Genomic DNA, 49,418 nt, shown 5'->3' on the forward strand with positions numbered 1-49,418 from the left:
TCAAGCGGAACAACCGCCACTTGAGGCTCTCGTTTGTCGTCGATGCCGGGCGTAATTGCGGGGTTTGCCAAGGATGCTCTCCGTGCTCAAAAACCATCCGGCAGGCGTACATGCCAAGCCGGGGGCGACGGAGATATCAAGCGCTGTGCCAGCTATGAATTAGCTTTGAAAAATCAATAGCTTAAGAATAAAACAAGAGGTTTTAGCGAACGCCAAACCAGACACCAAAGGGAAAGTGCATAAGAAGTTGCGCACCGCTGCGCAACTTCTTGCCCAATCGCCTACACACCAAAAACCACGTGGCCCGCAGAGTATCCACCCGTCCATTTTCAACAAACGAGTGCGCAACTTCTCGCGCTGTGGGGCTGGCGCCTGTCCCGTTTGAAGGGATGGAAGGACGCGCGAAAAAAAAGCGCTGCCCGCGAGGGCAACGCCTTTTCTTTGCTCAAAAAACGATCAGAGCTGAGCGGGTTTCAACACAATTTTCGCCGGCTCGGTGCGCTCGATTTCACGCTGCATCTGCAGCTCGAAATCCGGATTGATCTTCGTCACGCGCTTGGTCAGTAATGTCGCCAGCCAAGGATAGTCGTCTGTGCGCGGCACCTGCACCGTGACATCGCAGTTGAACGCGGTGACGTCCTCAGCAATGTCGCTCAACTGACGGCGCAGCTGCTTCATGTCGACCAGTTTCAGCTCGATGGTCGTGCTCTCGGCACTCGGGTCGATCACCTTCGCCTTGCGTTTGGCTTCGGCCGCACGCAGATCGGCTTCGGCCTTCTCCAACTCGGCCTTGCGTGCATGGGCGATTGCACCGTTGACGCCACTGGTCAGCGCCGGCGCCTTAGGCATCAAGGCGCGAGCACGGCTGAGCGCCGTAGCGGCAGCATTCATGTCGCCTTTTTGCAGCACGATCTGGCTGCGGCTCAGGTACGCCTCGGCCAGCTGACGCTGGTATTGCTCGAGTCGGGGATCATCCGGGGATTTACTTTGCAGCGCGGCCAACTGGTCTTCGGCAGTCGCCAACTCGCTGCCTGCAATGTTCTGTTCCAGCTGTTGATAGGCATCGGGGGCGGCCGCAGGTGCGGGCTGCTCGACGGGCTTGCTCTGGCAAGCGCTCAACAGGATGGAAAATGCAGCAAGCAGCAGATAACGGGATGCGAACGGCTTCATTCCTGCGATTCTCTATTTGCGCAAAAAACGAGCAAGTCTACACACAACTGACTTGCACCGAAAATACTGATCACCATCGGTGGCCGCGCAAGGAGTCATTGCACATTGCCGCCATTCGATTATTGCGGAGTATGACTCTGCCTGCCACCCAAGGTTCTACCGCTTGGGCAAAAGGAAGCTGAGCAAAAACAGCGCCGCCGCCGAAACCACGATAGACGGGCCTGCCGGGGTGTCTTTGAACCATGACAACGCCAGACCCGCGCACACCGCAATGACGCCAATGAGGCTCGCACCCAGCGCCATTTGTTCTGGCGAACGGGCGTGACGCTGTGCCGCAGCGGCGGGGATGATCAGCAGCGAAGTGATGAGCAGCACGCCGACGATTTTCATGGCCACGGCGATGACCACCGCGATCAGCAGCATCAAGGTCATGCGCAAGGTCGCCACCGGCAGGCCTTCGACCGTGGCCAGCTCTTCATGCACGGTGATCGCCAGCAGTGGCCGCCACAGTGCGCAAATCAACACCAGAACCAATGCGCTACCCGCGAGAATCCACGCCAGATCGTTCGGGCTGATGGCCAGCAGGTCGCCGAACAGATAGCCCATCAGGTCGATGCGCACGTCACGCATGAAGCTCAACACCACCAGTCCAAGGGACAAAGTGCTTGGCGCGAGAATGCCCAGCAAGGTGTCGGACGCCAACGGTTGACGCTGCTGCAGCGTCACCAGCAACACCGCGAGCAGCAAGCAGCCCACGGTCACGGCGATCGTCGGGCTGATGTCCAACAGAAAGCCCAGCGCCACACCGAGCAGTGCAGCATGGGACAGCGTGTCGCCGAAATAGGCCATCCGCCGCCAGACGACGAAAGAGCCCAAAGGGCCTGCCACCACCGCCAACGCGAGGCCTGCCAGCAAGGCGTAAAGAAGAAAATCAGCCATGCTTGCAGCTGTCCCCGTGGTCGTGATTGTGATGGTCGCCAGGAAGGTGATCGTGAGCAGGCGCGGGTTGGCAGACTTCGCCATGCAGGTCGTGCGCGTGATCGTGGTGATGGTGGTAAATCGCCAAGCTCGGCGCATTCAGGCCGAACAGCTCCACGAACGCAGGGTCGGTACTGACCTGTTCGGGGTGACCGGAGCAACACACGTGGCGATTGAGGCAGACCACCTGGTCGGTGGTGCTCATGACCAGATGCAAATCGTGGGAGACCATCAATACGCCGCATTGATGCCGGTTGCGCAGCTGAGTGATCAGCGCGTAGAGCTCGGCCTGCCCGGCGACATCAACGCCCTGCACCGGCTCGTCGAGCACCAGTAGCTCCGGTTTGCGCAGCAGCGCTCGCGCCAGCAGCACCCGCTGCATCTCGCCACCGGAAATCCCTTGGAGCGGGCTGTCTATCACCTTCTCGGCACCGACTTCTATCAGTGCCGCCCGTGCCGTGTCTCGATCAACACCGGGTACCAGCCTAAGAAAGCGCAGCACCGACAACGGTAGCGTTGCGTCGATGTGCAGCTTTTGCGGCATGTAGCCGATTCGCAGTTTCGGCTTGCGCCAGACCTCGCCCGAGTCAGCCTTGAGCAACCCGAGAACGGCGCGCACCAGTGTTGTTTTCCCCGCGCCGTTTGGTCCGATCAGGGTAACGATTTCGCCCGATCTGACGCTCAGCTGGATATGTTCAAGTACGCTCTGGCCGGCGCGTGTCACGCTGACGTCTTTCAGGCGGATCAGTGCATCGCTCATCAGGCGGCCTTGCACCCGGCACACACGCCGACGACTTCGACGGTCTGGGCTTCAACGTCAAAACCGACCTCGTTGGCGGCGTCGACGATAGCGGCGCTGATGGTGGCGTGCTGCAACTCGATGGCGGCGTGACACTCGCGGCAGATCAGGAACTGGCCTTGATGCGCGTGGGTCGGGTGGTTGCAGCCGGCGAATGCATTCAAGGACGCAATGCGGTGCACCAGGCCGTTTTCCAGCAGGAAGTCCAGCGCGCGGTACACCGTGGGCGGCGCGGCGCGGCGGCCGTCTTCTTCGCTGAGCACGGCGAGGATGTCGTAAGCACCCAGCGGCTTGTGGCTCTGCCAGACCAGCTCCAGTACGCGACGACGCAGGGCCGTCAGCCGCAAGCCTTTGCCCGCGCACAGCGAGTCGGCTTCAGTGAGCGCACTGTGCACGCAATGGGAGTGATCGTGGGGGCGACTGGCCAGGGGTGTTTTAGACATGAGCGGCGACGGCCTTTGAGAGAGACGTTATTATGTTACCCGTTCCTGCCCCCATGAGTGGTTATCGTGTCCCGACTTTTTTTACTTTTTGTCGTATTTATCACCGGTTTTTCAACCGTCACGGCTGCCCAGGCCAACGTCCGCGTATTGACCAGCATCAAGCCGCTGCAGCTGATCGCCGCCGCCGTGCAGGACGGAATTGCCGTACCGGAAGTGCTGCTGCCACCCGGCGCCTCTCCCCATAACTACGCACTGCGGCCATCCGACGTACGGCGCGTTCAAGAGGCCGATTTGCTCTACTGGATCGGCCCGGACATGGAGACCTTCCTGCCCCGGGTATTGTCCGGGCGCAGCAAGGTCTCGGTCCCGGTCGAGTCCCTGCCGGGCATGCACCTGCGCCATTTCACAGCGACCAGCGATCACCACGATGACGATGAAGACGACGAGCATGATCACGACCACCGCCCGGGCAGCGTCGATGCGCATTTGTGGCTTTCGTCGGCTAACGCGCGAGTGATTGCCGCGAAAATGGCCGCTGACTTGAGCGAGGCCGATCCGGCCAATGCGGCGCGTTACCAAAGCAACGTCAAGGCCTTCGACGCACGCCTTGACGCGCTGGACGTCACCATCAAACAGCGTGTCGCGGGGATCTCCGGCAAACAGTATTTCGTGTTTCACGAGGCGTTTGATTATTTCGAGGAAGCGTACGGGTTGAAGCATGCAGGCGTATTTGCCGTCAGCAGCGAAGTTCAGCCAGGCGCCCAACACGTCGCCGCCATGCGCGCGCGGTTGACTGAATTCGGCAAGACCTGCGTGTTCAGCGAACCGCCCCTTCGCCCGCGTCTGGCCGACACGTTAAGTGCGGGCTTACCGGTCAAACTGGCCGAGCTGGACGGATTAGGCGGCTATACACCCGCCACCGCTCAAGGTTACGAGCAATTGCTGAGCACGTTGGCGGATGACCTGGCGGGGTGTCTGGAAGGTCTATGAGGTAGTCGTAACGCCTGTAGGATCGTGGCCTGTCCCGCGATCTGCCGCGTAGCGGCAGCCAATCAGAAATGACTACAACGCAAACGGCAACGGAATATGCGTTTGCTGACGTTGCTCCAGGCGTTTACGGAATTCGTCCGGGTCGTGGATCAGCACGTCCTGGCCGGCGAAGGTCTCGGCGGCAATGAGGCGAGACAGCCAAAAGCGCACGCAGCCCACACGCAGCATCGTCGACCACAGTTCGGCTTCAGCGGCGGTGAACGGCCTTAGCGCGGCGTAGGCACCCAGAAACGCCCGAGCGCGCGGCGCATCAATGGTGCCATCCTCAAACGAGCACCAGTCATTCACGGCAATCGCCACGTCATACAGCATCGGCCCGGAACAGGCGTTGTAGAAATCGATTACGCCCGTGAGGTGAGTGCCCTCAAACAGCGTGTTGTCGCGAAACAGGTCGGCGTGCACATTGGCGCGCGGCAGCGCCATGATGCCGTCCTTGCGACGCTGAATCTCCTCGACGGCCTTGGTGAGCAGCGCGCCCCGCGCCTCGTCCAGGTGCGAAATGAAATTACTGCCCTCCTCCAGCATCCAGTCCAGACCACGATCGGTTTTGCGTTCGATGGTCTGGCTGCGCGTGGCCAGGTGCATGTGCGCCATGAACTCGCCGATCTGCACGCAGTGCTGGGTATTGGGCTGGGCCGGGTGCTTGCCCGACAGGCGCGGCTGCAGCAAGGCCGGCTTGCCTTTGAGCTCGCGTAACGCCTGGCCGTCAGTGGTGCGCAGCGCGTAGGGCACGGGCAGGTTGGCGTCATGGAGCACGTCGAGCAGCTCGATGAAAAACGGCATTTCCTGAACCGGACCGCGCTCCACCAGGGTCAGCACGAATTCGCCCTGCTCCAGGCTGATGAAGAAATTGGTGTTTTCACTTCCAGCGGCAATGCCCTGAAAATCACGCAGGGCGCCAAGCCCGTACGGGGCGAGAAAAGCTTCCAGCTCGGGCCGAGCCAGGGGAGTAAAAACGGACATAGAAGACTGCCAGCAAAAGAGTGAATGTAAGGCGTTACCAGCTGAATAGCACCCATTGGGGTATCAGCATGTCCGGTTGATCCGAACGTATGAATTGACCACTTGTGCCGTCGGCACGCACCAGATAATAAGGCTTCCCGTGCTTGGGGGTGATCTTCACGGCGTACACGAATCCGTTCGCGCGATACTCCTTGATGAAGCCGTCGCTGTCCTGACGAATCGTGACATCAGGCTCCGCTGATGGCGCTTCGTCATCCGCTGCGCACGCCAGCCACGGACAGGCAAGCAACCCGCCGAGCAGTAACAGGCGATTCAGCGCGCGCATGATAACCTTGTGCCTTTGTCGTCAACGGTCCGCGCATTCTAGCGCCGACCCCGCCGAAAAGGTTGATCTTGCACATGAGTCTCGCGCCCCTCGTCCTGGTGGACGGTTCCTCTTACCTGTACCGCGCTTTCCACGCGCTGCCGCCGCTCACGACCTCCAAAGGCCTGCCGACCGGTGCAGTCAAGGGCGTGCTCAATATGCTTAAAAGCCTGCGCCGGCAGTATCCCGACAGCCCGTTCGCCGTGGTCTTCGATGCCAAGGGCGGAACGTTCCGCGACGCGCTGTACGGCGAATACAAAGCCAACCGTCCTAGCATGCCGGACGACATGCGCGTGCAGATCGATTTCCTGCACAACTGCGTGCGAGGCCTGGGCTACCCGCTGTTGTGCGTTGAAGGCGTCGAGGCCGATGACGTGATCGGCACACTGGCGCGCAGCAGCGCTGCCGCTGACCGTCCGGTGGTCATCTCCACCGGCGACAAGGACATGGCGCAACTGGTCGACGGCCATATCACGCTGGTCAATACCATGACCGGCAGCGTGCTGGACGTCGCTGGCGTGAAGGAAAAGTTCGGTGTCGGTCCGGAGCACATCATCGACTACCTTGCGCTGATGGGCGACAAGGTCGACAACATCCCGGGCGTACCCGGCGTCGGCGAGAAAACCGCAGCGGGTCTTCTGACCGGCATCAACGGTGGCCTGAAAGAGCTTTACGACAACCTCGACAAGATCCCGACCCTGCCGCTTCGGGGGGCAAAGTCTTTGCCGGCCAAGCTCGAAGAACACCGGGAGATGGCGTTCCTTTCTTATCAGTTGGCGACCATCAAGATCGACGTGCCGCTGGACATCGAACTCGATGCCCTGCACTGCGGCGAGCCAGACCGTGAAGCGCTGATGGCGCTGTACACCGAGCTGGAGTTCAAGAGCTGGATCACCGACCTGCAACGCGATGCCCGCCAGGAAGGTGCCGAAATCGCTCCCGTTGCCGAGCCGGCGCCGATCATCGAGGCCAAATACGAGCTCATTCTTGAGCAGACCCAATTCGATGACTGGTTGAAAAAGCTGGAAGCCGCGCAGCTGTTCGCTTTCGTGGTGCAAAGCAATGGTATCGACGCCCAGCGCGCGCAGATTGTTGGCTTGTCGTTCGCGATCAAGACCCACGAAGCCTGCTACATCCCGCTCACCCATTCCTACATGGGCGTCCAGCAGCAGCTTGATCGTGACGCGGTATTGAAAGCGGTCAAGCCCATGCTGGAAGACGCGAGCAAGATCAAGGTCGGCCAGCACGCCAAGTATGCGATCAACCTACTGGCCAACTGTGCCATTGACGGCGACCAAGGCCAGGGCATCAGCGTCCAGGGCGTCAAGTTTGACACGATGCTCGAATCCTACGTGCTTGACTCCACCGCGACGCGCCACGACCGTGACAGCCTCGTCGCCAAATACCTGAGCCACACGCCGGTCAATTTCCAGGACATCGCGGGCAAAGGCGCAAAACAACTGAGTTTTGACCAGATCGCGCTGGAGCAGGCCGGTACGTATGCGGCGGAAGAAGTAGACCTGACGCTGCGTCTGCATGAGGTGCTGCAGGAGAAGCTGGCCAAGACGCCGAGCCTGGCGCCGGTGCTGAACGACATCGAAATGCCGCTCATGCCTGTGTTGGCGCGGATCGAGCGTCAAGGTGCGCTGGTCGATGCCAACCTGCTGGGCAATCAGAGCGTCGAGCTGGGCAACAAAATGACCGAGCTGGAGCGCGAGGCGTTCGCCATCGCCGGGGAAGAGTTCAATCTCGGCTCGCCCAAGCAGCTCGGAGTGATTCTTTACGAAAAGCTCGGCATGCCCATCATCAGCAAAACCGCCACCGGCCAGCCGTCCACGGCTGAAGCAGTGCTCGCGGAGCTGGCCGAGCAGGAATACCCGTTGCCCAAGGTGCTGATGCAGTACCGCTCGATGAGCAAACTGAAAAGCACCTACACCGATCGCCTGCCGGAGCAGATCAATCCGCGCACCGGGCGGATTCACACCTCTTACCACCAGGCGGTGGCGGTGACCGGGCGTCTGTCCTCCAGCGATCCGAACCTGCAGAACATCCCCATCCGGACCGCCGAGGGCCGTCGCATTCGTCAGGCATTTGTGGCCCCGCAAGGCTACAAGCTGCTGGCGGCTGACTACTCGCAGATCGAGCTTCGGATCATGGCGCATCTGGCCAAGGACGAAGGGTTGCTGCACGCCTTCCGCAACGACCTGGACGTGCACCGGGCGACGGCAGGCGAGGTATTCGGTGTCGAACTGCCGGACGTGACCAACGACATGCGTCGCAGCGCCAAGGCGATCAACTTCGGCCTGATCTACGGCATGAGCGCGTTCGGACTCGCCAAGCAGATTGGTGTGGACCGCAAGCAATCCCAGGCGTACGTGGATCGCTACTTCGCGCGCTATCCGGGTGTGCTGAATTACATGGAGCGCACGCGTGCTCAAGCGGCGGAACAAGGTTACGTTGAGACTATCTTTGGTCGTCGTCTGTACCTGCCGGACATCAACGCGAAAAATCAGGCGCTGCGTAAAGGCGCCGAGCGCATGGCGATCAACGCACCGATGCAGGGCACGGCAGCTGACATCATCAAGCGGGCAATGGTGGCGGTTAACGGCTGGCTGGACGAATCAGGTCTGGATGCTCGGGTCATCCTGCAGGTGCACGACGAACTGGTGCTGGAAGTGCGGGAAGATCTGGTCGAACAGATCAGCAAGGACATCCGCGTGCACATGAGCGGCGCCGCCGAACTGGATGTTCCGTTACTGGTTGAAGTGGGTGTCGGGAATAACTGGGACGAGGCGCATTAAAGACCTTGTCGTTCCGATTCTGCCCAGAATCGGAACCGCACCTGCCATTAAATTTCCGCCGGTTTTGAACTTCGGCGGACAAACTCCGGTCTGAGTTTGCGAATGGCTGACGTAGCCGTTCATGCTCCTATGTTGTGTTAAGTGTTGGCAGATATCCGGACCCCTCCCGAGAGGTCTGGGCTTATACCCCGAACTTCCCCTCCCCACATGAAGTCCGGGGTTTTTTTTGCCTGCGATTCAGGCCGCAGGTGCCTTGTCTTCCAATTCCATCCAGTCCGCCAGCACGGTGTAAGCCTCTTCCAGGCCCATCCGCTTGGGGGCCGAGAACAGCTGGATGGTGATCGCGTCACCCCAACCGCGATGAATTTCCGACTGGACCTTGAGCAGCGTGTTTTTCGCAGCGCCGAAGGTCAGCTTGTCCGCCTTGGTCAGCAGGATGTGCATCGGCATGCCGCTGGCAATGGCCCAATCGAGCATCAGCAGATCGAAGTCAGTCATCGGGTGGCGGATGTCCATCATCAGGATCAACCCCTTCAGACTTTCACGGCCGCCCAGATAGGCCTCGAGGTGGCGTTGCCAGTGCAGCTTCAGCGGAATCGGCACCTTCGCATAGCCATAGCCCGGCAAGTCAACCAGGCGCCGGTCGTCGTCCAGGCTGAAGAAGTTCAGCAGTTGGGTACGGCCAGGGGTCTTTGAGGTACGCGCCAGGCTGGCGTGAGTCAGCGTGTTGAGCGCGCTGGATTTACCGGCATTGGAACGGCCGGCGAAGGCGACTTCAAAGCCTTCGTCATCCGGGCATTGGTCGACTTTGGCAGCGCTGAGCATGAACTTGGCTTGTTGGCACAGGCCGAGAATAGGGTTTTTGAGTTGCATGAGATATCCGGTGAGGGCGTTGCAGCGTGTGGGCAACGGGGTGTCGTTTTCCGTTCAATGGACGCGAGTATATAATGCCGCAGATTTCATGTGTGCCTTGTCCCACCCCCGCGACGGTCTTGCCGAGGCAAAAGCCGTCTGGAATCTCCACTCTAACGTGCAAAAACAGGCCGCTTTCCCTCAAGACAGCCAGTCATCAAGGCGGCACTTTCAGCCGCACCGGATCAGCCCATGAACCTATTTCTGTCCAGCCTGCTGCTGGTCCTGAGCCTGAATGGCCTCGCGCAAGCAGCTGACTCACCACTGGGCGACCCTGCCGTCGGGCAAACGAAAGCGGCTGTCTGCGGCGCCTGTCACGGGCCCGATGGCAACAGCCTGGTGCCCGACTTTCCGAAACTCGCGGGCCAGGGCGAGCGCTATCTGCTCAAGCAATTGCACGAAATCAAGGACGGCAAGCGTGTCGTGCTTGAGATGACCGGCCTCCTAAACCCGCTCACCGATCAGGATATGGCTGACATCGCTGCCTATTACACCGGCCAGAAAGCCAGCGTCGGTACATCTGATCCCGGTCTGGTCGTCCAAGGGGAAGCGCTGTTTCGCGGTGGCAAGCTCGGTCAGGGCATGCCGGCCTGCACCGGTTGCCATTCACCGGACGGCGCCGGCGTCGCAACGGCAGGCTTTCCACACTTGGGTGGGCAGCACGCTGACTACATCAAGAAACAGCTCACAGCGTTCCGTGAAGGTGACCGCACCAACGACGGCGATACCCAGGTCATGCGCACCGTCGCGGCGAAGCTGAGCAACAAGGATATCGAAGCGCTGGCGGCGTACATTCAAGGGCTGCACTGAGGGCCAGGACCTCCATCCTTCGAAGGAAGCCGTTGGCAAAACAAATTGCCAACAGACCTGCCCCGGCGGGCCAAAAAGGGTAGCGAACGGCTGCCCTTTTTTGTGGCTGCAGGCGTTACACTTGCGAACTCGTATCACCCCGGCCGGTCGAACTGCGGCCACCGAGGTGACCTTCCATGCCCAGGAGTTAAGCATGCGTAATCTGATTCTCAGCGCCGCTCTGATTTTTACCAGCCTGTTCGGTCTGACCGCTCAAGCAGCAGAGCCCATCGAAGCCGGCAAGCAATATGTCGAGCTGAAAAGCGCTGTTCCTGTTTCCGAGCCGGGCAAGATCGAAGTCGTTGAAATGTTCTGGTATGGCTGCCCGCACTGCTACGCATTCGAGCCGGTCATCAATCCATGGGTCGAGAAACTGCCCGCTGATGTCCACTTCATTCGCGTACCAGCGATGTTTGGCGGCCCTTGGGACGCACACGGCCAGCTATTCATTACCCTCGACACCATGGGCGTCGAGAAGAAAGTCCACACCGCCGTGTTTGACGCCATTCAGAAAGGCGGCAAGCGCCTGACTGATCCGAACGACATGGCTGAGTTTGTCGCCACTCAGGGCGTCGACAAGACCAAGTTCCTCGAGACCTTCAACTCGTTCGCTGTGAAGGGCAAGATCGCCCAATACAAAGAGCTGGCCAAGAAATACGAGATCACGGGCGTCCCGACCATGATCGTCAACGGCAAGTACCGCTTTGACCTCGGCACTGCCGGTGGTCCGGAGCAAGCGCTGCAGGTGGCCGATCAACTGATCGCCAAAGAACGCGCCACGCTGATCGCCAAGTAAGCGCTGACCATGGCGCGCTGGGGCACTACTGAACGGGTCGTTGCCCGGCACACGCCGAAGGTCAACGAGCATCATCTTCACGAGACAGGGCTGCCGGCCGACGGTCGGCTTCGCCTGCTCAGTTTCAACATTCAGGTCGGCAACAGCACCGAACGCTACCGTCACTACCTGACCCGGGGCTGGCAGCATCTGCTGCCCCACAACGGGCGAGCCGGGAATCTGCAAAAGATCGGCGATCTGCTGCGCGACTATGATCTGGTCGCCTTGCAGGAAGCCGATGGCGGCAGCTTGCGCTCGGGCTACGTCAATCAGGTCGAACACCTCGCTCAGCTTGGTTCGTTCCCGTACTGGCACCAGCAGCTCAATCGAAACCTCGGCCGCTTGGCTCAGCACAGCAATGGCGTGCTGAGCCGATTGCGGCCGTGGGAAATCGAAGACCATCCGCTGCCAGGCCCTTCCGGACGTGGCGCCATCCTCGTTCGCTTCGGTGAAGGTCCCGACGCCCTGGTTGCGGTGGTCATGCACCTTGCGCTCGGCGCACGCACCCGGACACGGCAGCTTGCGTACATTCGCGAGTTGATTGGCGGCTATCGCCATCAAGTGCTGATGGGCGACATGAACACCCACGCCAACGACCTGCTACAAACTTCGCCACTGCGTGACCTGGGCCTGCTTGCACCGCAAATCGAGGCCACGTTCCCAAGCTGGCGCCCGCAGCGATGCCTTGACCATATCCTCCTGAGCCCGACCCTGACGCTTGAAAAAGTCCAGGTACTGGCCCAGCCCATTTCCGATCATCTGCCCGTCGCGGTGGAGATTCGCTTGCCGGCCTCATTAATGGGTGACTCCCTGCCGATAACAAGCACATCTCCTCGCGGACCTGTGGAATGACCGACGACGCGCAGCGCTGGAAAGAAAAGTACCTCAAGAGCATCGAGCAGCAAGACAAATTGGAGCGGCGCTGGAACGCGCGGCTCGACTTGCTGCGTCGCGGCCTTGTGCGCAGCAGCCTGGCGGCCGAAGGGGCCGACAAGGCGGTTGACCAGTGCATGAAGGAAATGCGCGAAATCGTTCGCAAGGACGACATGGACGCAGGCCTGGCCGCCTTGATTCCGCGCCTTGAAAAAGCCGTGCTGGATTCCGAGCAGCGCCGTGAGCAGCGTGTCGAGCAAATGGGCACGGCGCTGACGTCATTAGTCGCCCAGCTACAGGCGTTGCCGCTACCCAAGGACGTCAGCAAGCCGCTCAAGCGCTTCGCCAAAGGTCTGGAAGACCGCATCAATCAAGCCCGTGAGCTGCCGCTGCTATTAAGTGAGTTGAGCGGCCTTCAGGGACAGGCGCTGTCGCAGATCGAACGCCCTGATGAAGCGTCGCGGCCGGGCTTTCTGCAGCGATTGTTCGGTGGCAACCGTGAGGCGGGCGGCGAGGGTGACGAATCGGCCCCGTTGCCGCCTGCCGTTACCCAGGCGGCCAGGCTCACGCCGCAGGCCAACGACGATGCGCGGCCACCGCCCGCCGCCGTGCCGGAAGCGGATCCTGAAAACACTGAGCTTGAGGGTGAACTGCGCCGCGCCATCGTGCCGGATCACCCGCTCGTCGTTGCAGAGCCCGAGCGCACTGACGCAGAGCCGCAACCGGGTGCGGCCGTCCATTCAGTCGTGTCCGAGCCAGAGCCCGAGCCCGAGCACCGGACAGATGCCCGAGAAGACGAAAAGCCCGAAGCACCGCTCCACACCGGTGATCCCCTCCTGCAACCCATAACCGATGACGCTCCACACAGCGAAGCGGTGGAGCGTGCTGCTCAAGACTCCTCCCAAGAGGAGCAAGAGCCTGAGGCGGACGACGCTGTCGAGACCAACGTTGCTGTCGATACCGACGTCGTTGCTGAAGTCGATGAGCCTGACGATACCGTTCTTGAAGAGGAAGGCCCCTATACGCTGCCCTCCTCGCCCGAGCCAAGCTACAGTTCCGTCGCGGCCCACATCGAAGAAACGCTGCTGGGCCTGCTCGACGAGCTGACGCTGCCGGAGCACCATCGGCCACAGGCCGAAGCCATGCGCAGTCGACTGGAACATGGCCTGAACTGGTATGAACTGCTGCCGATCCTTGACGATCTTGCAGTACTAATGCTCGCCATTACCGACAGTGGCCAGCATGAATTCGAGGCGTATCTCAAACAGCTCAACGAGCGCCTCGAGTCGTTCCAGAGCGGTCTGCTCGCGGCCAGTGAGGACCATGCCGATCAGCAATCAGCGTCGCGTCAACTGGATCATCAATTGCGCGAGCATGTCGACGACCTGCAAACGAGCGTGCAACAGGCGGCGGACCTCGACAGTTTGAAGCATGTGCTCGAAAGTCGCCTGGAAGGCCTGATTGGCACCATGGATCACCATCAGCAGCAACGCGACCAGCGTGAGCAGGAAGTAGCCACGCGCCTCCAGGCCCTTGCCAGTCGTGTAGCTACGATGGAGCAAGAGGCGCTTGGGTTCAGGGTTCACCTGGAAGAGCAACGGCAAAAGGCGCTGATTGATACGCTGACAGGCCTGCCAAATCGCGCGGCCTGGAACGAGCGGCTGGAGCGTGAAATCGACCAGTTGCAGAGGAGGCGCTCCAGTCTGCTGCTCGGCATTCTCGACCTGGATCACTTCAAGCGCATCAATGACGGCTACGGCCACCTGGCCGGCGACAAGGTCTTGAAGATCATCGCCGGTCAGCTTCGCAAGCGGCTGCGAGACTCGGATTTCCTTGCGCGGTTTGGTGGGGAGGAGTTTGTCGTTCTGCTACCGACTACGACGATGGATGAAGGATTGGCGCTGTTGGAGCGGCTGCGCGAGGGTATCGAACAGTGCCCGTTTCACTTCAAGGGCGAGCGGGTCACCGTCACGGTGTCGATGGGCATCACGGTATTCCACCCGGGTGAACGCAGCGATGTTGTGCTCAAACGTGCGGATCAGGCCCTCTATCGCGCCAAGCACGAAGGCCGAAACCGCATAGAGCAAGGCTGAGTTCATCGCCGGGTCGGCTGTGCGCGCGCCAAGCATTTTGAATGCACCGCCGACGTTACGTTACACTGTTGCATTATTCGCCTACACGTCGTGCCGCCATGAAGTCTTTCCCAGCGCTTTTCCTGCTGTTGTTGCTAACCGCTTGCAGCAGCGGACCGAAGATCGACACCAGCCACCCCTCGGTCAACTTCGACAGCCGCGCGCAGTTTGTGGTGGTGCATTACACGTCCGCCTCGCTTGAGCGGTCTTTGGCGTTGCTGACCCACGGTGAAGTCAGCGCGCATTACCTGATCGGCGATGGTCCCGCCACTACCTTCAAACTGGTTGATGAGTCCCAGCGCGCATGGCACGCCGGTGAAAGTGAATGGGACGGGCGCACCTGGCTCAACTCCAGCAGCATCGGTATCGAGATCGTCAACCCGGGCTACACCGACACGCCCACGGGACGGCTATGGTATCCCTACAGCGAGGCGCAGATTCAGGCCCTGATCGTGCTGCTCAAAGACATCGTCAAGCGCAACCACATCGAACCCCGTCATGTTATTGGCCACAGCGACATCGCTCCTTTGCGCAAGCTCGACCCGGGGCCGTTATTCCCGTGGAAGCGACTCGCGCAGGAGGGGCTGGGGATCTGGCCGGATGAGCAGCAGGTCGCGCAGCGTCAGGCTCGGTTGATGGGTATTGTGCCGACGGTCGTGTGGTTCCAGCAGCAATTGGCGCTGCTGGGTTACCCGACGCCGCAGACCGGGGAGCTGGACATCGCAACGCGCCACGTCCTGGCGGCCTTCCAGATGCACTACCGACCACAGAAATTTGACGGTGAACCGGATCTGCAAAGTGCGGCTATGCTGCAAGTACTTAACTTCAGGCACTAAATTCCGGTAATTGTCGATTTTTTGCGGGCTATTTCTGCGCTTGTTGCTATAACTCACTGGTATTCATTCGGATAACTGCCGATGTTCACGGCGACGCAGCTGCGCTCTTTCCTCTACCGCCCCTGGCTTCTGGCTTTACTGGCCACGCTGCTGAGCGCGGCCGTCCTGCTGGCGGGCAGTTTTGGTCTGGCAATGCATCAGGCCCGGCAGGATGAACGTGCGCAAATGAATGCCCAGGGCGAACGGTTTTTGGTCCGCCTGGAACAGTTGTTCGGGCAGTTGAGAGCCGGGCTTGACCAGCTTGAGGCGCAGCCCCTACGAGGTTGCAGCCCGGAAATGGTCGAGCAGCTGCGTCAGGTGAACTCGCGCTACCGCTTTATTTACGAGGTGGCGTACATCAGCGAAAGTCAGGTCTGCTCCAGCTGGACCCGGCGGAGCCTGATTGGCAAGCCCAGGCCACCCGACATTCGCGGGCCCACTTACGATTATTGGCTAAACACCTCGACCCAGCCCGACGATAATCTGGCTTCTCTGATGCTCGGGCGCGGCGAGTTTCGCGTTTCTACCTCCCGCGGCCACCTGACCGATGTCGTTGACCTGCCGGCAGGCGGCAGTCTGGTCGTGGTGCTCGATCACGGGGCGAAAGCGGTTCCGGTATTAGGCCCGCCTCAACCCTGGCCGCCCACGCCCGATTGGTCGCCCACCTCCACCGACACGCTGATGACGAGCCAGGACAAACTGGTGTATCGGATGCCGACCCAAAGCCCGGAATATCAGCTGGTCCTCATTACGCCGCGCAGTGGCCTGCAACAGAAGATCAGTGGCGCATGGTGGCTGCTGGTTCCGGCCAGCCTGCTGATTTCGCTGTTCATCGGCATTCTCGTTCTGCAGTTGGTGCGTCAGCGTCAATCATTGGGGGGCGAGCTGCACGGAGCACTGCGCCGGGGTGAGCTAAAGGTCTTGTATCAACCCATTTTCGACCTCAACACGCGGCTGTGCGTGGGTGCTGAGGCCTTGGTGCGCTGGCGACGTCCCGATGGCACGCTCACCAGCCCTGACCTGTTCATCCCGCTTGCGGAGAATACCGGCCAGATCCGCCAGATCACCGACTTTGTGCTTCAACAATTGCTTGAGCAGTTAGGCCATCTGCTGCGCGCCAATCCGCATCTGTACGTCTCGGTTAATCTGGCGGCGTGCGACGTCATGGCACCGCGCATCGGTCGGGTGACGGCAAAGCTGCTGGCGCTGCACCGCGTGGCGCCGCGCCAGATTGCCTTCGAGGTGACCGAGCGCGGTCTCGTGGACGTAGTCGTCGCGCGCAATCACCTCCAGGCGCTGCGCGATCGTGGGCATCAGGTGCTGATTGATGACTTCGGCACCGGTTATTGCAGCCTGGCGTACCTGCAGACACTTCCCGTGGATTGCCTGAAAATCGACAAGGCGTTCATTGATGCTCTGGGTCATGATGCGGCAAGCAGTGGCGTGGCCCCGCACATCATTCGCATGGCCCATGCGCTGCAATTGAGGGTCATCGCCGAGGGCATCGAATTTGAGTCGCAGGCATTGCTGCTAAAGAGCGAAGGCGTGATCTACGGCCAGGGCTGGCTCTTCGCCAGGCCTTTGAGCGCCACCAAGTTCACCGAACTGGTCACAGGCGGCAGGCGCAGCGCCGGGCGTCGTGCGGACGATGTGGCGTAGCGCCGAAACGCCGTTTTAGAGCGGCAGCGCCATGTAGAACTGCGTGCCCTGCCCGGGCCTCGAATAGACGCCCATCCGCCCGCCATGCAGCTGAACGATTTCCTTGCACAACGCCAGCCCCAGGCCGGCGCCGCCTTTCTTGCGCCCCACCTGAACGAACGGCTCGAAGATTCGGGCTTGCTGCCCGTAGGCGATGCCTTCGCCGTTGTCTTCCACGCTAATGATCAATCGCTCGCCATGACGCCGCGCTTGCAGGCGGATCAAGCCGGATCTCGGCGTATGCCGCAAGGCATTGTCCAGCAGGTTGTCGAGCACCCGGTCAAGCTGCGCCTTGTCCGCCTGGACACGAGGCAGCGGCTCCTGGGTTTCAAGCAGCACCATGACATCTTGATCATGGGCGGTTTCAGCAAATCGCTGACGCGCCCCTTCGAGCAATTCGCCGATGTCGCATGGCTCCAGCGTCAGCTTTTGCAGGCCGTTCTGGTAACGCGAGAAATTCAGCAGGTCGTTGATCAACTGCATCAAGCGCTGCATTTCTTCGTTGACGGTGTCGAGCAGGTCCTTTTCCCGGGAATCCGGCGGGAAATGCACGCGCTCCTGGAGCAGACCGAACGCCATGTGCATGCCGGTGACTGGGGTTCGCAACTCGTGGGACGCTCGCAGCACGAACTCACTGCGCACGCGTTCGAATGCCCGCTGTTCCGTGACGTCATGCAGCACCATGACAGCGCCGACGATGTGCCCTTTGGTATGGCTGACCGGCGTGAGGCTGTAGGTGAGCAAGCGCGTTTCGCCATCGATCTCGATCGAAAGATCGTCGGGTGCCCGTTCGAGCGTGCCGCCGCGCAACACCAGATACAGCTGCTCGTCCAGCTCCGGCCGTTGCAACGCTTCGCCAAGGCCCTGCCCCAACCGGCTTTCCTCCCAGCCCAACTGCCGCTGTGCGACCGGATTCAGGTGTTCCAGCCGTCCCTGACGATCAATCATCAGCAGCCCGTCATCGATGCTGTCCAACACAGCCTGCAAACGCTGCTGGCCGGCAAGCAGCTCATCGACGTTGGTTTTCTGATGCTGCCGCAACGCGTCGGCCATCATGCCGAAACGGTGGGTGAGCAGATTCATCTCGTCCGATGAGGAGGTGGGCAGCGTGACGTCGAAATCCCCTTGAGCGATTCGGTCCGCCGCCTTGGCCAGCTCTTCGATCGGCCCGCCAAATCGCCGTGCAATGCCATGAGCGGTGACAAACCCGATGACCAGGATCGCCAGCCCTACCAACCCCAGCAATGCTGCGACCCAGAGCGCTTGGGATCTCGAAGCGCTTTCCGCCTGACTAATGTTCTCAAGCGCCTGACGATGGGCGTCAAGCAGGCCGTTGCGCAGCGTGTTGAACGCTTCGGTGACGGCCTCGTCGTCGCGGATCGCGTCAGCATGCTCGCTGGACTGCTCGATGGTTTTGACGAAACGACCGTAGTTCACCCGGGCCGTCTCGAACCCGCTGGGAACCCCGGTTTGCTGATCATGGTCGATGCCCTGATCAAGCAGGTTCAGGAATTCTTGCTGGTTTTGCTTGATCGCTGCCTGATCGGGTCGGTCCTTGAGCATCATGACCAGTTGGTCGCCCAGGTTCTGTCGCAGCTTCAGGCCAATATCGAGCGTGAGGAAGTTGTGCCGAATCGATGATTCCTGAGATTTGGCCATCTGCATGACGCTGACGAGTCCCAGCACCAAGCCGAGCAGGGCAACGGTGATGAGTGCCGAGATGCTCAGGAAGAGTCGGGTGCGCAACTTCATCGCAAACATCACCGGCGGCCTGTCAAAGGTTGTACTGCTTGCGTTTGCGGTACAGCGTCGAGGCGTCGATCCCCAGCGTGCGTGCGGCCTGATCCAGCGTATCGCTGGTGGCCAGTACCGCGCCGATGTGGGCTTTCTCCAACTCATCGAGACTCAATGCGGCGCCCACGCGCGGAGCGTTGTTGACGGGTTGTTCCGCCATGCCGAGATGGGTGATTTCGACCTTCTCCTGCGGGCAGATAATGCTTGCGCGCTCGATGACGTTCCGCAGCTCGCGGATGTTGCCTGGCCAGCGATAGTTGAGCAGCGCACTGCGCGCCTGTTCGCTGAAGCCCCGCGCCGGCCGACTGTATTCCTTGACGAAGCGCGCCAGGAAGCGATCCGCCAGCGTCAGGATGTCTTCGCTGCGCTCACGAAGGGGCGGCAGGTTCAAGGTGATCACGTTCAGGCGATACAGCAGATCCTCACGGAAACGGCCTTCGCGGACCATGTCCTCAAGGTTGAGGTTGGTCGCGGCCAGAATACGCACATCAGCACGACGGGTGACCGGATCACCGACGCGTTCGTATTCCTTGTCCTGAATGAAACGCAGCAGTTTCGGCTGCAACGTGAGGGGAAAGTCGCCGATCTCGTCGAGGAACAAGGTTCCGCCATCCGCCTGGTTAACGCGTCCGAGCGTGCTTTCGCTGGCGCCGGTGAAGGCACCACGGCTATGGCCGAACAGTTCGCTCTCCATCAGCTCGGCAGTGAGCGAAGGACAGTTGATCGTTACGCAGGCTTTCTTGGCGCGCTTGCTCCACCCATGGATCGCACGCGCGAGCTCCCCCTTACCCGTACCGGACTCGCCGAGGATCAGAATGTTTGCGTCGGTGTTGGCCACTTGGCGGGCGGTTTCCAGAATCGCCATCATCGATGGGCTGTGCGAGTCCAGGCCGTCCTTCGGCTTGCGTACTTCGCCCTCAAGCGCTTCAAGTCGCGCCGACAATTGGCGGACTTCCAACTGCTTGGCGGTGGCCAGACGCAGCTGATCGGGGCTGCAAGGCTTCACCAGATAATCGGCGGCACCGGCCTGGATGGCATCAACGGCGGTATCGACCGCCGAATGCGCCGTGACAATGACCACGCGCATCCAGGGGGCCTGCACGCGCATCTGCGCCAGGACGTCCAGCCCGTTGTCCTCACCCAGACGCAGGTCCAGGAAACACACGTCGAACACCTGACGCTGCAGCAGCGCCTCTGCCTGCGCCGCGCTGTTGGCGGTGGCTACGCTGTAACCCTCATCTTCCAGGCAATAGCGAAAGGTGCGAAGGATGGCGGATTCATCATCCACGAGCAGAATACGGCCCTGATTCTCAGCGGCTGCTTCCATGTTTCCTACGCTCCTCAATGAATAGTCTGTGTTAGTCCCGGAAACATCGGGCAAGTTGCATGGTTCATTCTGATTGATTCTTTACGCTGCATGGTAGCGATCTTCGGAAAAAACCCTGACTTGCTGATCCATGACAGTCGGCATATGGGAACCGCCACGGCGCAGCTCGACACACGCAACACCGCGCACCGTCGAACATCCGGGCAAAAGACAAGTCTGTCCACAGGTACCTTTTTGCAATTGTCTGGAGATTTGCCATGCACCCGTTGAAGAAGATCGCTCTGGCCATGACCGCTACCAGCCTGCTCGGCCTGACGCCTGTCATCGCTCACGCTGCCTCTGCCGATCTGCAAACCCAGCTCGCCGAGGCGCGGCAGGAGGGTTCGATCTGGACGGCCTTTGCCCTGAATCGGCATTTGAGCCCGTTTAAAATCAGTGTGGATGTCGAGCAAGGCACTGCGGTCCTCAAGGGGAAGGTCGAGAATCAGGTGGACAAGGATCTGGCGTCGCAGATCGCCGGTGACATTCAGGGGATCAACAGAGTCGATAACCAGTTGGAGGTCGATCCTCAGGTCGCCGCTGATCTCGGCACCAAAGCCTCTATGGCTCAGCGTTTTGACGACGCAACGCTGACGGCGACCATCAAATCCAAACTGCTGTGGAACAGCGTGACCGAGGCACTGAACATCGATGTCAGCGCGGCCCAGGGCATCGTGACCCTCAAGGGACAGGCTAAAGACGCGGATGCCAAGCAATTGGCCGGAAGCCTGGCGACCAATACCGATGGCGTGACAGAGGTGAACAACCTCATCAGCGTCAGCGCACGGGATACCCAGGCGATAAAGGAGCAGAACGAGCAGCAGGCCAACAGTGTGCGCGAAGAGTTCAGCGATGCATGGATCACCAGCAAGGTTAAATCCAGCCTTATATATAGCCGCACCCTCGATGGACTGAACATCAAGGTCGAGACCAAGAACGGCGTCGTCACACTGGACGGTGTGGTCGCCAATTACGCCGAAAAGGAGCTGGCTGTCGAGATTGCTCGAAACATCCGCGGGGTCAAGGGCGTTGATGCCGACACCCTGCGAGTCACAGCGCGCAGCGCGGGCTAGAGCGCTTCGCTGCGGCCGGATGGAGGCGGAATGTCGCATTCTGCATTCCAGATGAATTTGGCAGATCACGCGGTGTCCACGGATTCGTGCAAGCTGCACGATGGCAAATGTTCAATCGTGCAGCTTGCGCGTACGAAGCTTCCGATCAGGCAACTTAACCCACTGATTTATAACGATAAAAATGATCGGTGCGAGCTGGCACACAGCGTGCAATATCCCTGACAACAAAGGCCCGGACGAGGGCCGACAAGATTGCCAGGAGTCAGCTGAATGAACGCTCAACATCTCGCCACCAAACTGCGTATCTCCCCTCTGCACTTGCAGCAAGGTTTGTTTGCCAGCCTGGCGTTGATGATCACGCTCATTGCGGTACAGCAGTTCAACCACTGGAATCAGACTCAAGAAGTGACTCAGGCCTATTACTCCCATGCGCACACTGCCCCGTTTGTTAAAGCAAGCGCGCTGAAAGCGTCGGACGTTGCCCTGAGTCTGCAAGTTGATGATGCGGCCGCGACTTCTGATGAAGCGCCGCGTCAGCAAAGCTGGGTTTTCTGATCCTCAGGGTCGAAGACGCGATCTACCCCGAGGGTCACGCCGACGCCTCGATGTAGCAAGAAATCAAATAAACAGTAAAGGAGAGTCACCATGTTGAGCTGGGCAATCACATTTCTGATCATCGCAATCGTTGCAGCCGTCCTTGGTTTTGGTGGTATCGCAGGTACTGCTACCGGCATTGCCAAGATCCTGTTCGTGGTCTTCCTCGTCATGTTCGTGGTGTCGTTCTTCTTTGGTCGTCGCGGCCGAGGCTGAACATGGGCGTCAAGCATCTCCATGCACTGACACTGGCGCTCCTGGCGAGCGCCAGCGTTACTGCCATGGCGGCCAATGACGGGCAATCTCGGGTCAATGAGCTTTTAAGCTCAGACCCCGAGTACCGAGAAACCTGGTCGAGCGTGGTAAAGAAAGAAGAGCGGCTGCCCGACTGGGTGATCAATCTTTCTGGCTCCGCGGAGCAGATGAACGCTGTGACCGAAGACGGCGATAAGTATCTAGTGGGTCCGCTCTGCGAAACCCAGGACAGCTGTCGCAACAAACGTCTTATCGTGGCGTTTAGTCTGAACAAGTCCCATGCTTACGCCATGTTGGTTGAAGTGCCTGAGGGTTTGCCTGCAGACAAATCGCCAACACGTCATGCGGATTACCGGTTCTTGGGCAAACCTGACGAAGGCATGCAAGGCCTTCTCAAAGAACAGCTCAAGAAAGATCCGAACTGGTACTGATTTGAATGATGGAAGATCTGTCGCTGACAGGTCTTCCTGATAGACGCGCAGCCCGAAGACGGTGCGCGTATGACCAAGGGGTCGGGGCGTTTCGACCAATGGAGTGGTTGGAGCGTCCTAGGTGTACAGGGAGTACTCCCACGTGTGGGCCGGGTCAGGCAAGCCGCAACGCACGTCCATCGTCCGATAGGTTCGAACCTTTATCCGACAATGGACCTGCGTCGCGCAAACAAGCTATTGCTCCTTCATTGTCCGCTACGTTCGCTCGGTCTCGAGAGTCCTACATTCTCTCCTCTACATTTCCTACGACCGTATATCGCCAAAAAACCAGCCCATCTGCAGCTGTGACGCTTTCTCGTCACAGCCCTTTGCTTTGTATTCCCAGGCAGGCAATCACGCTACAGGCGATGTTTTTGCCACTTCTCAGCATTATGAGGTCCTGTCCGGACGCCCTGTTTTGGCGCGCTTCTTCCTAAGTGATTGATTTACATCATGCCGATTCAGCATAGGGTAGTCATTTACGGCATTAGACGATGAGGGTCACCGTCGGAATAGTTGCGCCTTTTTCGCCTGCTCAGAGCTCGGATGCTCGCTTGCGGCCACTCACGAGACAGTCCTGACGGTAACCGCGGCGTCACGCTTGCTGGCAAGCGCAATGACGAACGCGTGGTTGGGGGATGTCTCGGCAATGACAACAAGGTAATGACATGAAGAAGGCAAAACTGAGCCTCGCCTGGCAGATCCTCATCGGCCTGGTCCTGGGTATCGCCATTGGAGCGATCCTGAACCATTTCAGCACCGAGAAAGCGTGGTGGATCAGCAATATCCTGCAGCCGGCCGGCGACATCTTTATCCGCCTGATCAAAATGATCGTTATCCCGATCGTGATCTCCTCGCTGGTGGTGGGCATCGCCGGCGTCGGCGACGCGAAGAAGCTTGGCCGTATCGGCCTGAAGACCATCCTCTACTTCGAAGTCGTCACCACGATTGCCATCGTGGTGGGACTGGTGCTGGCCAACGTTTTCCATCCTGGCACCGGGATCGACATGAGCACGCTCGGCACGGTAGACATCTCGCAGTACCAGAAGACCACGGCTGAAGTGCAGCATGACCATGCGTTCGTCGCGACGATCCTCAACCTCATCCCGTCGAATATCTTTGCAGCCGTTGCCCGTGGCGACATGCTGCCGATCATATTCTTCTCGGTGTTCTTTGGTCTGGGCCTGTCGAGCCTGAACGCGGAAGTTCGTGATCCATTGGTGAAGGTATTCCAGGGCGTTTCGGAGACCATGTTCAAAGTTACGCACATGATCATGAACTACGCCCCGATTGGCGTGTTCGCGCTCATTGCCGTGACCGTCGCCAACTTCGGCTTCGCGTCGCTGCTGCCGTTGGCCAAGCTCGTGATACTGGTGTACGTCGCCATCGCCTTCTTCGCCTTCGTGGTGCTGGGGCTGATTGCGCGGCTGTTCGGCTTCTCGGTGCTCAAGCTGATGCGCATCTTCAAGGACGAATTGGTGCTGGCCTACTCAACTGCCAGCTCCGAGACCGTGCTGCCGCGTGTGATCGAGAAGATGGAAGCGTACGGTGCGCCGAAAGCCATCAGCAGCTTCGTGGTGCCGACCGGCTACTCGTTCAACCTGGACGGTTCGACGCTGTATCAAAGCATCGCGGCCCTGTTCATCGCTCAGTTGTATGGCATCGACCTGTCGATCGGCCAGCAGCTGATGCTCGTCCTGACCCTGATGGTGACGTCCAAAGGCATCGCCGGTGTCCCGGGCGTTTCCTTTGTGGTGCTGCTGGCGACGTTGGGCAGCGTGGGCATTCCGCTGGAAGGCCTGGCGTTCATCGCCGGCGTCGACCGCATCATGGACATGGCACGCACGGCGCTGAACGTGATCGGCAACGCACTCGCGGTGCTGGTGATCTCCCGGTGGGAGGGAATGTACGACGACGCCAAAGGCGAGCGCTACTGGAACTCCCTGCCGCACTGGCGTAGCAAGGAGCCTGTACCGGCGGGTCAATCGACAATCGAGTGATCCCTAAGCAACCTTAATGAACAAACCCTGGCTCCGGCTGGGGTTTGTTGTTTCTGGCCCCGCCGTTATCATCGCCGCATCTTGCGAGGGGATTTATATGCTGAACGGCCTATGGCTTGGATTTTTCGTGGTCGCGGCGATATCTGCGCTGGCGCAATGGCTGGTCGGGGGCAATGCAGGCGTTTTTGCCGCCATGGTCGAAAGCATCTTCGCCATGGCCAAGCTGTCTGTGGAGGTCATGGTGCTGTTGTTCGGCACCCTGACCCTCTGGCTCGGCTTTCTCAACATCGCCGACAAGGCCGGGATCGTCGACTGGTTGGGGAAAGTCCTGGCGCCGCTGTTCCACCGGCTGATGCCAGAAGTGCCGCGCGGCCACCCGGCCCTGGGGCTAATCACCCTCAACTTCGCCGCCAATGCGCTGGGTCTGGACAACGCCGCCACGCCTATTGGCCTCAAGGCCATGCGCTCATTGCAAGAACTCAATCCCAGCAAGACCGTGGCCAGCAATGCGCAGATCCTCTTTCTGGTGCTCAACGCCTCTTCGCTGACGCTGCTGCCGGTGACAATATTCATGTACCGCGCCCAGCAAGGCGCCGCCGACCCCACCATGGTGTTCCTGCCGATCCTGCTCGCCACCAGCGCCTCGACGCTGGTCGGTCTGCTGTCGGTGGCGTTCATGCAGCGCCTCAAATTATGGGACCCGGTGGTGCTCGCTTACCTGGTTCCCGGCGCGCTGCTGCTGGGCGGTTTCATGGCTGTACTGGCGGGGTTGTCTGCCACTGCGCTATCGAGCCTGTCGTCGGTGCTGGGCAATGTGACGCTGTTCGGCATCATCATGTTGTTCTTGGTGATTGGCGCATTGCGCAAGGTCAAGGTGTACGAGACCTTCGTCGAGGGTGCGAAAGAAGGCTTCGATGTCGCCAAAAACCTGCTGCCCTATCTGGTCGCGATGCTCTGCGCCGTGGGCGTGCTTCGGGCATCGGGCGCGCTGGATTTTATCCTGGAGGGTATTCGTCACGGGATACAGTGGATGGGCATGGACACCCGCTTCGTCGACGCGCTGCCGACCGCACTGGTCAAGCCCTTCTCCGGCAGCGCGGCGCGGGCCATGTTGATTGAAACCATGAAAACCCAAGGCGTCGACAGTTTCCCGGCACTCGTCGCGGCGACGATTCAAGGCAGCACCGAAACCACCTTTTACGTATTGGCAGTGTATTTCGGCGCGGTGGGCATCCAGCGAGCGCGACACGCCGTGGGCTGCGCGCTGCTGGCGGAATTTGCCGGAGTCGTCGCAGCGATCTCGGTCTGCTATTGGTTCTTCGGCTCGGCGGTGTAACGCTTCCCGCCCTGCTCGACGGTCCATTGCAGCACTTGGGCGGCCAGCGTATCGCTGGCCTGGCCGAACGCCGAGACCACCGCCGACACCTGCTTGTCACCCACCGGCTGATGCACTTCAAAACGCCGACTTGCCACGATCCGCTGGCGATCGTCGGCGAGCCGCGCATCAAAGCGAATCAGCACTTCAATGGCGGCCCCGCGATACTCGCTCTGAAACGCTTGCAGCTCCCCTCCCAATTCGAAATCGGCCTGCAAATTGCTGTCGTCGGTGCTGATCGACTGTATTCGCCCATCGCCATAGAACGCGTCGGTCAGGCGGTTGCGCAGCAGGACCGGCGCCGGATCACTCCACCGTGCGCCCTTGTAGCTGCTGATGACATCGCCCTGCGGTATGACCGCAATGCGCGGGCTGTCCAGGGTCTCGCTGGATTTGGCCCGAACCACCCGCAGCGACCATGACACGGGCGCCTTCCCGGCACTGGCGCGTGATGCGGTCGGCAGACGGTAAACGTCCGATGGCGCTTGCTCAGGGAGAATCGAACAGGCGCCAAGCGACAGTACGGTTGCCGCCAGTAGTAATCGGGTGACGTACTGACCGATAAACCTCATGGCTCGAACTCCTTTTTCTTATCGCTGCCCAGCAAATAGCCGCTCGGGTTGGCATTCAGGCTGCGTGAAACGGTTTTCACAGCGCTCAGGGTTTCACGCAGCTCGCGGATCGCCGGACCCAGTTCGCCCAACCCCTGCAAACCATCATTGACCGAATTCTGATTGTTCTTGAGCAGCGTATTAATGGTCTGGCTGCTCTGCTCAAGCGCTTTCATTGCCTGCTGTGCGCTGGCGATGGTTTGTTTGCCGTCGCTGGTCAGCAACTGGTTGGCGTTGCGCATCAGCGTTGAGGTTTGCTCAAGGGTCGTGCCGGCCTGCTTGCTCAACAACGTCATCTGCTTCAAAGCCTGACTAATGTCGTCGCGCTGATCGGCGATCGCCCCGGTGGTCTGCTCAAGGTGCTGGAGCGTGCGTGACAACGTCTCGACGTTGCCTTCGGAAAACATGGCGTTGGCGTTATGCAGCAGCGCGTTGGTACCGCTGAGCAAATCGTCGCTGTCGTTCAGCAATCGAGAAATGGGCGACGGCGAGGCGATGATGACTGGCAGGTTACCGCCCTCACCCTTCAGCGCCTCGCTCTGGGGTGTGCCGCCGCTGAGCTGAATGAGCGAGGTGCCGGTGATACCAGCAAGGGCCAGTTTGGCGAAGGTGTCGCGCTTGATCGGCGTTTCTCCGGCAACGCGGATCTGCGCCAGCACGCGGCGAGGGTCCTGAGGGTCGAGGCGCAGCTGCACCACGTCGCCGACCTTGATCCCGCTGTACTGCACCGGGCTGCCGCGGGACAACCCGGTGACGGCCTCGTTGAAGACAACCTGATAGTCCTTGAAAGCCGAGTCGACGCTGGATTTGGCCAGCCACAGGCCGAACAGCAGCGCGGCGGCGACCACGATGACCGTGAACAGGCCGATCAGAACGTGATGGGCGCGGGTTTCCATCATGAGACCTCGTGTGGGTGGGTGGCCGCCGAATAGGCCGAGCGGCCGCGCGGGCCATGAAAGTATTCGTGAATCCAGGCGTCCTTGGTTGCGGACACGCGGTCGATGCTGTCGGCAACCAGCACGCGTTTCTGTGCCAGCACGGCGACGCGGTCGGTAATTGTATAAAGCGTGTCGAGGTCATGGGTAACCATGAAAACGCTCAGTCCCAATGCGTCGCGCAGGGTCAGGATCAACTGGTCGAACGCGCCAGCGCCAATCGGGTCGAGCCCGGCAGTGGGTTCGTCCAGAAACAGGATGTCCGGGTCCAGCGCCAGCGCTCGCGCCAACGCCGCGCGCTTGATCATGCCGCCTGAGAGCGAGGCCGGGTATTTGTGCGCTGCTGACAGCGGCAGCCCGGCCAGTGCCATTTTTATCCCGGCCAGATGCTCGGCCTCGTCGCGGTTCAGGCCGGCGTGTTCAATCAACGGCAGCGCGACGTTCTCAGTGATGGTCAGCGAGGAAAACAGCGCGCCTTTCTGAAACAGCACACCAAAACGTCGTTCAACCTGAGAGCGCGCTTTGTCGGACAGGCTCAGCAAATCCTGCCCCAATACCCGGACACTCCCCGCAGTAGGCTTCTGCAGCCCGACAATGCTGCGCAGCAACACCGACTTGCCTGCGCCGGAGCCGCCCACCACGCCGAGGATCTCCCCGCGATACAGGTCCAGATCGAGGTGCTCGTGCACCACCTGCGGGCCGAAGCGATTGCTCAAGCCGCGAACCTCGATCACCGTTTCGACAGGTTGTACGCAGCGTCGAGTCACCAGCCCATCTCCATGCAAAACATCGCGACCAGTGCGTCCAGCACGATGACCACAAAAATTGACTGCACCACGCTGGACGTCGTGTGAGCACCGACAGATTCGGCACTGCCCTCGACCTTGAAGCCCTCCAGGCAGCCGATCGCGGCGATGAAGAACGCAAAGATCGGCGCCTTGGCGATGCCCACCAGAAAGTGCTGCACCCCGATATCGGCCTGCATCAACGAAAGGAACATGGCCGGTGAGATGCCCAGGGATAAGGCACAGACCACGCCGCCCCCGACAATGCCGCAGATCATCGCAAGAAAGGTCAGCATGGGCAGTGAGATAAGCAGCGCGATCACGCGGGGCAGCACCAGCAACTCTGTAGGGCTCAGCCCCAGGGTTTGCAGGGCATCCAATTCCTCGTTGGCCTTCATCGAGCCGATCTGCGCGGTGAAGGCGCTGGCCGTACGACCGGCCAGCAGAATGGCAGTCAGTAACACCGCGAACTCGCGCAAGAACGAGAAGCCGATCAGGTCGACGGTGAAAATCGTCGCGCCAAACGCCTTCAGCACTGTGGCGCCGAGAAAGGCGACCACCGCGCCAACCATGAAGGTCAGCAGCGCCACGATGGGCGCGGCGTCCAGACCGATTTGCTCGATATGGGCGATCACAGAAGTGGTCCGCCAGCGCCGTGGTCGGAACAGGGTTGAGGCGAAGGTCTGCAGGATGAGTCCGATAAAGCCCAGCAGTTGCAATGTGTCTTTCCAGATCACGTCCACCGCCGCGCCAATGCGCGCCAGCAACTGCATGCCCACAGCCGCTTCAGGTTCTCTGACGGGCTGGCAATAGTCAGCCAAGGCGCTCTGGATGGTCTGCATCAACGCTCGACTGGATTCCGGCAGGTTGGGCGCTTGCACAGCCAGTAACCGCAGACGCTGTACGCCAAGCAGCTCAACCAGCAACGAAGCGCCGGCGGTGTCGAGCGCCCCCAGTTCATCCATGTCCACGTGAGTGGTGGGTCCGAAGGCGGTGCTCAATGCGTCGGTCTGGCGCTTGAGTTCACGGTAATGGGCGAGCGTCCAGTCTCCGGCAATCCGCAGCTGCACGGGATTGCTCGACATGTCCAGTAAGACGCGTCCTGGAACCTTGGACGCGGAGGGAGCCTGCGTGGTCAGTGGGGTCATAGCGACGAGCTTAGTTGGTTTTGGCCGGGGCGGAGGGGCTCTCGCCTGGCGCACTGTCCGCAGGTTTTTTTGAGGCGGAATCGCCCGGATCGGCCGCATCGGTGCCTGGCTTCAGGCCGGCCGGCTTGATCTTGTTGCGCGTGACGGCGGGCTGATCTCGCTCGGTTACATCAAAGCGCAGCACGCCGATCATCTGGCCGTCCTCCGTGAGCACCCTCACCTGCCATTTGCCCAATACGTCTGGCGGAAAATTCTGCTTGTGTGTCCAGGCTCGATAGCCTTCCTCACGACCGCCCTTGATGTCTAGAGCAATACGCTCTATTTCCTCGCCGTTGTGGCGCCAGACATGATAAATCCGCTCATTCAAGCCACGCGGGGCGTTGATCGACGTGTAGGCATACAAGCCGGCGCTGCGCAGTTGGTTAACGCCAATCTCCTGAATGCTCTCGCCGGGGGTACGATTCTGGTTATCGAAGCGTGTGCTGATGGCCGCCTCGGTTAGCCAGAGAGTTGCCGGCGGCACCCAGAACCGTGCCATCCAACCGACTCCTCCGATCGCCAGTGTCATCGCCACCAGCCCAACGCCGCGCTTCCAGTTATTGATCGGATAGCCCGACGCCATGCTGGGGAACGACAGCAGCATCGCAATGCCCAGCGCCAGTTTGTAACTCTCGGCGGTGGTCAGGTGAACGATGATCGGCAGCGCCGTGAGCAATGCGGCAAACAGCGTCAGGGTGTGCAGGGCCATAAATGCCCAGCGGCGCGGGGCGAGCCATTTGTAGTACAGCGGGTCGATGATCGAAATCAGGCCCGCCGCTCCGAGCAGTCCGGTGAACGCCAGCTGGCCGCTGTACCAAGTGGTAGTCACGAAGAAGAACGGCAGCACGAAAAACAGGCTTTCCTGATGAATCATCTGCGTGCCGTAGCGCAGCAGAGGTTGCGGGATCTCGCGTTTGAACATCTTGGCGAAGAGCGCCACCGCGCTGTTTTCCACCATTAGCCAGATCCAGCTGACCAACAGGATGACCGCAATCCAGGTCGCCAGTTTGGCCTGGCGATCCACCAGGATAAAGCTGCCGATGCCTGAGCAAAAACCAAAGAACGCAATGAGGCCGGGGTAGCGCTTGATGAACTCCAGTACCCGCTGTACCAGCGAATGCTGAATGATGGCGTTGATGTCCGGCATCGTGGGGCGTCACTCTCGGTCGATGAGTCTGGGTGATTAAAAAATAGCCAACATCCCACTGGGCCGGCTTGCACGAATCCTGAGCGATGCATGCCCGGGTTACAACGGCCGCTTTTTGTGTATTCGCCAACGCCAGGCAATCAGCAATGCCAGGATCGCCAGCAGCAGGAATCCGATCCCGTACAGTTCGTCGTAGCTGAGCAGCGGTTCCTCGACCCGAAGATACCCAGGTTGCGCGAGCAGCTGACGCATCGCCTGATTTGCCAAGTCCAGACTCACACCCCGCGCACGCTTGGCGGGGTCCTGAAAACGGCCATCGTCATAATCATTCAGCGCACCCCAGTAATAGTCGGCCAACGCGCTGTTGCCCTGGACCACCCAGGCCTGTTTGGCGATGGAGGCCTGCTGCAGGCGTGCGAAGGTGGCCGGGTCCATGCCTTCCTTGCGCAACCGCTGCAGCATCGAGCGCACCGCTGTGGTGGCTGAATCCACATCTTCACGGTCCAGATCCGCATTCAGGCTAAGGAAGCCCGTGTCTCCGAACGCCTCCCGCTCGGCCCATGGTCCGTAGGAATACCCCTTGTCCAGACGCAGTTCGCTGTACAGCGCCCAGTCCAGATACGCCTTGACCAGATCCCAGGTTTCATCATGCTGCTCGCCCATGTCCGGCTCGGGAAACAGCAGATGCAGCTTCGCCCCATCGCCCAAGGCGCCGCGCACCAGGGTGCGTTCGGGATCAGCTTTTTCTGAAATAGAGCGAAGGGGCGGATGTTCTGTGGGGTCGACCGCATTGAGCTGGCCGAATGTGCGCTCAAGGTAGGCAGGCAGCAACTTGTCGAGGTCGCCCACGATGATCAGCGTCATGTTATTGGAGGCGTACCAGTTGTCGTGGATGTTCTCGATCTGATCGAGCGTGAGGTGATCGACTTCCGGCCGCTCCGGGCACTTGAGGCCCAGCTCCACAGCAAGCTGATTGCCGGCGCTGTGGCCCAGATCGCGCTTGTCCAGCCAGCGCTGCAAGTGCGAATAATGGCCACCGTCTTCGCGGGCGACGATGCGCTTGGCAGTGTCCAGATTCGCTTGGTTGATTTGCGTGTGGGTCAGCAGATTAAGCAGCAGATCAAGCACCTTGCGCTGATTTTGCGCCGGTGCCTCGATGACAAAGGTGGTGTCGGTATTGCTGGTGAAGGCGTTCCACTCCCCGCCCAGCGCCTGCATCTGCTGCTCCAGCCCGCCTTCGCCGCTGTTGTCGATGCCACTGAACAACAAATGCTCAAGCAGATGCGGCAGCTCTTTGTCTTCGCATTTGAAATCATCGAAGCCGATGCCTACAACGAGGCGAATAGCGACGTGGCCCTTATCTGCAGGCTTGAGCAGCAGCTGCAAACCATTGGGCAGCACGTAGCCCTCTACCTGAAACCGGTCGAGGGCCATGGAAGAAAGGGATGTCAGAACCAGACAAACGAACAGCAGGCGACGCATAAAAACGGGCTTCCTTGCGGGCCGGTATGTGTAACAGACTTCGAAGCGGCCCCTGCGTTCACCTCGATTATTCCGCGTGGCCCTCGCTGGACAACGCGCCTGTGTCAGTGGTCTCGAGGACCGCGTAGGCGCTGCTGCAGAACAGCGAGTTCAAGCGTTTCATGTCGGAAATCAGCTCAAGGTGCAGGGAGCTTGTCTCAATGCTTTGCACGATCTTGCGTTGCAGCCTGCTGACATGGGCGTGGGCCAGACGCCGTTCCTGTGCCCGGAAACGACGCTTCTCGCGCAACAACTGGCGCGCGCTTTCCGGGTCACCGCTGAGAAAGACCGACAAGCCCAGACGCAGGTTCGCCATCAATTGCTCATGCAGACCGGAGAGCTCTTCCAGACCAACGTCGGAAAACGACCGGCGCTGGGACGTCTTTTGCTGCTGGACCTTGCGCAGCATGCGCTCGATCAGCCCGCTCGCCAGCTCCAGATTGATGGCCAGTTCGATAATCTCGGCCCAGCGGCGATTGTCCTGCTCGCTGAGATCGTCGCGGGGCATCTGCGCCAGGTACAACTTGATCGCGTTATAAAGCACCTCGACATCGTCGTTGAGCCTGCGCACTTCTTGGGTGACCGCCGTCTGGTTGCCCCGCAGCACCTCTTGCATGGCATTGAGCATGCTGTCGATCAGGTCGCCCATGCGTAGCGTTTCGCGCACCGCATTGGCCAGAGCGAGGCTCGGCGTCGCCAGCGCGGTCAGGTCCAGATGGCGAGCTTTGGTCTGGCCGTTGATTTCAGCCTTCTGCGGCAGAATCGACGCGCAGAGGCGCCCCATCGGCCCTACTGTAGGCAGCATGATCAGGCAGCGCAGAGAGTTGTAGATCACATGAAAGCTGATCACCAGGCTCGACGGGCTGACATTCAGCGTGTCCATCCAGGCCACCAGCGGGGTCAGCACGGGCGTTATCAGCAGCAGGCCGATCAGTTTATACAGCAGGCTGCCCAGCGCGACTTGTCGCCCCGCCACGTTTTGCATGCTGGTGCTGAGGAACGCCAGCAGACCGCTGCCAATGTTGGCGCCGATGACCAGACCGATGGCCACCGGCAGGCTGATGATCTCCGCGCCAGCCAGGGTCGCGGTCAGCAGAACGGCAGCGAGGCTAGAGTAGGAGATCAGCGCGAACATGGCGCCGACCAATGCGTCGAGCAGCAGGTCGCCCGTCAGTGATGCAAACAACACCTTCACCCCGGCCGCCTGAGTGATCGGCGCGGCAGCCGTGACGATCAGCTGCAAGGCAAGAATGATCAGGCCCAGCCCGATACCGACACGGCCCAGTTGCCCTACGCGGGTTTGCTTGCGTGACAGAAAGAAGATCACGCCCAGAAAGATGAGCAGCGGTGACAGCCACGACAGGTCAAAGGTGAGGATTCGCGACATCACCGCCGTGCCGACGTCGGCACCCAGCATGATCGCCAGCGCAGGCGTCAGGCCCATCAACCCTTGGCCAACGAAGGAAGTCACCAGCATTGCCGTGGCATTACTGCTTTGCACCAGTGCGGTGACGAGTATCCCCGCGACGAACGCCAGCGGGCGTTTGGACATGTTTTGTCCGATGACGCGACGCAACTGCGAGCCGTAGACACGCAGGATGCCGGTCCGAACGATGTGTGTACCCCAGATCAACAGCGCGACGGCGGAAAGCAAATCGAGCAGGGTCAGCATACGGAGAGCCCCCTGTAGGTTGCCCATCGGGCAATGGTTAAAAGGTCCAGCGTGTAACGAGCGCAGGCGCTTGAGAGGACTGAACAGCGCGCTCAACTAAGCTTTAGTCGGCCTGCGGCCTTAATGCCAGCATGGCACAGCGGATTATTTCATGAAACAAATCTGTCATAAATCAGGCGTTTGAAGACAGCACCGTTGATTCGCAGCGATAAAAAAAACGGGGCACACGATGGGCCCCGTTTTTTTATGTCGACGCAGCGAACGTTACTGACCTGGGACGTCCTTAGGAAGCCTCACCGTCCTGCGATGCGCGCTTCTTCGCCATCGACGTGCGCATCTTGATGTTGATTGCCTCGACCGCCAACGAGAACGCCATGGCGAAGTAAACGTACCCCTTGGGCACATGCACATCGAACGATTCGGCAATCAGCACGGTGCCGACAACGATCAGGAATGACAGCGCCAGCATCTTCAGCGAGGGGTGCTTCTCGATGAAGTCGCTGATAACGCCGGCACACAGCATCATGATCAGCACCGCCACGATGATCGCCGCCACCATCACGGGTACGTGGGAGACCATGCCCACGGCGGTGATGACCGAGTCCAGCGAGAATACGATGTCGATGATTGCAATCTGAAGGATGGTGTACAGGAACATGCCGCCCTTGCCTTTCGGCTCGTCCTGCGTCTCTTCTTCACCTTCCATGCCGTGGTAGATCTCTTGCGAGCTCTTCCACAACAGGAACAGGCCACCGAAGAACAGGATCAGGTCGCGCCCGGAAATGCCCTGGCCCCAAACCACGAACAGGTCGTCGGTGAGGCGCATGACCCAAGTGATCGACAGCAGCAGCAGAATCCGCGTCACCATCGCCAGGGCCAGGCCGAAGATCCGGGTCCGCGGCTGCATCGCCTTGGGCATGCGGCTGACCAGAATCGAAATCATGATGATGTTGTCGATGCCCAGCACGATTTCCAGGGCGGTCAGCGTGAAGAAAGCAACCCAGATCTCAGGGTTGGTCAGCCATTCCATTACGTATTCCTTTGAGCTTTCGTGTCCCCGCTGGCGCGGTGGCGCCAGTGGGAGCGTTGAGTTGCGTTATAGACTGCTGAAAAACGGGAAAATCCCCATCAGCAGCGCGGCGATCAGGATGCACACGCACACCAGCACGGCCCATTTGAGGGTGAAGCGCTGATGATCACCAAATTCGATTCCCGCCAGTGCCACCAGCAGATACGTCGAGGGCACCAACGGACTTAGCAGGTGGACGGGCTGACCGACGATCGAGGCACGTGCCATTTCCACCGGGCTGATGCCGTAATGCGAAGCGGCCTCGGCCAATACCGGCAGCACGCCATAGTAAAACGCATCGTTGGACATGAAAAAGGTGAACGGCATGCTGACCAAAGCGGTGATGACGGCCAGATAAGGGCCCATCGCTTCAGGAATCACAGCCAGCAGGCTTTTCGACATCGCGTCGACCATTCCCGTGCCCGACAGGATACCGGTAAAGATCCCCGCGGCAAAAATCAGTCCGACCACTGCCAGCACGCTCCCGGCGTGAGCCGCCACACGGTCTTTCTGCGCTTGCAGGCACGGGTAGTTGACGATCATGGCGATACTGAACGCAATCATGAACAGCACCGGCAACGGCAGCAGGCCCATGATCAGGGCAACCATCAGCACCAGCGTCAGTGCGGCGTTGAACCAGATCAGCTTGGGACGGCGCGCTTCGGGAAACTGGGAAACGCTGATGTCGCTGTGGTCGCTTTCGTCACCCGGCAACTGCAGTTCACCCAGGCGCGCACGTTCACGTTTGCCGTAGACGTAGGCAATCACCAGAATCGCCACAACGCCTGCCAGCATTGCCGGAATCATTGGAACGAAGATATCGGATGGATCGACATGCAGGGCGCTCGCGGCACGCGCGGTCGGGCCGCCCCAGGGCGTCATGTTCATCACACCGCCGGCCAGAATGATCAAGCCGGCCATGATGCGCGGGCTCATGCCCAGACGGCTGTACAGTGGCAGCATGGCGGCCACGCAGATCATGTACGTTGTGGCGCCGTCACCGTCCAGCGAGACGACCAGCGCCAGCACAGCGGTGCCGACCGACACTTTGACCGGGTCGCCTTTCACCAGCTTGAGGATCTTGCGCACCGCCGGGTCGAACAGCCCGGAGTCGATCATCAGTGCGAAATAAAGAATGGCGAACATCAGCATGACGCCGGTGGGCGCAAGCTTGGTGATGCCGGCCAGCATCATTGGGCCGATGTCAGAGGCAAAGCCGCCGAACAGGGCAAATACGATAGGAACGATGATCAAGGCAATCAGCGCGGACAAGCGCTTGCTCATGATCAGGTACATGAAGGCGACGACCATGGCGAAGCCGAGGAAGGTCAACATAGCAATACTCCAGCGTTACGCGGCGTGGGAACGGACGAGACGAGTCAATCAGCTCAAAACGAGCGGCGCGTGGAGTCGGGAATTACTAGGGGGTACTGCAGGGCACATGCAAGCATCGGGAATCACCTAATTGTTGTTGTAGATGGGCCGGAGAACATCAAGCGCGTTCGTCCTGGCCGACCGGTCTGTTGCCGGCGGTGAGGTGATGCTAAACGGGGAAGCTTTCAGCCAGCTTTCGCTGCGCGTGTCAGGTTGAAGAACGGCCGTGTGAGTTATCGGCTTAATGATGCGGTCAGACTCCCTACACAACCCGGAGAGTGCTCATGAGTGAATTGCATACCGGCGGATGCCATTGCGGCAATCTGCGCTACCAGCTCGATGCGCCAGTGGATGACGTTGCGCACTGCCATTGTTCGATTTGTCGGCGCACCTCGGGCGGTATCGTGACGACGTGGACCAGCGTGCCGGTCGAGGCTTTCAAATGGCTGGCAGGAAGTCCTGCCACGTATGATTCAGGTCCGACGTGTGTACGGTATTTCTGCAACAACTGTGGTGCGCAAGTCGCGCTGTTCAGCCGAAACACACCGGACAGCATGGACGTGACCATCGCGACTCTCGATCAACCTGAACTGACGCCTGCCGATCGACACATCTGGACCGACAGCCGCTTGCCGTGGCTGCATCTGGACGAGCAACTGCCGGGTGAGCCCACGGAAAGCGCCTGAGTCACCGCCGACCCCAAAGGTGCGCCAGGATCAAGGCAGCTCCAACCCGCCGGCTGCCTTGTGCAGCGCCCGAAGGTGTTCGCCGACCTGCTTGAGGTTGTCTTCTGTCGCCGCGATCTCGGCGGCGCGGTCGGGATCAAGCAGCGCCCTCACCTCTTTATCCAGGTCGCCGCTGAGCCGCTGAAGCTGTTTCTGCCGCTGGCTGCTTTCGTCTTCCAGTCGCTTCCACTCGCCTTCCTGCGGCAGGCCGTAGCCACCGCTGCCGAGCAATTCCGCTGGACGACTCAAGAACCCGCTGTTCGCCAGAATGTCCTGCAAGGTGCCCGTCGCCTTGGAGACGCCGTTGTCCTTTTGCTCAACGGCACTGAGGTATCGCTGTTTAACCTCATCCTGCGCGAGCAATAACTGACGCCGCAGCCCGGCCTGTTCCAGCAGCAGCATCGCAGCGCTGGTGCGCAGATCAGCCTGAGCGAAATACGGGCGCCGCTCCTGCGGGGTCAATGCGAGCCAGTCCTCTACATTGGCTTGCTTGACGTTGGTGGTCTTGCGCAACACATCGAACATCGCCTGATAACGGTCGCGGTACGAGTCGAAGCGGTAGCCCATGCGCAGCGCTTTTTTCGGATCGTCCAGCACGCTGGTGTCCGCCAGCCCCCTGCCCTTCAAGACCTCCAGCAGCCCGTTGGGCATGATGCTGTCCAGTCCGACAAGCCGCGGATCGTTAGTGCCACTGCGCAGCAGCTTCAAGTTTTCCACCGCGCAGTTGTTGGACAGGAACCAGTAGTCCCCGTCATAGGCCCAGTGCATCTCGGCAGAGTGCTGAACCAGACCATTGATCTCCTCACGGGACAGTTTCAGCGGAACCGAGGCCAGGCCGCGCAGTTCGGTCTTGGTGTACTCATCGATCACTTGACCGAGCGGCAGCACAAACAGGCGCGACGGATACTTGCCGGTCAAGCCGCTCCAGCTGGACAGCTGTAGGTCGTTGACAAAGGCGCGATACGACAGCACGAGGTGCTGATCCAGGTCGAGCCGGCAATCGGGGCCACGCGGGCGACCGGGCTTGCAGATCACCAGCCGGAGCATGCTATGGCCCCAACGGCTAGCCAGATTCTGATTGGCCTCGGCGAGCAGGTAATCAACTTCGTACACGCGCTCGGGGTCGAGCTTGCCCAATGGCTCTCGGGCAAAGTCGTTACCGGCGTTGAGATAAGGATAGGACGTCGGGCACGGATCCTTCGTCGCTGGCGCCCAGTCGAACCGAGCCTTGTAATAGTCGTACAGCGCAGGACGGCGGCAGGCGTAGGCCGGATCGAGGAGGAAATACTCCATGTTCACCGCAACGAATTCCAGCGGGCTGCTGATCTCGTAGATGTCCGGGCTGCGCGCGACCTGACCGTTGCGCTCTTCCCGGTCACCGCGGCGACCGACGTACTGCGGCCATCCGGCCAGGTCCAGAAGCCGCGGATCATCACTCAGTGTGAAGCGTCGGTCTGTCTGACCCCGGCAGCTGTCACGCAGGCCCACTTTGCCCACGCTCTTGCCTTGGCGGGTACACGCAACAATCAACTTGCGGTCTTCAGGCGACCACAGCTGCGCGTGATCATAAATGTGGGTCAGTTCATGCAGGACCGTGGCGAGCATTTCCTCGCGCACGGTGCCGTGAGGTCGAGTGGTGCGGGTCGTGGCGGCAGTGCCGTCAGTCAGACCCGCGAGCAAGTGCTGATTGAGGTCCAGCCGGTAAGGGCCGTCTGCACGACCGTACGCGTTGGACGGCATGTCGTCGGTCCAATGCACTTCGACCTTGCGATCAAGCTTGCTGACGAACAGTGGAGGCAGATGCGCCATGGCTTCGTCGAGCAGTGTCTGGCTGGCCATTTTTTGTGCAGGACTGAGCCCGTCGGTATGAAGCGACAGGCTCAGGTCGGCGAAGGCGCTCGTGCAAATCAGCGAGAGCGCCGACGTCAGCAGCCAGACAGCGAGGCGGTTCACAGCGCGAGGATGGCCTCGGCGAGGTCCTGATCGCTGGCATTACGGGCTTCAGGCAAGCGATCACGCAGTGTGATAAAGGCTGCGTCGAGCAATGCACCATGGATGTCGCCGTTGCTGGCCACATAGCTGGCGGCATCATCACGGGCTTCTAGCACGAGCTTCCAGTTGCGTACGGATGAAGTGGTGTCAGAGGTGAAGTCGATGCTGCGGCCGAGGGCGCGAACGACGATGTTACTGGTGGCCTTCAGGGTTTGAGCCTGTGCCATGTCAGTCAGCAAGAGCAGGCCGAGGGCGGCAGCCATCAACGGGGTACGCATGGAACGTCTCCAAAATACGGAAGTTACAAAAAAGTGACTATTGGACGAGGATTGCCTGCGCCAGTTCAAGGTCGCTTGCATGAAGTTTCGGGCGGGTTTGACGCAGGTACGCCAACGCTGACTCCAGCCGTGCTCCTCGCAGTTGGCCGTCACTGGCGACAAACACTGCAGCGTCATCCTGGGCGGCAATTATCAGCTTGTTGTCGAAAGGTCCGGTCGTCACCTGGCTGGTGGCGTATCCGCTTTTGACCAGGCTTTGCGTGGTCAAGTCGAACGCTAGAACCTGAGTGGAAACACTCAAGGTGGCGGTGACCACAGCTACTAGGCGTGACAACGAATGCATGGCTATTCAGGGGTTATCAAGGTTCTGTGAAGCGAGGCGCAAGGCTAGCGCAACACCCCGGGTCAGAGCTAGCGCAAAGACCTGAGGCGTACGGGTGAAACCTGTCGCGAGCCTGAATCAGATGGCGAGAATGGCCTGCGCGATTTGTGCGTCTGATGCCTGCAGCCCAGGCGCTACTTCGCGTATGTGCTGCAGGGCGCCCTGTAGCTGCACGCCCCGAATCCCGCCTTCGCTGGCAACGAAGCTCGCCGCATCGTCCCGCGCGGCCAGGACGATCTTGTCGTCATGGAACGAGGAGGAAATTTTAGACGTGGCGTTGGAGGAAGCATCGAGCGCACGCACGATGGTGTCGGTAGTGACCACGAAGCTGGAAGCCTGTGCCCCGGTGGCAGCAACGATCAGGAAAGCGGCACTCAGCAAGCGAACGCGAGACATATTGACACTCCAAATAACGGGATTCGAAAACCAAAGACGCATAAATCGGAAAGGTCAGCGTGAGCTGTCTTGCGAGTGCTTGGTCGAGGTAAGGCAAGATTAGCTTATTAGCTCGCTCGCAAACCATCCTCGCGAAGCAGGCCGTTCGATCGTATGGCCACGCATCAAGGCGCATGCCCGCGGTTTTAAAGGTCTGTACTGGTACTATTTTGCATCGATAAAAACTGTACTGTTGATGCCCTCTCCACGCTTCATGCCCTCCTGAAACGGCAAAACCCGTCAGCAGGAGCCTGCTGACGGGTTTTGTTTGAACAATTAGGGTTGCTGGTGAGAGGCGTTTGGCCTGGGACCAGCAGACGCTACATTAGCGCCAGAACGGCTTGCTCAGCTCTTCGTAACGCTGGGATTCGCTGATACCGGCGTCAGCCAGCAGGCGTGCATCCAGGCGAGCCAGTTGATGGCGGCTGGACAGACGACGCTGCCAGAGCATCAGGTTGGCGAACATGCGCAGCGGCAACGAGGCTTTTGCAGTTTTTGCGGTGTCTTCGTAGAACAGTTCGGAACTGAGGGTGCGTTCCATGGTGCTTCTTCCTTCCGCTTGTGGCGGGATTAGAGAGTGACTTGATTGGTGACAATATTCCTCTCATTGCCCTTCTCTCTCTAGACACAGTTCATTTGTATTGTGCTGCTTCAGTTCACTGTTAAGTGCGACTGTTTTGTTCGGAAGTGGGGCAACTGTACTGCCCTGCACCATAAGTGTGCTTTTTGGGCATATGGAAGGGCAGTTTCGCGGTTTGACTCCTGAAAGTTACCCGTACAGCAGTACAGTTTCTGAGAGTTAGTCGTTCAGTCTGTGCCTCGTGACTAAAAAAAATCGCTGTCACAAGATAACTGTGTTTTCACACTGCCAGCATGCGCCCTGTTTCCTCAAGGTTCAGGTGCCAACTGAGTGCGTCCCGCAGAACATGTGGCGTGTGACCCCCAATTGCGCAGGCGCGACGAAAATAATCATTCAACGCCTCGCGGTAGGCAGGGTGGACACAGTTGTCGATGATCACCCGAGCCCGTTCGCGTGGCGCAAGACCTCGCAGATCGGCCAGCCCGATCTCTGTGACGAGAATATCAACGTCGTGTTCGGTGTGGTCCACGTGACTCACCATCGGCACCACACTCGAGATTGCCCCGGCTTTAGCAACGGATTTTGTCACGAAGATGGCAAGGTGAGCATTGCGCGCAAAGTCGCCCGACCCGCCTATTCCGTTCATCATTCGCGTCCCGCACACGTGGGTCGAGTTGACGTTCCCATAAAGGTCGAATTCCAGCGCGGTGTTGATTCCGATGATGCCCAGCCGCCGCACGACCTCTGGATGGTTGGAGATTTCCTGAGGGCGTAGTAACAGTCTGGATCTGTACTGCTCCAGATTCTCATAGACTGCCGCGTGCTTGCGCTCGGACAAGGTCATCGAGCACCCCGAAGCAAAATCCAGCTTGCCCGCTTCGAACAAGTCGAACGTCGAGTCTTGTAGCACCTCGGAATACATAGTCATGCCATAAAACGGCGAATCGATCAGCCCGGTCATGACGGCGTTGGCAATGGTGCCGACCCCTGCCTGTAGCGGCATGAGCTGATGGGTCAGGCGGCCTAGTCGCACTTCGTTTTTGAAAAACTCAACCAAGTGCCCGGCGATGGCCTGGGTGTCAATGTCCGCCGGCAAGACAGTCGATGGAGAATCGGCTTGATTACTGATCACGATTCCGACGATTTTTGCCGGGTCTATCTTCACGGCCTGGCTGCCGATCCGGGTGTCCGTCTTTAGCACCTGGATCGGCAGGCGTGTTGGCCGGTAGGTGGGTATATAGATGTCGTGAAGCCCTTCAAGCTCCAAGGGCTGCGCAAGGTTGATCTCAATGATCACGTGCTCGGCAAGAATGGCGAAGCTTGCCGAGTTGCCGACCGAGGTGCTGAGCACAAGGTGACCTTCTTCGGTGATCGCCACGCATTCGATCACCGCGATATCGACGGCCTTGATCTGGCGATTGCGCAGCTGCTCGACGGTGTCCGATAAATGCTGGTCAATGAACATCACGGTGCCATCGTTGATGGCCCGGCGCAGTGTGCTGTCTACCTGGAAGGGCATGCGACGGGAAAGTACGCCCGCTTCGGTCAGTTGCTTGTCCAGATCGTTGCCCAGGCTGGCGCCGGTCATAAGGCTGATTTGCAGCGGTGATGTCCTCGCTCGCTCAGCCAGCGCCTGGGGCACCGCCTTGGCCTCGCCGGCGCGGGTGAAGCCGCTCATGCCGACGGTCATGCCGTCCTTGATCAAGGAAGCAGCATCGGCCGCGCTCATTATCTTGCTCATCAGTGAGGGCAGGCGGATTCTTTCTTGGTACATAGGGTTATTCTCAGGACAAGATGCGTATGCGAAGTCTAGAGATTTGAGGGCTGTTCGTCCCGCTACCAAGGTCGCAGTAAGGGCTCTAAATAGGGCCTCTGAGCGAGAAACACTTTTACCGGGGCTGTAAAAAACCCTCGTCCATTACGTGCGACGAGGGTTGGTTTGTCGCGAGTGGTAGCGATTATTCGATCGCTTTGACCATGTCCTCGATCACCTTTTTGGCATCTCCAAACACCATCATGGTCTTGTCCAGATAGAACAGCTCATTGTCCAGGCCAGCGTAGCCACTGGCCATGGAGCGCTTATTGACGATGACGGTCTTGGCCTTGTACGCCTCAAGGATTGGCATGCCCGCGATCGGCGACTTGGGGTCGTTCTTGGCGGCCGGATTGACTACGTCGTTGGCGCCGAGCACCAGAACGACGTCCGCCTGACCGAACTCGGAGTTGATGTCCTCCATCTCGAACACCTGATCGTAAGGCACTTCGGCTTCGGCCAGCAGCACGTTCATGTGCCCGGGCATCCGGCCCGCCACGGGGTGAATCGCGTACTTCACCGTCACGCCTGCGTGGGTCAGCTTTTCGGTCAGCTCTTTTAGCGCATGCTGCGCTCGAGCGACCGCCAGCCCATAGCCCGGAACAATGATCACCGTGTCAGCGTTGGTCAGCAGAAAGGTCGCGTCGTCAGCCGAACCGGATTTGACCGGACGGGCTTCCTTGGTGCCGCTTGCAGCTGCAGTATCCGCAGCGCCACCAAAGCCTCCACCGATCACGTTGAAGAACGAGCGGTTCATGGCCTTGCACATAATGTACGACAGGATCGCGCCGGACGAGCCAACCAGCGAGCCGGCGATGATCAGCATCGAGTTGTTCAGCGAGAAGCCAATGCCCGCTGCTGCCCAGCCGGAGTAGCTGTTGAGCATCGATACCACGACCGGCATGTCTGCGCCACCAATCGGGATGATCAGCAGAACGCCGATGACGAATGCTAGGATCAGCATGATGCTGAATGCGAACAGGCTGCCGGTCAGCATGAAGGTCACGCCGAACAGCAGTGTCGCCAAGCCCAGCATCAGATTGAGTTTGTGCTGGCCGGCAAACTGGACGGGGGCGCCCTGGAACAGGCGGAATTTATACTTGCCCGACAACTTGCCGAAGGCGATGACGGAACCTGAGAAGGTGATCGCCCCGATCGCTGCGCCGAGGAACAGCTCCAGCCGGTTACCCGCAGGAATCGAGTCGCCCAAATGATGGACGATGCCGAGCGATTGTGGCTCGACCACCGCAGCGATCGCGATGAACACGGCTGCCAGGCCGATCATGCTGTGCATGAACGCAACCAGCTCTGGCATCTTGGTCATTTCGACGCGCTTGGCCATGATCGAACCGGCAGTACCGCCCACCAGCAGGCCAATCAGGATATAACCGATGCCCGCGCTGGCACCGTCGGTGGACAAGGCGGCCAGTTTGAAGACCAGCCCGATGGTGGTCAGGACAGCCAGGCCCATGCCAAGCATGCCGAACAGGTTGCCCCGGCGCGATGTGGTGGGGTGAGACAAGCCCTTGAGCGCCTGGATGAAGCAGATCGCCGAGACGAGGTACAGCAATGTGACGAGGTTCATGCTCATTACTTGGCCACCTCGCCTTTTGCCTTGGGTGCTTTCTTCTTGAACATCTCAAGCATGCGCCGGGTGACCAAAAAGCCACCGAAGACATTGACCGCCGCCAGCGCGACGGCCAGCGTGCCCATGGTTTTGCCGAGTGGTGTCACTGTCAGCGCTGCAGCGAGCATGGCGCCGACGATGACGATGGCAGAAATAGCGTTGGTGACCGCCATCAAAGGCGTGTGCAGCGCAGGCGTCACGTTCCAGACCACGTGGTAGCCGACGTAAATGGCCAGCACGAAGATGATCAGGTTGTAGATACCGGGTGAGATGAACGCTTCCATTATTTTTATCCTCAGCCGTTTTTGCGGATGACTTGGCCGTCGCGGCATATAAGGCACGCGGCAACGATGTCGTCTTCGAGGTTGATCTGGAACTGCGCTTCCTGAGTGAAGAGCAGCTTGATGAAGTCCAGCAGATTGCGGGCATACAGCGCGGACGCGTCCGCAGCGACCATGGCCGGAAGGTTCGTGTGGCCAACGATGGTCACGTCGTGCTCGACCACCACTTGGTCCGCCACGGTCAGCGGGCAATTGCCGCCCTGCGCTGCCGCCAGGTCGATGACTACCGAGCCGGGCTTCATCTGCGCCACGGTCTCAGCGCTCAACAACACTGGTGCTTTGCGGCCAGGGATCAGCGCTGTGGTGATCACTATGTCCGCCTGCCTGGCGCGCTCATGCACAGCGACCGCCTGACGCTGCATCCAGCTGGCCGGCATCGGGCGGGCGTAACCGCCGACGCCCACGGCCGCGTCGCGCTCTTCATCGGTTTCGTACGGCACATCGACGAACTTGGCGCCGAGCGATTCGATCTGTTCCTTGACGGCTGGGCGTACGTCCGAAGCCTCAATAACTGCTCCCAGACGTTTGGCGGTGGCGATGGCCTGAAGCCCTGCGACGCCGGCTCCGAGGATCAGCACACGCGCCGCTTTCACCGTACCAGCAGCCGTCATAAGCATGGGCATGAAGCGCGGATAATGGTGCGCTGCCAACAAAACCGCCTTGTAGCCGGCGATGTTGGCCTGCGAGGACAGCACGTCGAGGCTCTGCGCGCGCGAGGTACGTGGGGCTGCTTCCAGGGCAAAGGCGGTGATGCCGTGTTCGGCCAGCCTGGCAATCATGTCGTTATTGAAAGGGTTCAGCATTCCGATAAGCACCGCGCCGCTTTTGATTAGCGTGAGCTCGGCGTCGCTGGGAGCGGAAACCTTGAGGATGAGTTCGGCACCGAACACATCGGCCGCGCTCCCGATCAATGCGCCTGCTGCGGAGTAAGCACTGTCGGTCACGCTCGCAGCGATGCCCGCGCCGTTCTGGACAGTCACCTTGTGGCCTTGGGCGACGAGTTTTTTGATGGTTTCGGGAGTGGCGGCGACTCGGGTCTCGCCAGGCTGGGTTTCGAGAGGGACTCCAATGTGCACGTCAAATCTCCTGCGTGATCTTATTTGCGTTTAATTAGGCCAGCGTTGCTGGAGTTGCGATCACTACGCCCCGCCAAAACAGCCGGGCGCGGCATTTTGCAGGGGATACCAAAGGCCTTCAAGGGTTTCTGTAACTGAACGAAAAATGTACTACAAGTCACCCTGTGACCTGTTGACGCACGTAATATCTCAACCTATTGATATATATAATTTTTGCAGGTATTCAGGGCTTCGCGAGCGTTCTCGTGATACAGATCGAGAATGACTTCGAATCAGGCTGTAACGCGCTGTTTGTATGACTATTCGGCTCGCTAACGTCATAAAAGCCAATGTGTCTTATATGCGACAAATAAAGCTATATGTAGGGTTTTCAGTCCATGCACTACACGAAAGCGCGGGACTATGGCTGCGCATTTACGGCAGCGAGTAGCCCTCTGCCTGCTGAACCAGCCAGTCACGAAACGCTTTCAGTGACGCCGATTCTGTTTTGCGCTCCGGAATCATCAAGTGATACGCCTTTGAGCTGGAGGTCTGGTGCGAGTTGGCAATCACCAGACGCTTTTCGGCCAGCTCATGCTGTATGAGAAATGGAGGGATCAGCGCTACGCCCATATCGTGCATCGCTGCCTGCGCAAGCATGGAGAATAGCTCGTACCGCGGGCCTGTCATGTCTCGGGCCACCCCCATGTCCAGCGAGTTGAACCATTGCCGCCAGGCATAGGGTCGAGTGGTCTGTTGCAGTAGAGGCATCTCGGCCAGGTCTTGAGCGCTGAGGCTGGAGCGCGCCCCAAGCATTGCAGGGCTGCAGACCGGCATCGGGTTCTCGCCCATCAGTCGGTGGGATTCGGTCCCGGACCAATCGGCATCGCCAAAATAGATCGCTGCGTCGAAATCGGTATCGGCAAACAAGAAGGGACGCGTGCGATTGGTCAGGTTGATGGTGACGTCGGGGTGTTTCCCTTGAAAGTCCTTCAGGCGAGGAAGAAGCCATTGCGTGCCAAAGGTTGGCACCACCGCCAGCTCAATCACGTTGACACCCTGATGACCCATCACTGACAGCGTGTCGCGTTCGACGGCGTCGAGCTGCGTTGCGATGCGTCGGCTATATGAAAGGCCCGCTTCGGTCAGCTTCACACCCCGTCGCGAGCGTCGGAACAGGCCGACGCTCAAGAACTCTTCGAGGCTCGCAATCTGTCGGCATATGGCGCTCTGAGTCAGGGATAGCTCCTCGGCGGCCTTCGTGAAGCTTTCATGACGGGCAGCGGCCTCGAAACTCACCAGTGCTGCCGTGCTTGGAATTTTACGTCGCATGTACCTTTGCCTCACTCAAAACAGCGGCGTGGTGCTGGCTGACCCGTTTCGGAGTGAGAAATTAGCACAGGATGGTTCTGAATCGTCGGTTGTTCCGCTGGCAGGTCGGGCATAGGCTCGCTCCATTACTTTTCCGGCAGGCCGGAAGCGCATTCGGTGAGGAGAGCGTCATGAGCGGCAAGGCAAATTTCAGTTGGATCGACCCCCTGTTGCTGGATCAGCAGCTCACTGAAGAAGAGCGCATGGTCCGGGACAGCGCCGAACAGTTTGCCAGGGACAAGCTGGCGCCACGTGTGCTGGAGGCCTTCCGACATGAGAAGACAGATCCCGCTATTTTCCGTGAGATGGGTGAGATAGGCCTGCTAGGTGCCACGATCCCCGAGCAGTACGGCGGCAGTGGATTGAATTATGTGTGTTACGGCTTGATCGCTCGAGAGGTTGAGCGCGTCGATTCCGGCTATCGCTCCATGATGAGCGTGCAATCCTCCCTGGTCATGGTGCCGATCAACGAATTCGGCACAGAAGCGCAAAAGCAAAAGTACCTGCCGAAACTGGCGTCCGGCGAGTGGATTGGTTGTTTCGGTCTTACCGAACCCAATCATGGCTCTGATCCAGGCGCAATGATCACCCGTGCCCGGAGCGTTGAGGGCGGTTACAGGCTGACCGGCAGCAAAATGTGGATCACCAACAGCCCGATTGCCGACGTCTTCGTCGTCTGGGGTAAGGACGACGCTGGCGATATCCGCGGCTTTGTCTTGGAGAAGGGGTGGCAGGGCCTGAGCGCTCCGGCGATTCATGGCAAGGTCGGCCTGCGCGCCTCGGTCACCGGCGAGATCGTCATGGACAACGTGTTTGTCCCTGAGGAGAACATTTTCCCGGACGTGCGTGGCCTCAAAGGCCCGTTCACCTGCCTGAACTCGGCGCGTTATGGCATTTCCTGGGGGGCACTCGGAGCGGCTGAGTTCTGCTGGCACACCGCCCGCCAATACACGCTGGACCGTCACCAGTTCGGGCGTCCTCTCGCGGCCAATCAGTTGATCCAGAAGAAGCTTGCAGACATGCAGACCGAAATTACGCTGGCGCTTCAAGGGTGCCTGCGTCTGGGGCGTATGAAGGACGAGGGCACAGCTGCGGTCGAAATCACCTCGATCATGAAGCGCAACTCATGTGGTAAGTCGCTGGACATCGCGCGTATGGCGCGCGACATGCTTGGCGGTAACGGCATTTCCGATGAGTTCGGTATCGCCAGGCACTTGGTGAACCTGGAAGTGGTGAATACTTACGAAGGTACACACGACGTCCATGCGCTCATCCTGGGGCGCGCGCAGACCGGCATCCAGGCCTTCTACTAAGGAGTCTGTCATGGGCGCGTTATCGCATTTGCGGGTGCTTGATCTGTCTCGGGTGCTCGCGGGACCTTGGGCGGGCCAGATTCTGGCTGACCTTGGCGCTGAGGTGATCAAGATTGAGCGTCCGGGCAATGGCGACGACACCCGCGCATGGGGGCCGCCGTTCCTAAGAGGTGCGAGCGGAGAGGATACGTCCGAAGCGGCGTATTACTTGTCAGCGAACCGCAACAAGCAATCCGTGACCATAGACTTCACCCGCCCTGAAGGGCAGAAGCTGGTCCGTGAGCTGGCAGCGAAGTCAGACATCGTCATCGAGAATTTCAAAGTTGGCGGTCTCAAGGCCTACGGCCTGGACTACGAATCGCTGCAGTTGGAGAATCCCCGTCTCATCTATTGCTCGATAACCGGGTTCGGTCAGACAGGGCCTTACGCCAAGCGTGCAGGTTACGACTTTATGATTCAGGGTCTGGGCGGTTTGATGAGCCTGACCGGCCGGCCTGAGGGAGAAGATGGCGCAGGCCCGGTCAAGGTCGGTGTGGCGCTGACAGATATTTTGACAGGGCTTTACTCCACTTCAGCGATTCTCGCTGCTCTAGCGCATAGAGATCAGGGCGGAGTAGGTCAGCACATCGATATGGCTTTGCTTGATGTGCAGGTGGCTTGCCTGGCAAACCAGGCGATGAATTACCTTACGACGGGCGTCTCGCCCAGGCGGCTGGGCAATGCTCACCCAAACATCGTGCCGTACCAGGACTTCCCCACTGCCGATGGCGATTTCATTCTTACGGTGGGGAACGACAACCAGTTCCGGAAATTCGCAGAGGTGGCTGGGCAGCCTCAATGGGCCAGCGATCCACGTTTCGCGAGTAATACACTGCGTGTAGCGCATCGTGCCGAACTTATCCCGCTGATCCGTCAGGTAACGGTCTTCAAGACAACGGCCGAGTGGATTACGGCCCTGGACGGTGCGGGCGTGCCCTGTGGACCTATCAACGACGTCGCTCAGGTATTCGCCGACCCGCAGGTGAAGTTTCGCGGTTTGCAGATCGAGCTGCCTCACTCATTGGGCGGGACGGTTCCCCAGGTCGCCAGCCCGATACGTCTCTCAGCGACGCCTGTTGAATATCGCCGTGCGCCGCCGCTGCTGGGCGAGCATACGTTAGAGGTTCTTGCTGGCGTACTGGGGTTATCCGACAACGAGGTCTTGGCCCTGCGTGAAGCGGGTGTACTTTAGTGCCTGATCCTTATATGCCTGGCTTCGGGCGGTCTCTATATAAACAGAAGGAAGTGTCGGATTTCCCTGAGGTTTTAGCTTTTTTGCTGAAAGTTCAAATTAGGTGTTGACGCCCCTCTGGATCTGTCTATAATTCGCCCCACTTCCGGCGCAGACGAAACGGAAAACTCCTTGATAATCAAAGAGTTGGACGAAGTAAGCAGCGAGGAATGCTTCGATTCAGATGCTTGAATCGACAGCGGTGAAAAAGGCAGTTGACAGCAGATTGTAACGCTGTAGAATTCGCCTCCCGCTGACGTGAGACG

Annotated in this window: 44 protein-coding genes and 2 pseudogenes; 17 read left to right on the top strand and 29 right to left on the bottom strand. The window is 59.7% G+C overall.

Translation table 11 applies throughout. The annotated features are described in order from the left end of the window. Nucleotides 1–456: 456 nt before the first annotated feature. The 4 genes from VF672_RS01910 to VF672_RS01925 all read right to left on the bottom strand — a co-directional run bounded on the left by VF672_RS01910 (nucleotide 457) and on the right by VF672_RS01925 (nucleotide 3,390). On the bottom strand, nucleotides 457–1,170 hold the full coding sequence (locus VF672_RS01910; protein ID WP_331100822.1) for a PA5502 family lipoprotein: 714 nt from the start codon (nucleotides 1,168–1,170) through the stop codon (nucleotides 457–459). Nucleotides 1,171–1,326: 156 nt separating this feature from the next. Beyond that, the gene (gene znuB, locus VF672_RS01915; protein ID WP_331100824.1) at nucleotides 1,327–2,109 is read right to left on the bottom strand and encodes a zinc ABC transporter permease subunit ZnuB; all 783 of its coding nucleotides are present in this window, start codon (nucleotides 2,107–2,109) and stop codon (nucleotides 1,327–1,329) included. Further along, entirely contained in the window at nucleotides 2,102–2,908 is an 807-nt protein-coding gene (gene znuC / locus VF672_RS01920; RefSeq protein ID WP_331100826.1) for a zinc ABC transporter ATP-binding protein ZnuC, read from the bottom strand. The genes znuB and znuC overlap by 8 nt, the downstream gene beginning before the upstream one ends. Then, nucleotides 2,908–3,390, bottom strand: a complete 483-nt coding sequence (locus VF672_RS01925) for a Fur family transcriptional regulator (RefSeq protein WP_192130555.1) — start codon at nucleotides 3,388–3,390, stop codon at nucleotides 2,908–2,910. The genes znuC and VF672_RS01925 overlap by 1 nt, the downstream gene beginning before the upstream one ends. Before the next feature lie 66 nt (nucleotides 3,391–3,456). On the opposite strand from VF672_RS01925, the gene znuA reads away from it, so the two are divergent. Further along, nucleotides 3,457–4,380 carry a zinc ABC transporter substrate-binding protein ZnuA gene (znuA, locus tag VF672_RS01930; protein ID WP_331100830.1) on the top strand — a complete coding sequence of 308 codons (924 nt, stop codon included), beginning with the start codon at nucleotides 3,457–3,459 and terminating at the stop codon, nucleotides 4,378–4,380. Between the two features lie 72 nt (nucleotides 4,381–4,452). Here the strand turns inward: znuA and VF672_RS01935 are convergent, their stop codons facing one another. Both VF672_RS01935 and VF672_RS01940 read right to left on the bottom strand, forming a co-directional pair. Further along, nucleotides 4,453–5,403 carry a homoserine kinase gene (locus tag VF672_RS01935; protein ID WP_331100833.1) on the bottom strand — a complete coding sequence of 317 codons (951 nt, stop codon included), beginning with the start codon at nucleotides 5,401–5,403 and terminating at the stop codon, nucleotides 4,453–4,455. Between the two features lie 34 nt (nucleotides 5,404–5,437). Then, nucleotides 5,438–5,728 carry a DUF2782 domain-containing protein gene (locus VF672_RS01940; protein ID WP_331100835.1) on the bottom strand — a complete coding sequence of 97 codons (291 nt, stop codon included), beginning with the start codon at nucleotides 5,726–5,728 and terminating at the stop codon, nucleotides 5,438–5,440. 74 nt (nucleotides 5,729–5,802) lie between these two features. Here VF672_RS01940 and polA point away from each other — a divergent pair, with 74 nt between their 5' ends. After that, complete coding sequence (polA, locus tag VF672_RS01945; RefSeq protein WP_331100837.1) at nucleotides 5,803–8,568, top strand: DNA polymerase I; 2,766 nt, start codon at nucleotides 5,803–5,805, stop codon at nucleotides 8,566–8,568. Nucleotides 8,569–8,805: 237 nt separating this feature from the next. Here polA and yihA read toward each other — a convergent pair whose 3' ends face one another. After that, nucleotides 8,806–9,441: a ribosome biogenesis GTP-binding protein YihA/YsxC gene (gene yihA, locus VF672_RS01950; protein WP_065987940.1), complete on the bottom strand. Its 636-nt coding sequence runs from the start codon at nucleotides 9,439–9,441 to the stop codon at nucleotides 8,806–8,808. Between the two features lie 231 nt (nucleotides 9,442–9,672). Between yihA and VF672_RS01955 the strand changes: the two genes are divergently transcribed. From VF672_RS01955 to VF672_RS01980, 6 genes are all read left to right on the top strand, one after another. After that, nucleotides 9,673–10,290 carry a c-type cytochrome gene (locus tag VF672_RS01955; RefSeq protein ID WP_331100844.1) on the top strand — a complete coding sequence of 206 codons (618 nt, stop codon included), beginning with the start codon at nucleotides 9,673–9,675 and terminating at the stop codon, nucleotides 10,288–10,290. Between the two features lie 193 nt (nucleotides 10,291–10,483). Then, complete coding sequence (locus VF672_RS01960; RefSeq protein ID WP_331100846.1) at nucleotides 10,484–11,125, top strand: thiol:disulfide interchange protein DsbA/DsbL; 642 nt, start codon at nucleotides 10,484–10,486, stop codon at nucleotides 11,123–11,125. 9 nt (nucleotides 11,126–11,134) lie between these two features. Then, complete coding sequence (locus VF672_RS01965; protein WP_331100848.1) at nucleotides 11,135–12,016, top strand: endonuclease/exonuclease/phosphatase family protein; 882 nt, start codon at nucleotides 11,135–11,137, stop codon at nucleotides 12,014–12,016. Beyond that, on the top strand, nucleotides 12,013–14,130 hold the full coding sequence (locus VF672_RS01970) for a diguanylate cyclase (protein WP_331100850.1): 2,118 nt from the start codon (nucleotides 12,013–12,015) through the stop codon (nucleotides 14,128–14,130). Before VF672_RS01965 ends, VF672_RS01970 begins: the two co-directional genes overlap by 4 nt. A 98-nt stretch (nucleotides 14,131–14,228) precedes the next feature. Further along, the gene (locus VF672_RS01975) at nucleotides 14,229–15,005 is read left to right on the top strand and encodes an N-acetylmuramoyl-L-alanine amidase (RefSeq protein ID WP_331100852.1); all 777 of its coding nucleotides are present in this window, start codon (nucleotides 14,229–14,231) and stop codon (nucleotides 15,003–15,005) included. Between the two features lie 81 nt (nucleotides 15,006–15,086). Continuing rightward, nucleotides 15,087–16,703, top strand: coding sequence for an EAL domain-containing protein (locus VF672_RS01980; protein WP_331100854.1), 1,617 nt, complete (start codon nucleotides 15,087–15,089; stop codon nucleotides 16,701–16,703). Nucleotides 16,704–16,718: 15 nt separating this feature from the next. Here the strand turns inward: VF672_RS01980 and VF672_RS01985 are convergent, their stop codons facing one another. Beyond that, entirely contained in the window at nucleotides 16,719–18,506 is a 1,788-nt protein-coding gene (locus VF672_RS01985; protein WP_331100856.1) for a KinB sensor domain-containing domain, read from the bottom strand. Between the two features lie 10 nt (nucleotides 18,507–18,516). Beyond that, nucleotides 18,517–19,863 carry a sigma-54-dependent response regulator transcription factor AlgB gene (gene algB, locus VF672_RS01990; RefSeq protein ID WP_037017110.1) on the bottom strand — a complete coding sequence of 449 codons (1,347 nt, stop codon included), beginning with the start codon at nucleotides 19,861–19,863 and terminating at the stop codon, nucleotides 18,517–18,519. A gap of 257 nt (nucleotides 19,864–20,120) precedes the next feature. Between algB and VF672_RS01995 the strand changes: the two genes are divergently transcribed. The 6 genes from VF672_RS01995 to VF672_RS02020 all read left to right on the top strand — a co-directional run bounded on the left by VF672_RS01995 (nucleotide 20,121) and on the right by VF672_RS02020 (nucleotide 25,630). Beyond that, complete coding sequence (locus VF672_RS01995; RefSeq protein WP_331100861.1) at nucleotides 20,121–20,975, top strand: BON domain-containing protein; 855 nt, start codon at nucleotides 20,121–20,123, stop codon at nucleotides 20,973–20,975. Between the two features lie 270 nt (nucleotides 20,976–21,245). Beyond that, nucleotides 21,246–21,530: a hypothetical protein gene (locus tag VF672_RS02000; RefSeq protein WP_331100863.1), complete on the top strand. Its 285-nt coding sequence runs from the start codon at nucleotides 21,246–21,248 to the stop codon at nucleotides 21,528–21,530. 90 nt (nucleotides 21,531–21,620) lie between these two features. After that, the gene (locus VF672_RS02005; RefSeq protein ID WP_002555679.1) at nucleotides 21,621–21,785 is read left to right on the top strand and encodes a DUF1328 domain-containing protein; all 165 of its coding nucleotides are present in this window, start codon (nucleotides 21,621–21,623) and stop codon (nucleotides 21,783–21,785) included. A 2-nt stretch (nucleotides 21,786–21,787) separates the two neighbouring features. Further along, the gene (locus tag VF672_RS02010) at nucleotides 21,788–22,255 is read left to right on the top strand and encodes an inhibitor of vertebrate lysozyme family protein (RefSeq protein ID WP_414705557.1); all 468 of its coding nucleotides are present in this window, start codon (nucleotides 21,788–21,790) and stop codon (nucleotides 22,253–22,255) included. Nucleotides 22,256–22,962: 707 nt separating this feature from the next. Further along, nucleotides 22,963–24,294 carry a glutamate/aspartate:proton symporter GltP gene (gene gltP / locus VF672_RS02015; RefSeq protein WP_331100921.1) on the top strand — a complete coding sequence of 444 codons (1,332 nt, stop codon included), beginning with the start codon at nucleotides 22,963–22,965 and terminating at the stop codon, nucleotides 24,292–24,294. A gap of 97 nt (nucleotides 24,295–24,391) precedes the next feature. Continuing rightward, complete coding sequence (locus tag VF672_RS02020; RefSeq protein ID WP_331100923.1) at nucleotides 24,392–25,630, top strand: nucleoside recognition domain-containing protein; 1,239 nt, start codon at nucleotides 24,392–24,394, stop codon at nucleotides 25,628–25,630. Here the strand turns inward: VF672_RS02020 and VF672_RS02025 are convergent. The 9 genes and pseudogenes from VF672_RS02025 to VF672_RS02065 all read right to left on the bottom strand — a co-directional run bounded on the left by VF672_RS02025 (nucleotide 25,603) and on the right by VF672_RS02065 (nucleotide 35,931). Further along, a complete protein-coding gene (locus VF672_RS02025; protein WP_331100925.1) occupies nucleotides 25,603–26,241 on the bottom strand; it encodes an ABC-type transport auxiliary lipoprotein family protein in 639 nt (212 codons plus the stop codon). The genes VF672_RS02020 and VF672_RS02025 overlap by 28 nt on opposite strands. Beyond that, nucleotides 26,238–27,176, bottom strand: a complete 939-nt coding sequence (locus tag VF672_RS02030; RefSeq protein ID WP_331100965.1) for an MlaD family protein — start codon at nucleotides 27,174–27,176, stop codon at nucleotides 26,238–26,240. The genes VF672_RS02025 and VF672_RS02030 overlap by 4 nt, the downstream gene beginning before the upstream one ends. Continuing rightward, a complete protein-coding gene (locus VF672_RS02035; protein WP_331100927.1) occupies nucleotides 27,176–27,982 on the bottom strand; it encodes an ABC transporter ATP-binding protein in 807 nt (268 codons plus the stop codon). Before VF672_RS02035 ends, VF672_RS02030 begins: the two co-directional genes overlap by 1 nt. Beyond that, on the bottom strand, nucleotides 27,979–29,148 hold the full coding sequence (locus VF672_RS02040; RefSeq protein ID WP_414705558.1) for an ABC transporter permease: 1,170 nt from the start codon (nucleotides 29,146–29,148) through the stop codon (nucleotides 27,979–27,981). The genes VF672_RS02035 and VF672_RS02040 overlap by 4 nt, the downstream gene beginning before the upstream one ends. A gap of 10 nt (nucleotides 29,149–29,158) precedes the next feature. Further along, nucleotides 29,159–30,334 (bottom strand): DUF5924 family protein, encoded by a 1,176-nt coding sequence (locus VF672_RS02045; protein WP_331100931.1) that lies wholly within the window; start codon nucleotides 30,332–30,334, stop codon nucleotides 29,159–29,161. A gap of 99 nt (nucleotides 30,335–30,433) precedes the next feature. After that, nucleotides 30,434–31,816: a M16 family metallopeptidase gene (locus tag VF672_RS02050; protein ID WP_331100933.1), complete on the bottom strand. Its 1,383-nt coding sequence runs from the start codon at nucleotides 31,814–31,816 to the stop codon at nucleotides 30,434–30,436. 67 nt (nucleotides 31,817–31,883) lie between these two features. Then, nucleotides 31,884–33,527: a Na/Pi cotransporter family protein gene (locus VF672_RS02055; protein ID WP_331100935.1), complete on the bottom strand. Its 1,644-nt coding sequence runs from the start codon at nucleotides 33,525–33,527 to the stop codon at nucleotides 31,884–31,886. A gap of 264 nt (nucleotides 33,528–33,791) precedes the next feature. After that, a pseudogene (locus VF672_RS02060) lies at nucleotides 33,792–34,557 on the bottom strand (TerC family protein). Between the two features lie 66 nt (nucleotides 34,558–34,623). After that, nucleotides 34,624–35,931: a CitMHS family transporter gene (locus VF672_RS02065; RefSeq protein WP_331100937.1), complete on the bottom strand. Its 1,308-nt coding sequence runs from the start codon at nucleotides 35,929–35,931 to the stop codon at nucleotides 34,624–34,626. A gap of 323 nt (nucleotides 35,932–36,254) precedes the next feature. On the opposite strand from VF672_RS02065, the gene VF672_RS02070 reads away from it, so the two are divergent. Next, nucleotides 36,255–36,656, top strand: coding sequence for a GFA family protein (locus VF672_RS02070; protein WP_331100939.1), 402 nt, complete (start codon nucleotides 36,255–36,257; stop codon nucleotides 36,654–36,656). A gap of 30 nt (nucleotides 36,657–36,686) precedes the next feature. On the opposite strand, the gene VF672_RS02075 is transcribed toward VF672_RS02070, so the two are convergent. The 10 genes from VF672_RS02075 to VF672_RS02120 all read right to left on the bottom strand — a co-directional run bounded on the left by VF672_RS02075 (nucleotide 36,687) and on the right by VF672_RS02120 (nucleotide 46,530). After that, nucleotides 36,687–38,648: a DUF4105 domain-containing protein gene (locus tag VF672_RS02075; protein ID WP_331100941.1), complete on the bottom strand. Its 1,962-nt coding sequence runs from the start codon at nucleotides 38,646–38,648 to the stop codon at nucleotides 36,687–36,689. Next, the gene (locus tag VF672_RS02080; protein ID WP_331100943.1) at nucleotides 38,645–38,965 is read right to left on the bottom strand and encodes a DUF2388 domain-containing protein; all 321 of its coding nucleotides are present in this window, start codon (nucleotides 38,963–38,965) and stop codon (nucleotides 38,645–38,647) included. The genes VF672_RS02075 and VF672_RS02080 overlap by 4 nt, the downstream gene beginning before the upstream one ends. A gap of 37 nt (nucleotides 38,966–39,002) precedes the next feature. Then, a complete protein-coding gene (locus VF672_RS02085) occupies nucleotides 39,003–39,308 on the bottom strand; it encodes a DUF2388 domain-containing protein (protein WP_331100945.1) in 306 nt (101 codons plus the stop codon). Nucleotides 39,309–39,425: 117 nt separating this feature from the next. Further along, nucleotides 39,426–39,743, bottom strand: a complete 318-nt coding sequence (locus VF672_RS02090) for a DUF2388 domain-containing protein (RefSeq protein WP_331100947.1) — start codon at nucleotides 39,741–39,743, stop codon at nucleotides 39,426–39,428. Nucleotides 39,744–40,107: 364 nt separating this feature from the next. Next, nucleotides 40,108–40,323 (bottom strand): DUF1127 domain-containing protein, encoded by a 216-nt coding sequence (locus VF672_RS02095; protein ID WP_331100949.1) that lies wholly within the window; start codon nucleotides 40,321–40,323, stop codon nucleotides 40,108–40,110. A 319-nt stretch (nucleotides 40,324–40,642) separates the two neighbouring features. Beyond that, on the bottom strand, nucleotides 40,643–42,136 hold the full coding sequence (locus VF672_RS02100; RefSeq protein WP_331100967.1) for an acetyl-CoA hydrolase/transferase family protein: 1,494 nt from the start codon (nucleotides 42,134–42,136) through the stop codon (nucleotides 40,643–40,645). Between the two features lie 184 nt (nucleotides 42,137–42,320). Next, complete coding sequence (locus VF672_RS02105; protein ID WP_331100951.1) at nucleotides 42,321–43,766, bottom strand: NAD(P)(+) transhydrogenase (Re/Si-specific) subunit beta; 1,446 nt, start codon at nucleotides 43,764–43,766, stop codon at nucleotides 42,321–42,323. Continuing rightward, on the bottom strand, nucleotides 43,766–44,086 hold the full coding sequence (locus tag VF672_RS02110) for an NAD(P) transhydrogenase subunit alpha (protein WP_331100953.1): 321 nt from the start codon (nucleotides 44,084–44,086) through the stop codon (nucleotides 43,766–43,768). Before VF672_RS02110 ends, VF672_RS02105 begins: the two co-directional genes overlap by 1 nt. A gap of 11 nt (nucleotides 44,087–44,097) precedes the next feature. Next, entirely contained in the window at nucleotides 44,098–45,219 is a 1,122-nt protein-coding gene (locus VF672_RS02115; RefSeq protein ID WP_331100955.1) for a Re/Si-specific NAD(P)(+) transhydrogenase subunit alpha, read from the bottom strand. A gap of 414 nt (nucleotides 45,220–45,633) precedes the next feature. Then, a complete protein-coding gene (locus VF672_RS02120; RefSeq protein WP_331100957.1) occupies nucleotides 45,634–46,530 on the bottom strand; it encodes a LysR family transcriptional regulator in 897 nt (298 codons plus the stop codon). A gap of 170 nt (nucleotides 46,531–46,700) precedes the next feature. Here VF672_RS02120 and VF672_RS02125 point away from each other — a divergent pair, with 170 nt between their 5' ends. Together VF672_RS02125 and VF672_RS02130 are read left to right on the top strand one after the other, a co-directional pair. Beyond that, the gene (locus tag VF672_RS02125; protein ID WP_331100959.1) at nucleotides 46,701–47,882 is read left to right on the top strand and encodes an acyl-CoA dehydrogenase; all 1,182 of its coding nucleotides are present in this window, start codon (nucleotides 46,701–46,703) and stop codon (nucleotides 47,880–47,882) included. A gap of 10 nt (nucleotides 47,883–47,892) precedes the next feature. Continuing rightward, on the top strand, nucleotides 47,893–49,113 hold the full coding sequence (locus VF672_RS02130) for a CaiB/BaiF CoA-transferase family protein (RefSeq protein WP_331100961.1): 1,221 nt from the start codon (nucleotides 47,893–47,895) through the stop codon (nucleotides 49,111–49,113). A gap of 74 nt (nucleotides 49,114–49,187) precedes the next feature. Here the strand turns inward: VF672_RS02130 and VF672_RS02135 are convergent. Then, a pseudogene (locus VF672_RS02135) lies at nucleotides 49,188–49,418 on the bottom strand (hypothetical protein); the annotation flags it as partial.

Source organism: Pseudomonas sp., assembly GCF_036387035.1.
Taxonomy (GTDB): domain Bacteria; phylum Pseudomonadota; class Gammaproteobacteria; order Pseudomonadales; family Pseudomonadaceae; genus Aquipseudomonas.

Excerpts from the sequence above, each read along its gene's own strand:
- VF672_RS02120 (WP_331100957.1), bottom strand. The coding sequence starts at position 46,530 with ATGCGACGTAAAATTCCAAGCACGGCAGCACTGGTGAGTTTCGAGGCC.
- VF672_RS02005 (WP_002555679.1), top strand. The coding sequence starts at position 21,621 with ATGTTGAGCTGGGCAATCACATTTCTGATCATCGCAATCGTTGCAGCC.
- VF672_RS02105 (WP_331100951.1), bottom strand. The coding sequence starts at position 43,766 with ATGAGCATGAACCTCGTCACATTGCTGTACCTCGTCTCGGCGATCTGC.
- VF672_RS01975 (WP_331100852.1), top strand. The coding sequence starts at position 14,229 with ATGAAGTCTTTCCCAGCGCTTTTCCTGCTGTTGTTGCTAACCGCTTGC.
- VF672_RS02110 (WP_331100953.1), bottom strand. The coding sequence starts at position 44,086 with ATGGAAGCGTTCATCTCACCCGGTATCTACAACCTGATCATCTTCGTG.
- VF672_RS02045 (WP_331100931.1), bottom strand. The coding sequence starts at position 30,334 with ATGCCGGACATCAACGCCATCATTCAGCATTCGCTGGTACAGCGGGTA.
- VF672_RS01980 (WP_331100854.1), top strand. The coding sequence starts at position 15,087 with ATGTTCACGGCGACGCAGCTGCGCTCTTTCCTCTACCGCCCCTGGCTT.
- VF672_RS01965 (WP_331100848.1), top strand. The coding sequence starts at position 11,135 with ATGGCGCGCTGGGGCACTACTGAACGGGTCGTTGCCCGGCACACGCCG.
- yihA (WP_065987940.1), bottom strand. The coding sequence starts at position 9,441 with ATGCAACTCAAAAACCCTATTCTCGGCCTGTGCCAACAAGCCAAGTTC.
- VF672_RS02085 (WP_331100945.1), bottom strand. The coding sequence starts at position 39,308 with ATGCATTCGTTGTCACGCCTAGTAGCTGTGGTCACCGCCACCTTGAGT.
- VF672_RS02080 (WP_331100943.1), bottom strand. The coding sequence starts at position 38,965 with ATGCGTACCCCGTTGATGGCTGCCGCCCTCGGCCTGCTCTTGCTGACT.
- VF672_RS02055 (WP_331100935.1), bottom strand. The coding sequence starts at position 33,527 with ATGCTGACCCTGCTCGATTTGCTTTCCGCCGTCGCGCTGTTGATCTGG.
- VF672_RS01925 (WP_192130555.1), bottom strand. The coding sequence starts at position 3,390 with ATGTCTAAAACACCCCTGGCCAGTCGCCCCCACGATCACTCCCATTGC.
- VF672_RS01960 (WP_331100846.1), top strand. The coding sequence starts at position 10,484 with ATGCGTAATCTGATTCTCAGCGCCGCTCTGATTTTTACCAGCCTGTTC.
- algB (WP_037017110.1), bottom strand. The coding sequence starts at position 19,863 with ATGGAAGCAGCCGCTGAGAATCAGGGCCGTATTCTGCTCGTGGATGAT.
- VF672_RS01970 (WP_331100850.1), top strand. The coding sequence starts at position 12,013 with ATGACCGACGACGCGCAGCGCTGGAAAGAAAAGTACCTCAAGAGCATC.
- znuC (WP_331100826.1), bottom strand. The coding sequence starts at position 2,908 with ATGAGCGATGCACTGATCCGCCTGAAAGACGTCAGCGTGACACGCGCC.
- VF672_RS02010 (WP_414705557.1), top strand. The coding sequence starts at position 21,788 with ATGGGCGTCAAGCATCTCCATGCACTGACACTGGCGCTCCTGGCGAGC.
- VF672_RS01940 (WP_331100835.1), bottom strand. The coding sequence starts at position 5,728 with ATGCGCGCGCTGAATCGCCTGTTACTGCTCGGCGGGTTGCTTGCCTGT.
- VF672_RS02070 (WP_331100939.1), top strand. The coding sequence starts at position 36,255 with ATGAGTGAATTGCATACCGGCGGATGCCATTGCGGCAATCTGCGCTAC.
- VF672_RS02125 (WP_331100959.1), top strand. The coding sequence starts at position 46,701 with ATGAGCGGCAAGGCAAATTTCAGTTGGATCGACCCCCTGTTGCTGGAT.
- VF672_RS02040 (WP_414705558.1), bottom strand. The coding sequence starts at position 29,148 with ATGACCCCACTGACCACGCAGGCTCCCTCCGCGTCCAAGGTTCCAGGA.
- VF672_RS02000 (WP_331100863.1), top strand. The coding sequence starts at position 21,246 with ATGAACGCTCAACATCTCGCCACCAAACTGCGTATCTCCCCTCTGCAC.
- VF672_RS01935 (WP_331100833.1), bottom strand. The coding sequence starts at position 5,403 with ATGTCCGTTTTTACTCCCCTGGCTCGGCCCGAGCTGGAAGCTTTTCTC.
- VF672_RS02030 (WP_331100965.1), bottom strand. The coding sequence starts at position 27,176 with ATGGAAACCCGCGCCCATCACGTTCTGATCGGCCTGTTCACGGTCATC.
- VF672_RS01995 (WP_331100861.1), top strand. The coding sequence starts at position 20,121 with ATGCACCCGTTGAAGAAGATCGCTCTGGCCATGACCGCTACCAGCCTG.
- znuB (WP_331100824.1), bottom strand. The coding sequence starts at position 2,109 with ATGGCTGATTTTCTTCTTTACGCCTTGCTGGCAGGCCTCGCGTTGGCG.
- VF672_RS02020 (WP_331100923.1), top strand. The coding sequence starts at position 24,392 with ATGCTGAACGGCCTATGGCTTGGATTTTTCGTGGTCGCGGCGATATCT.
- VF672_RS02065 (WP_331100937.1), bottom strand. The coding sequence starts at position 35,931 with ATGTTGACCTTCCTCGGCTTCGCCATGGTCGTCGCCTTCATGTACCTG.
- VF672_RS02050 (WP_331100933.1), bottom strand. The coding sequence starts at position 31,816 with ATGCGTCGCCTGCTGTTCGTTTGTCTGGTTCTGACATCCCTTTCTTCC.
- VF672_RS02025 (WP_331100925.1), bottom strand. The coding sequence starts at position 26,241 with ATGAGGTTTATCGGTCAGTACGTCACCCGATTACTACTGGCGGCAACC.
- VF672_RS01910 (WP_331100822.1), bottom strand. The coding sequence starts at position 1,170 with ATGAAGCCGTTCGCATCCCGTTATCTGCTGCTTGCTGCATTTTCCATC.
- VF672_RS02100 (WP_331100967.1), bottom strand. The coding sequence starts at position 42,136 with ATGTACCAAGAAAGAATCCGCCTGCCCTCACTGATGAGCAAGATAATG.
- VF672_RS01955 (WP_331100844.1), top strand. The coding sequence starts at position 9,673 with ATGAACCTATTTCTGTCCAGCCTGCTGCTGGTCCTGAGCCTGAATGGC.
- VF672_RS02095 (WP_331100949.1), bottom strand. The coding sequence starts at position 40,323 with ATGGAACGCACCCTCAGTTCCGAACTGTTCTACGAAGACACCGCAAAA.
- VF672_RS02090 (WP_331100947.1), bottom strand. The coding sequence starts at position 39,743 with ATGTCTCGCGTTCGCTTGCTGAGTGCCGCTTTCCTGATCGTTGCTGCC.
- gltP (WP_331100921.1), top strand. The coding sequence starts at position 22,963 with ATGAAGAAGGCAAAACTGAGCCTCGCCTGGCAGATCCTCATCGGCCTG.
- VF672_RS02130 (WP_331100961.1), top strand. The coding sequence starts at position 47,893 with ATGGGCGCGTTATCGCATTTGCGGGTGCTTGATCTGTCTCGGGTGCTC.
- polA (WP_331100837.1), top strand. The coding sequence starts at position 5,803 with ATGAGTCTCGCGCCCCTCGTCCTGGTGGACGGTTCCTCTTACCTGTAC.